Source organism: Tellurirhabdus bombi, from assembly GCF_021484805.1.
GTDB classification, from domain to species: Bacteria; Bacteroidota; Bacteroidia; order Cytophagales; family Spirosomataceae; genus Tellurirhabdus; species Tellurirhabdus bombi.
In genome coordinates this window covers 343,860-397,008 of sequence record NZ_CP090557.1, presented here as the reverse complement: position 1 = coordinate 397,008, position 53,149 = coordinate 343,860, and the positions used below count along the sequence as shown (strand labels likewise).

The following is a 53,149-nucleotide window of genomic DNA, read 5'->3' as shown; positions in this document are numbered from 1 at the left end:
GTTCAGGATGGGTTTTCAAGTGCTTTGGTTAATTGTTTCAATTCTCGGATAAACTGTTTCCGGCTCATTACAAGCTGTTCCTCATCCAGCCTTAACTCACTAATAGCCAAAGTGATTCGCTGAAACGTAGCTGTTAGCCTCACATTACCTGCTAGTTGGGAAGTGCAGCCATAGGTTATTAGTAAATTGTTTCCCGAAGGTTTGATGAATAGGCCATCGGCGTACCCGTCAACTTGGTCCACTATCAGAAAGGCAGCTTCATTTTCTTGCAGTTGGTTTGCGTGTTGATAAAGATTTGGGTCGAAAAAAACACAAACCATTTCCTCGACGCTGTTTTTAGATCGACTATTCCGCTCTGTGTTAGGGTAATAGTAAGTAGTGAGCTGTTGCATGGGTATGGAAAGGCTAATCGGAGTGTTCACCGGGAAAGAACTTAATTTTGTTTGCGACAGCTAAGTTGGGTAAAACCTTAGGAATGAGTCTACTTACTTCTGATGAAGTAGCAGAATTTGCCTACGAAGCGACAAGAAGCGCAGTTGGAGTTAGAGAGAAAACTAAAAAAGGGGCAAATCTAATTAGTTAGGATAGGCATCATAAACCATATCTTGTCGGATTTCATTACCTAAATTCAGTTTTTCATCGATGATGTATTCTGGTCTTTTCTTAATTTCATCAAAAACGTTACTCAAATACTCGCCTAGAATACCGATAGTCAGCATTTGAATACCGCCGAAAAACATGACGACAATAATAGTCGAAGACCATCCTTGAACCAGACTCTGGGGAAGAAAAATGTTGTTATAAATCACCCAAAGCAAAAGAAGAAGCGCGATAGCCACAGAAACAACGCCCAACGAAGAAGCTATTTGTAAGGGTTTATGACTAAAGTAGAGCAGACTTGTCCGCGCAAACTTAATCATTTTCCATAATGGGTACTTGGTTGTACCAGCAAATCGTTCATTGCGGCTATAAACGAAGGGAACCTGTTTAAATCCTACCCAGCTAATCAAGCCCCGGATGTATTTATTTCGTTCTGGCAGCTGGTTAAAAGCATTGATTACTTTTCGGTCAATGAGCCGGAAATCGCCCGTATCTAAAGGTAAATTAACTTCAGATAGTTTATTGATTGTCCGGTAGAAAAGACGAGCCGTAAACTTTTTGAAAAACGTTTCTCCTGCCCGCCTTTTGCGAACAGCATAGACTACATTACACGCTGAATTCTGGTAGAGATTGACCATATCCGGGATCAACTCAGGAGGATCTTGTAAGTCGGCATCAAGGATAATGGCTAAGTCTCCAGAACAGTTTTTTATACCGGCAGATACAGCAGGTTGGTGGCCAAAGTTTCGCGAAAAGGAAAGAATTTTAAGGCACTTATCTTCCAGAGCGAGTTTTTTTAAAATAGAAAGAGTTCGGTCGCAACTTCCATCATTGATAAATATAAGTTCATAATTCTGGAAGTTTGCCTGCATAACCTGACTCAGGCGCGTATAAGATTCCAGCAAAACCTGTTCTTCGTTGTAACAGGGAATGATTACAGAGAGAAAGGGTGAAGTACTATCTATTGTAATATTTCTCATGGTTTAGAATAGATACATTTGAGTAGCTATAGGATTGAGTTTTACCAGGAATAAATTATCAGATCGATGGATGTTTTCGATCAGGGAATTAGGTATTGTAGATTTGAGTAGTTCTTCATTGTCTGTTAAAACATAATTATAAGGAAAGGCTTTTTTTGCATTGGGTAAGAGAATAAATTCTTTTTTATAACGGATATAAGCCATCATAACTGGCTTGTCAACGTGATCATTTAAAGCCGCCCAATAATGATAAAAGCCAACTTCTTTTTTAAAGAGAATCCCTACATTATGCACATCAGCCTTAACGTAGGGTAGAAGCGCTGCGAAATCATTATAGTCCTGCAAATGGTTAGCGAAGTAAGCTTTCTTTCGATCGATGGAAAAAATGTTATCATTCTTTTCAACGTCATAATAGCCAAGCTCCGATAATTGATTAAATATAGTTGAACGCTCCTGGTAAGAAAAACTTTTCTTGATTTGATAACAATCTGACTTATCCAACGGTAAATAATACTTATTTAGAACAAGGTTATATACGTCCAGTTGCTTGTTATCCTCAGAACAAATGGATTTTGGAATATGCGCTGATACTTTTTTAAAATAGTAGCGAGTTGGAAAAAGCGCCTTGCTAGGATTACCGCATACGAGGCAAATGGCAATAAGGAGAAGAACTGTAGAAAGATAAAATCCACTTTTATTGAGACTCTGATAAACGCCGCCTACAAGCAGCGCACCAATGGCAAAAAAAGGCATGTGAGTGCGGGAACTCCATAGTTGAAATTTGAAAATCGAGCAGAATAAAAGGAAAGCAATCAGAGATAGAAGCGCAATCCATTTTAGTGGCTTGTTCTTTTTTTGAGCCAATAAGAAGACAGTGCAGCCTAGAAGGATAAAGAAGTGAGGTGTATTCGGAGCCATGTCTTCATGCATGGAAAATCGAGTAAAATAAGCATTTAAGCTAATTCTAGGGTCATCGATAGCAACTCCGAGCCATTGATGGAATGTGAGGATGATTTGATCTATTAGGGTATTGTAAGCACCAAAAGGTAAGCCAAGGTGAAGGGCAAAATTTTTAATTATGTTCGATAAAGTATACGCTACTGAGTGAGCTTCGGCGGGAATACGCTCAGCAAACAGTCGGGAGTCTTCTCGGGGACTTAGTAAATTACCAAAAAGCTGGTAGTTACGAATTAAAAAAGGCGTGAAGATAATGGCTAGGAAAGCTAAAGCAATTGCTAGGTGGATTAAGCTATAAGTAATGCCCCTTCTTTGCAAGGTACGTAGGCCAATATAGAGGGCAAAGGGTAACGCAAAGATAAAGATCGTGTATTTTGCAAATCCGCCAAAAGCTAAACAAAGCATACAAAGAGCCAGCGATGCATTAGGTTGAGTAGACTGAGGATTTATAGCTTTAAAGCCAAATAAAAGAAAACAAATAAAATAGAAACAGGCTATATAATCGCTTTGTGTTGTTGTGCTTTCAAAAATTCCAATCGGGAGGGTGAGCAGGAAAATCCCGGCAATCAATTGTCTTTTATAATCCTGGTTCAGTTCTTTAGCCAGTAGGGTAATGCCGCAGATAGAACCAACCATGGCACCAAATTGAACAATATTCGCAAGCTTATCCGAATTAACAAGCAAGAATGTATTTAAAATTAAATACTCAGCAAATACATTATGGTACAGCTGCTGAAGATGTATAGTAGGATAATGGCCAAGGTTTTGATGGTAAAGCCAATACAGAATTCGGTTAAGATGGTAATTATTAGAATCCAGGTTGTTGGGAACACTAGCCAAAGCCAGCCAGCATAAAGGAACTGCAATTAAGAGAAGACTACCCGTAATTAAAATCTTTTGCCTTATCGGAAATTGCCTGAACTGAAAAATAATCTGATTCGTAGGAAGAGCTATTTTCCGGTATTTAAGCTGATATACTAAAAGCAAAGTCACGCTAATAGCAACCAGTAGCCAAGCCGCAAAGGCTGTTTTTGAAGTGAGCGCATTCCAGTAAGAAGATAGCTCATTGTATAAGAATAAGAAGGAGCCTACGCTAACTAATGTATACAGATAAGCAAGCCTAAGAGTTGTGAAAGGACCATCTTTTTGCTTGTTACCAATAAAGAATAAAAAGTAAATACAAATGAGAGAGTAAATCGCCAGGAATATCGCCATATTGAAACCTGCTATTTACAAAAAAAAGCATAAAAAAAACGTCAAATAGCTCTATTTGACGTTTTTTTTATGTTGGCGGTCCGGACGGGGAAGAACCCTAAGAACCAAACCCTCAAAAAATGCCATTCCCGAGGCTTTTCGGGTTAGGGGTGACCGTAGTTGTTGCCTTTTAGCCCATTTTTATCTATCACGACAGATAAAAGATCGGACGCTCCAGGTAGATCAACTAGGCAATCAGTCACGCCCTCATGCTTTCCCATTTGCTGGCGAACCAGATGGTATATGGCGTCTTTTTCTTGCCGCAATTGCTCATTTTCAATTTCCAGCCTTTTCACCAAAGCTCGTAATTGATCGATCTGTTCATAGGGTGATTGGCTTTTTTGTCCTGGCCTATACGGTTCACCATAGCCAGTACTAAGCCATACGGGATCCGCATCAGGCAAAGCTTGAGCCACCTTCTTCCAAAAAGAAGCTCTTGGCTTAATCCCGTTTTGCACGTAGTTATAAATATTCTGCGCACGATCTTCCTTCAACACATCTTTTGCGAAATCAGGAATAGAAAGATTCAGAACATTTATTAGATGAATCAATCGCTCCCGATCATCCATCACTTTTTCTGGTTGATTCGCCATAATTTATTCAAAAACATTTGAATATGGTTAGAATAATATTTTATCTTTGCATCATATCTCTGACAAAGATAGGTTCTATCAAATCAAAGTCAAACTTTATTTCTGGTTAAACGGCATAATCATTCCATGTATGGCAAAAAGACACTGGCCACAAACAGAAGCAAACCTAGCCAAATACGCAGCAATGCGTAAAAATTTGGCTTTAATCCCGCGAGGAAAGGCTTTTGGTGATGTAAATAAGTGGCTAAAGGACAACGGCGGGTCTCCAATATCCCTAAGCATGTTTAGACAAGTAACGGCGGGCTATAAGCTTGATAAGCTGATTTACCTTGCAATAAGAGAGGTAGCAATCCATTGGAAAGCGAGGCATGAGTTTGAAACTGAGCAGCTTTCGGAGGTGGTGTAAAAAATTTTAAACTTTAATTCAAATCTTAATGAGAAAAGTTTGAATTTGGTTTGAATATACTTACCTTTGAATTGTCAATCAAAAACAAAGCCCCAGTGCTGCTCGAACATACACCGGGGCTTCAAATCAAATCCGACACAAAGCTATGGAAACGCTCTTAGAAGTACAAGTCCCCAACTACCTACCTCTATCAGAAATTACCTACCGCGACCTGAATCTGCTTTTCGAAGTAGAAGATTTCCGGGCCAACATCTACTGGGAAGCCCTCGAAGCGGCCTGCCAGACAAAAGGAGCCTGGTATATCACCTGCGAAGGAGACAGCGCGATCTGGGTTTCCTTCCGCCACAAAGAAGGCAGACTGCTGGAAATCGACCTGGACTGGTCACTGGAAAAAATAGCTACTGAAGTCTACTACCTCTAACCCAACCGGCCCGGACAATACTAAGTGTTTATTTGACGACTACCCCCGGCCTTGCCGGGAAGTAGTGTCCGGGCCTTCAAAACATAGCTTACCATGAACACATTCGCAGTTGCTTTTCCTGAACCCGGCGTAACCCTTCTCGAGTCGCCCGCCCCGTCTAATGTCGCCCAGCCAGCCCCAGAAGTGCGCGACCAGCTAAAACAGGAATACGAAGCCATGATTCAACGCTGGTTTGATCGCGGACTGATCGATAACACCCAGTTCATCTTGGCTACCCCTTTTGAAGAAGTTATCTACTACCCAAACGCCTCTAAACAATCATGACAACACATCACCCCGCATGGGCGAAGTCAAAGTACTTCACCCATGCCACACCCCGCAAAAAGAAGCTACGCTGGTTTACCATCCTGCGCTATTACGCCCGCTTTATTTGGCTGGTTGACCAATTCTTTTACCTGTTATCCAAGGCTCTGTTTTTTCTCGTTTTCGGCATCATTCCTTTCCTCGTTTTTGGCCTGATGTGGCTGCTTGGATTCGGGTACGATTCAAAAAAGGACAATACGCCCTGCAATTTCTAGAATATACGACCGTAACTGAATGAGCCAGTTTTTCAAACTCAATACTCGCTTTTGGCAGCTTGACAAGCAGAAGAGCTTCACTCCGCACGAAACGCGGCTGTTCTTCTACCTGCTCAACGTGGCTAATGAGTTGGGCTGGCCAGCGGAATTTGAACACGCAGACAGCAAAACCTGCGGCAACGTAGCCATGTCAACCAACGGTATGAAGAACGCCAGAACGACCTTGGTCGAAGCGGGACTCTTTCAATTTACCGAGGGCGGAAAGGGGCGGGCGAATGGTGTTAGGTATCACTTTAGCTATCACGGTGTGACACCTAAGACGACACCTAACGTGACACCTAAAGGGGGCAAAAAATTAGAAAAGGTGTCACGTAAGCTGTCACCCGGTGACACCAACACTACTATAATAGAGACTAAAGAAATAGATAGAGAGGAAAAAGGCGAAAACGAACTTTCAAATCTTGATCTAAAAAACACGCAAAGCGCCGCCCAAAAGCCCCCCGTTGCGCCCCCCCCCCAGGAGCAGGAACCGCCGCCAGAACCTGACCTGATGAGCCAGTACAAAACCGACCTGCTCGGTAGCCGCAGCTGGCAGGAACAAACCGCCAAGACATTAAAACGAAAGGCCGACTGGATACTCCAGCACATCGAACTCTACTTTGACGAGATGGGGCCAACGGGTCAGGACAAGGGCCGAACCTTTTCGGACGTTCGGAAACACTGCTACTACTGGATGAAAGACCAAAGCCAACGCCAACAACGAGATGACCAACGTAATCAGCAATCAAAACCACGCAGTAGCAACAGTGCCAGCGGGCAACCAGCTCGCCCTGCAAAGCAAGTCCCCGTTACCACCGACGACGACCTTATTGCTCGCCTCGAAGCAAGGAAAGAAAGTCTTGGATTCGTCGGCTAGCGATCTACGCGCCCTGGTTAACCACATCGTTTGGGTACTGGGCATCAAGATCGATCCCAATGCCAAGGCTCAACATGACGACTTGGTGCTGGATATGATCATGCGGATTCAGAGCCGTTACAAAAACAGCACACTTGAAGAAGTTCGGCTGGCCTACGATCTGGCTGTTGATGGCAAACTGATTGATTCAAAGGGCAAAACGCTCGAAGCGTTCCGAATGCTGGATTTTGTCTCGTTTTCTAGCGTCATGGAAGCTTTCAGTCGCTACTGCGCCAATGACCCCGACCTAATTCGGCTATACCGAAACCAACAGGTAGGTGCGTTGCCCGAACCCGAAAAAACTCCAGAGCAGTACATGCAGGAGGTACTTGCTCAGGCCGTGGCGCAGGTAAAGCGGGGCGAAAGTTACCCCGATTTTGGCAACGTGCTCTTTGAGTGGCTTATGCGTACCGAGCAGATCAGCTACACGCAGGAGCAGATTGATGCCTATTACAATCTGGCCTACCGCCCCGTGATCGACATTATCGTCGGGGAGAAAGAAGCGATTCCCCTGTTTCCCACGCAGGCCCAGAAAGACCGCCGAAACATCTTGACCCAGATGATTGCCGACGACCTGAACGACGTGCATAATGATGAACTCTACAGCAGGGTCCGCGCCTACGCCAAATATTTAGCCCTTAACGATTACCTCAAAACGCTTTAACCATGCAATCCAAGATGCATTCATCTAAAAATTACAGCCAAACGGCCATCAAGAAATACGAAAGCGTACTCGCCTCGCTGCGTACCGACTTAACGGGAAAATGGGCACAAATCAACCAGCAAGGTTTTGCAATGGCCCACTGTGTTTCCAGTCGGCTGCTCCCGGCCCTGGTGCAAATCGGCGCTCTGGAAGTACAGGGAGTGCCCCGCAAACGTCAGTTCCGGGCAACCAACCGCCTTGTTTCGGTGAGAGCCGAAGACGTGCTGAAGGCATGCCGGGACATGACCTCGGGCAAAGTTTTCGTGGAAGGGAAAGTCCAGCCCGAAGCTACGCAATCGCCCAGTATTCCTTTTGGCGGCACCATCACCGCATCGGACCCGTCCACTGATCAGGACATCGTAACGGCCAATCTTGATCAGGATCCCGAAATTGTAGGGTTGTCATTCCTCTCCGAGCAGCCCGTTATTGAGCGCCTGACCATTGACGACGTAACGATTCAAATCAGCGCGACCGGCAAACCCCGCCGGGACATTGGCCCCTATCTGGATTTGATGGTGAGAGAGTTCAAAGCCAAGCTGGGCCAATGAAGCCAAACGATACCCTGCTGATTCAGATGACGCTGTTTACCAGCCTGTCGTTTCTAACCAGCCTTGTTCTGATCACCGTGTTTGTGGTCACCTACCGCGAGAAAAAACAGTAACCACTTCAAACCAAAATAGCCATGCTTTTTCAATCCCGAATCCAGTACAAAGTTCTCGACAAAGAGCGTAAATGGAAAACCATTGTTGAGCAATTCCTGCACGACTCGTTTACCTTCACCGAAGTTGAAGCCCAGATTTACAAGGTCACCGAGGGCCGCCTGACTGACTTCTCCGTCAAGGCCATCGCCATTGTCAACTACGATGATGTTTACTCGGCGGGCACGGGCAATCACTTCTACAAGGTCAGCATTCTGGAAGTGATCGGGGAAGAAAAACGAACCCTGACCCACCTGGTTACCGCCGATGACGTGACCGATGCCGAGAACCGGGCCGAAGCCTTTACCAGGAACTTTGGCGGTGATCTGACCATTCAGAGCGTTCAGAAAACCAACATTCTGGGTTTCTGGCACCCCAACGCGGAGCTATGGCAGTCTGACTTCCGCAATCGCATGGATGACCTGAAAGATGCCGGCCACGTGAGCGGTGACATCAACCAGACTACAATTGATTTCGGGAGCAAAAAACCGGTAGCTGCATGACCGCCGCTGAATACCAAGCCCACGCTGCGAGCCTGAACTATGTTCCGCGCTCGCAGCCCAAGGCCCGCAAGAAACCGGGCAACCTGGAATCCGGCCTGCAAGTAGCCTGCGTTCGCTGGTTTCGGGATCAGTACCGGGAATCGGCAAACTTACTCTTCGCCATTCCCAACGGTGGGCACCGCAACAAGGCCGTGGCCGCCAAACTCAAACACGAAGGGGTGCTGGCCGGGGTGCCTGACTTGATGCTGGCCAAGGCAAGCGGTGCCTTTCACGGCCTGTTTGTCGAACTCAAAGTCCAGTATGCCAACGGGCAAAAGAATACCCCTTCGCCCGAGCAAAAACAGCGCATCAAGGAGCTGAAAGAGCAAGGGTATTTTGTGGCTGTCTGCTACGAACTCAACCAGTTTATCGAGGTGGTTAACACTTACCTCCATCCATAACCAAGACATTACCCCCGCCCGAACGACTATCTTTTGTTCAACCTTATCAACTGGCCGACTAAGCCATCGTCGTGGTTTTGTATACCGTTTGGGTGCGGGGTTCTTATTTAAAATCAAATCCATGAAAATCAGACCGATATTGTTCAGTACGCCAATGGTAAAAGCCATCCTGAAAGGCGATAAAACCCAGACCCGGCGGATTGTTAAACAACAACCAGAGCAACACCATACGGCCATGTGTCCGGCTACTGTTCTAGACGGATCAGGTAAGTTTGGCTACCTCTATCACGCCATTGATACCAAAGATAATCTGTTTGTAAAGTGCCCCTATGGTCAAAAAGACGATGTGCTTTATGTGCGCGAAACATGGTTGCCTTTTGATAAAAGCCATATTGTTGATGGTCAGAAATACGCATACAAAGCTGATTCGACCGCAGACTCAGAATCGGAAGAGATTCGTCAGGACTATATCAAGGCGGGCTACAACTACCGTTGGCGGTCGTCCCTGCACATGCCGAAAGAGGCTGCTCGGCTTTGGCTCCAAATAGAAACTGTCCGCATTGAACGCTTGCAGGACATCTCGCAGGACGATGCATTTGAGGAAGGGGTTGATTGGCTGAAATGTCCCATACGCATGGATTTGCCCGGCTCATTCTATGATTATAAAGCTGGATATAAGGATCTATGGGGATCAATTAACGGTGCCGACTCATGGAATGAGAACCCTTACGTATGGGTAGTAACGTTCAAGAAAATCGACAAGCCAAATCTTGAAGAGAATGCTTGAACTGAACAAAATACACAACATGGATTGTCTGGCTGGGCTAAGGCTGCTACCCGACAATAGCGTTGACTGCTGCGTAACATCACCGCCGTACTACGCACTCCGGGATTACGGTCACGCCGATCAAATTGGACTCGAAGACACCCCCGAAGCCTTTATACAGAAACTGGTTGATGTGTTCCGCGAAGTGCTTCGGGTTTTGAAGCCCGAAGGAACCTGCTGGATAAACATCGGTGATAGCTACTGGGGCGGCAAAGGTAAATCCGGTCAGAGCTATTCCCCCGATTACCAGAACGAGCGGTATTCAAAGGGGCGCTCTTACAACGGGTCTCACCATCAAATCGCTGGCAAGGGCATTACGCGTCCCACTGACCGCAAACATCCCGACTATAAGCCAAAGGATTTAATCGGTGTGCCTTGGATGCTGGCCTTTGCGCTTCGTGCCGATGGCTGGTACTTGCGTCAGGACATCATCTGGAGCAAGCCAAACCCCATGCCCGAATCCGTTGTTGATCGCTGCACCAAATCCCACGAATATATTTTCCTGCTCACTAAATCGGCCTCGTATTACTACGACATTGAGGCGGTGAAAGAGCCTATTGCCGCCGCTAGCGTTGCCCGGCTGAATCAGGATCTCGAGCAACAAAAAGGCTCGGACCGTGTACCCGGAAAAACCAACGGAACCATGAAGGCCGTGATTGGCAAGTCCGGCAATAAAGCCCGGAAATCTGGCTCGGAACGTGGCTGTCCGGAAGGATCAGGGTCGAATGTATGCGGATCAGTTCCTTGGGAGGGTTCGCAGCGCAATAAGCGTTCGGTCTGGACCGTGGCCACTCGGCCATTCTCCGAAGCCCATTTCGCCACATTCCCGCCTGATCTGATTGTGCCCTGCATTAAGGCAGGCTGTCCCAAAGGCGGCCTGGTACTTGACCCTTTTATGGGAGCGGGCACCGTGGCCATGGTTAGCCAGAAGCTAGGCCGGAAATACATCGGCTTTGAACTCAACCCCGAATACGTCGCCATTGCTGAGCGGCGAGTAAATACAGAAGTTGGCCCATTAACTGCGTTGTTTCAATGAGAGTGTGTTCGCTTTTTGCCGGAATCGGCGGCTTTGATTTAGCGGCTGAATGGATGGGTTGGGAGACCTGCCTACAAGTTGAATTAGATGAATGGTGCCAAAAGGTACTAGCTAAAAACTTTCCTGCTGCGGAACGACATGGAGATATTAAGACATTCGACGGAACAAAATACAAAAACAAGATCGACCTTATCTGCGGCGGATTTCCTTGCCAGCCCTATAGTCAGGCCGGAAAACGGCTCGGCAAAGCGGATGAACGCCATCTCTGGCCCGAAATGCTTAGAGTTATTCGAGAAATCAAACCGCGCTGGGTTGTGGGCGAAAACGTTCGCGGGCTACTTACTTGGAACGACGGACTGGTATTCGATGAGATCTGCGCTGATCTGGAAGCTGAAGGCTATGAAGTCCAAGCGTTTGTACTTCCTGCTGTCGCCGTCAACGCCCCGCACCGACGCGATAGACTTTGGATTGTGGCCTACGCCAACAACCGCAGCGGCCAATCAGGGAATGAATCAACCGGACGGGCGGCGAGGACAAACGCTGATCGGAGCGGCAAAGGGGCAAATGTGGCCAACGGTTCGGGCGAATATGACGGGCGGTGTTTCAGAAGGCAGGCTGAACGACAAGTTCAACAACCTGGAAAAGGCGCTCAGCAAGGCGCTCCTGCCAACGCCAACAGTAATGGATACGGGAGCAACAACAGAGCTCAGCAAGTTAGATGCTCGCCGTGCCAAGGCAAAGGCGTCCAAAATAAATGGCAATGGGTTCGGTCAAACACTTGGGGAATTGGCACAGAGGAATTTAATACCGACACCACAGGCAGCGGAAGGACACAAGCTCACCGGCCTAGAAAATCAGAACTCAACAACCAAAGTAGTCCGGGAATTGACTGGTCAGACTGGCCAACTCAACCCCCACTTTGTCCTCGAAATGATGGGATTTCCGCCGGACTGGACCGATCTGCCAGTTGGCGATCCAATGCAATTAAAGCTTCCGGGAATGCCGTAGTACCGCAGGTAGTCCTGCAAATTTTCCGCACCATTCAGCAATACGAAGACTCGTTGATGGTGGTCTAAAATTGCCGAAAACGGGCCAAAAATTGCAAAAAGCGGGTCAAAATCACCGAAAAACGTACCAAAGTTTCCAAATTAGACAAATAGCCTATTACTCGTACTCAGGTACGAGTAATATTTTAACCATGAGAAAGGATGAAAAGCAACTGCTTAAACGATTCCTGAAAGGCTACCGGAATGGCAGGCAACGAAGCTACTTACTGCACACAAACGGCTTAACCGCTCACGCTACATTCACCGGAATACCCAGTAAGAAAACGCTTAAAATGCTCAATACCGTTATTGAACGGGCTTACCATACACCACTTTCAAAACTCAATAATCATGGAGCCAATTACATTTCGTCAGCTCAGGGAGCAGATGAACGGATTAAATGAACAACAACTGGATTCGCCTGTTCGATGGATGGGAGACGAACGGGGCGGCACCGTTAAGGTGTTGCACGTTTACGAGGAAGATATGCTCAATGATGACGGGCAAGCAATCGAAAGGTCGGCATTTACCGAAGAAGAAGCTACCGATTTGAAGGTTGCCTACCCAAAAGGAACGCCGGTCTTGGAAGTGGATTTATGACAAACCCAGGCAGGCGACAAAAGCAAACTACCTACGTATTCGACCAGTCTGGAAAGCTGGTCGATACACTGGAAAGCATGAGTGCTGCTGCTGCACGGTACGGCTATAACGTGGGGCGGATTAGCCAACTGGTCAAAGAGGAGCGACTGAGCCGGGGGCTGTACTTTTCGGACGATGCGGATTTTGTGCCGAGTCGGAGCTGGTGAAAAGCAAAAAGCAGCTTAATTAGTAGCCTGAAATGATCGATATGGAAAAGCAGTTAATGGAAAGGCTAGTCAAAGACGGGTTTCATTCCTTTGAAAGTGATAGCTTAGGCGTAACCTTTATTGGCCCCGACGGGCGGGCATGGCAGGCTAACCGCAGCGTAAACCAGCGGATTAATTTGTTTTTGGGCGATGAGCTGGTAATAACCGTGGATTCGGTTGACGAAGTAGCGGACTTTATTCTGATTTAAGTAAGAAACCCCACCAGCAAGCGCCGGTGGGGTTTAAGTATTATTCACTTAGTAAACCCTTTGAAGGGCAAAGCAAAAATAATAGCTTCCCTATAATCCCGTTCTGATGTAACCCAGAATAGCCGATTTCTTCCGGAATCGCTGCATGACCTGCCCGCCGGTGCGGCTTCCATTGGCATCGGTATTACCTTCTACGGTGTAGATTAACCCGTCTTTTCCGACCGATTTCACAATGCCCGTGTGGCCTAAACCTTTACCAAAGTCCATAATGAAGATGTCGCCGGGAGCGGGGTTCTGAACGAGCTTGAATCCAGCTTTGATCTGCTTGTCACGGAACGCCTTCGCGCCGGGGCTAGAATCCGCTACGTCCTGAACGAGCTTGGTTGATGCTGGCACCCGTCGCCATTGATCCAAGACGCCACCGGTCGCTTTGAGTGTTAGGGGTATATTTTGCTCTTTTGCGGCTAGTTTGGCGCACCAGACCACGAAGGCCATGCACCAGGCATACCCGCCGCCCAGCCCCACGGCACTCAGGTAGCCTTCTACGTCTTTGCCTTTGTTACTACCGGGCGGGTCTTCCCGTTTTCCGACCTGGGTCAATGCGATTTCGAGTAGGGTTCTCATTAGTCAAAGTCTTTAACGATGTAGGTATCGGTCGAATCGATCTTGCCGCGCCCAAACCAGTTCCACGGCCAGAATCGGTTTTTTTGTTCGGGCTTCGGCTCCGGTAGCTTCGGCGGCGGTGGGTATTTCGGCGGCGCGATGGGCTTGACGTTGGGTAGTCTCAGGCGGGTAGGCTTGGTTTTAACCACCTTTTTAGCCGGACTTTTGATCGCTTCCTTGATGGTTTGTTGCTCTTTGAGGATGATGCCCACATCCTGAGTAACCTGCGTTACCTTGGCATCGGTGGCGTTCATGCGGTTGTTGAGCGCGTAGAGCTGGGTTGTCTGTGCCTTGACCACATCGGCTAAATAGATCACCGACTGCGTGGATTGCTTCTGGGCAACCCGGTCGTCGTCTTTGGTTTCCACGAATGCCCCCAGTCCGGCCACGATTAGCACTAGTACCAGGGCACCCAACTGATAAAACAGGTTACGCTGCCGGTTGGCCTTGGCTTCTTTGGTAGCTGGTTTGCTGAAATCCGACCAGAATAGTCCCGCAGCCATTAGGGCGTTGCCCCAGACAAAACACTGAATCGGGTACGGGTTCAGATTCGGCGCAATAGCTCCCAGTGCCCCGAAGCCGTTACCGACAAAGCCCAGAAACAAGGCGTTCTTGTACATCTTGGGCTTACTGAGGTTGTTGGCCAGAATCCCATACAGCGAAACAATCGCTATCCCGGCCCCTAAGAGAATAAAAAATACATTGCTCATGGCGTTGGTGTGTTGTTTTTCGCTGCATTGAATGCTTTCCAGAACGCGGTAAAGGCTTCGTATAGCCGCCCGAAAAAGTCGGGGAACGAGTTCGATTCGTTGTAGGTCTTCAGGGCCAGTCTGAGAATCTTATCCCCACCCATGCCCAGAAAAATTGAAAAGAAGCTTACCAGAAACGCGTTCCATTTCCAGTAATAAATGGCTGAACCCGACAGGATGGAAACCGCTAACACAGCGACGAATTGTGAAAAAATACGGGCGTACACGCTTAGACCTTCTTCGCCCTTGGTATTTACAAACTGGTAGGCCGCGCCCATCATCACGCAGAAAACCATGAGTAAGTAAATAGCATGGGCAATGAGCCAGGTCAAAGCAATTTTAAGTAGGTCTTTAGGTTCCATCTCGTCGGTTAGGCACTTGTTACTGGATTATCGGTTGGCATGGTCAGTGCCGGACGTTTACTTCTTCCCGGCTTGGCGGGCAACCTTTTTACAGCGGCAAAACAGCCAGCGGTGACAGGTCTGTACTTTCAAAAGGGCGGCGTCTTTCACGGCGATGCGGCGGTATAGATCAACATTCTCCACCTTGTAGGCTGTTGATCCCGTCACCACACTATCGTATTTAGGCTTCAGGCGTTCGAGTTCCCAAAGCCTAGCGACGGTTTCCTCCCAGTCACTTTTTGTCAAGCTGACGAAGTCTTGCGAGTAAGCGGGTTGTTTCGATAGCCAGCTCAGAAGCAGACAGAGTAGCAGACTTTTTGCGCAATTCTTCCACGATGATTTCATTCTTTTTCGCTAAATCCAGTTGGGCTTTCGTGTTGGCAATGGTTTGGTCTCGACCCCGTAGGTCGGCGCGTAGGGCGGCAATCGTGTCCTGTTGGGCGGCTAGTTCTTCCTTTTGGGTAGCTACTACACCTCGCTGAACTTCCAGCTTAGAGTCTAGCTGGAAGTTTAAAACGGATGCCCAGATAAGGCCTGCCAGTAGGATCAGGCAGGCCAGGTACAGGACGGGGCGGGGTATGGTTTTTAGCCAGATCATCTTAGTTCAGATTGGCAAAGCAGGCTGAGCTTCCCTGCACCAGCGTGGCGTTGGTGATTTTCCCCGCAAAAGCAATCTCCACGCGAAGCGTCGGATTGTTAAGCGTGAAAGCTCCCTGTGCAGGCAAGGTGAACGTAAACGCTAAGTTCTCGTTGGTTAGGCCCTGCACCAGATCGGCTCCGGTGGTGCTCCACGTTCCAACCGGAAGAAGGTAGATTTTTTGTCCCCCGTTTTGCAGGTACACGCGCATATACGGGGTTCCGCCCTGCACCCGAAGCGTGAGCGTGTAAGTTTTCCCGTACAGGTAGCCCGTGAGTGTACTTGATTCCAGATAAAAGGGCGAACCACTCGCGTCGGAGGCATTACCACCCATAAAGTCGTTAAAGGCAGTCGTTCCGATCGCGCTAGGCGATAACTCGTAGTACTTCACCGTCGAGCGGTTGTTGAGTCGGTATAACCCGCCCCAGGCACCCGCATTGATTACCTTATGCACCACGCCCGCCGTAGCGGTCCGATCCACGGTCACCGAATCAATTGTCTCCCGGTACGATTGCCCCTGAATTACATCCGTGGCCGCCAAATCCCCCGTAATGCTCAATGGAAGCCCCAATTCGCGGGTTTTGACAAACTCGGTCTGCGTGATCGTAGCTGCTTCACCTTCCGCCACCCAGGCCCCGTACACCTCGACATTTCCGTTCAAAACCAGCGAGAAGGTGCGGCCCACCTCGGCGCTTGCGTGTGCCTTAACGGTGAATGTCCAGTAAAGCGGGGCTTCGTCTGTAGCGACCGGCAACGAGATTTGAGTTCCGCCCCCGGCTCCCTGTGTGGCCGTGCTGCCTGAAACGAAACGGGGCGCAAGGTTATCGCCACCGCTGGACATTGTTACAGACGAACTACCCCCCGTGCGGCGGAATAAGATGGTTACCGTGGCGGTCGTTTCCGTTGTTTTCCCCGCCAGCTTTTTTGTTATATATAGCTGACTATTCAGGTTGGTGATGTAGGGACCAAACGCGCTTTTTGAGCTTGACGCGCGGATTGTTTCGTTGGTATTTCCACCCGTGATCTGATTCCGAACGCTGAGCGAAAGCGCAACGGGTAAAAGCTTGTTTGAAAGTAGATCGACCGCCTGACCCACGACAACCCGATCTTCTATTCTTCCCGCCTTATCCAGGCCACGCAGAAGCGACCCTATCTGTTTGTTACTGATAGCAACCGAACCACCAGACCGCGCATTAGCATAACGCTCTAAAGCGATTCGGTTGACACTGTTGACGCCGGGATGCTCCACCCCAAACAGTCGCACCAAGGCATTCAGTAGCAGTCGTTCACCATTGGCGTTCGGGTGCGTTTTGTCGGTGCCGGGAAAATAGGTTTGCTCGTAGAGCGTCCGGTTGGAGTGGTCAACCATCGCCGCCCAGTCGATAAACGAGACATGCGGATTGAGTGCGGCCTGGCGCAAGCTATTCAGCATGGTCTTTTTCTGGGTATTCAACACGCCTGATGCGTCCAGAAATGACATTGCGGGCATTTCGGAAATCAGAACAATGGGCGTAGCGCCTTCCTTTGTTTTCTGCATGGCCCGGTCGAGAACACTCTGAAACAGGGCCACATCACCGTCATTGGTGAAATGCTCCATGATGATCGCGTCCGGCTTGGTAGCCCCCGTGCGCCCGAAAAAGCTATCCGTCCCCGTATTTCCCACCACTGGAATGAGCGGCAGGTTACCTGCATCTACGGTGGTGGAAGGCGACATAAACTCCCGCAAGGCCGAGCCGCCGAGTGTTGCATTCTCAATAATTACCCCAGGGGTATTGCTTATAAACTCGATCCGCTCTAGGTAGGCTCGTCCGTTCGTAACACTCGGTGCCGTGATCGTAATCGTGTGGTAGCCCTCTTTCGTCGTAGAAGAAAAGTCAAAAACCGCCTCGTTATTATAGGACTGTGATCCGGCACTACTCAGGTTTTGAATAGCCCCGCCGTCCACACTTACACCAAACTCACTACCGTCGCTTTCTTTACTATACACCAATATGATTTTATCCCCGTACCCGCTCAGTGTAAGCGGGTTATTGCCTGGCTGCATAACCATTCTAACGAAGCTACTGCCGCCGTATCGCTGTTTTACGTAGCCGTTACTTGGCAGGTAGGTTCCGCCGTAACCGCCCAGGTTCAGCACCGTTCCGGCCCGACCAAACTTGGTTTGTAACCAGGCGGCAATGGTCTGTACACCTGCCGTCTCAAAGCTGCTGATGCTGGTTCCCGTCAGTGCAATGCGCACGGGTTGCACTTTCATCTTGGACATTAGCTGCCCCAGGTGTCCGACATTTAGCCCTTTTTCGGTTAGCTTTCGCAGTTCTGTTTCAACCGTCGTGGGTAGGGACTTTTGGGGCTCCACGTAATTAAGCGCCGCTGCACCATTGCCCACCAGGGCCGTTAGTGTCGTGGCTTCGGAGGTTGTCATGAGCCGACCACCCGGCACCGCATTAACCTTTTTGGCCAGCGAGTCGGTCACTAGTTTCAGGCTCGGTATTTCAATCTGCACCCCCGTCTTGGGCTTGGCGATAAGGCGCGTAGTTCCGCGCTGAAAAAAGAGGCTATAGCCCGTTGATCCCTGCGGTTTGGTGTTTACCGAGTCCGCAATAGGAACAAAAGGAACTTGCGCCTGGGCAAGAAATGCACTTAGTAAGAGTACAAGCGATAAGGAACGTTTCATAGTTATGTAGTTGTGTTAGGCTGGTTCGGGTGAATATTTTATATACAGTGGCCCGGTGATTCGGTAATCGTTGCCGAGCAGATCGGCTTCAGGGGCAATAAGCTTTAGCTCGTTCAGGGTTGTAGGCTGCACGCCAAAACCCTCCCTGAGCACGTTGCCTGAACTATCCCGAACCTGCATGAACTCAATCAGCTTGGTGTTAAGGTTATGGGGAACCGTATCGCCGTTTTTGGCATCAACCAGATCAAGCTTTCTTACTGTCCCCCCGTTACCCGATGGAATATTGAAGTTAAAATGAATTGCGCCCGGGGTTGCCGTTATATCAACCAGGCCGCTTGCCCCGTTCACTGCTGCCGTGAAGCTGGGTATCTCCACCAGCACAACCGCCTGCGTCACCAGTTCTACCAGGTCGTATTCGTCATCAACCTCTAGGGTTACCACTTCCGCATCGCCCCCTTCGGCGTACTGTCGCGGACTTAGCGGATCGGCGCCCGACCGGAAATTGAACTGGATGGATGACAGATAAAACGGCTTTCCCGATGCGATGTGCGTCATCACGAACTTACCTTTTAGGGTTTGTCCCGCCCGAGCTCTTGACCAAAGCGGGGTTAGCTCACCGGCTATCACCCGGCCAAACTGAGCCGTGGTAGAAGCCGACATCACCACGGTGAGCTGGGCACTGGTGTCGCTGTTCTCGGACATAATCTCGGTCTTAAACGACCAGATCGGGTCGCCATCCGAGTTCAGGTAATCCAGAAAGCTAGTACCGGTATCCTTATCGGTCACTTTCCAGTACATGGGCAGGGGTTCTCCCGCAATGGCGTAGAACTCGCGATGCGCGGTCTTTCGCCGGGTGGTTGCTGTATTGGCCATAGCCTAATTCGATGTCATGTAAAATCTTCGGTTCTGATTAGCCCCAAACTGGCTTCTTGCGTTCCCCTTGTATTCACCCGGATTATTGAGGTAGGTGTTCACATTGAAGTTTAGGTTCCATAAAGCCGGGCCGCCCTTTTTATTGGTGAGGCCCATTTGGGCGATCTGCCTAGCGGTGTTGTTTGCCAGTAGCCAGACCTGCCCCGAACTTCCGCCGAGATGATCCTGGCACTGGGCTAAAAAGATGATGTTGTTACCGCCCGCTCCCTGCCACGCTGCGACGGCTTTCTGGGCCATCTGGTACGCGCCTTCCGTGCCGTCAACGAGGTTGTTATTTTCGGGCTTTGAAGCCGTATAGAAGTCCTGTTCGGTCGCGCTATAGGCCACATCGCTGGTTGTTGTCAGGCTGTGGGCCGCCGCGAAGGCCCCATCAAACTCCATGTCATACGCCGGAGCTGGATTCTTTTTCAAGTAAACCCGAATCGTAGCATTGGGGAATCGGGCGGCCAGTGTAGCCCGGACGCGCTTAATGAGGTCGAACGTGTTGAACGAACTGGCATAGAGTCCACCGCCCTCAATCGACTGCCCCGTATCAATGTACAAGGGCAAGCCCGGCGCTACTTCGTAAATAGCCACCGCCTGGAGTGCCAATGCCTGGGCCAGCATCTCATGCCGATACTGCGTAAAATTCCTGTTGGCCTGAAGCGTTAAGGCTTCCCAGGCATTGCTGGAATTAACAACGGGTAGCTGCGTATTAGAGGGTAGACCAAACCGGGCGACGTAGCCCTGCCGTACCACTTCGTGAAAGTCTCCGTAATGGGGTGGGGCGTGATCGAGCGAGTAGCTATAATTGGCTTCCTGGTTGGCACCCGTGCCGAGTACGGCGAATGTCACCGTGCCGTTTTGAATCCACGGCTTGACGAAGTTGGTTAAATACTTGACGAAGTTGTAACGGCCCTTTACCGCTACGTTGGAGCTATTTTGCAGGCCGTTGGGCTGGGTCAGCGCCTGGTGACTGTATTCAAAATGTTCGGTTCGGCGGCGCAAATGCGTACCGATCTGCCCCGTCCATTCGATCTGGCAGTCATAATCCGTGAGGAACCCCGACATAGCATCGTAGTCCCTTAAACAGACGGGCCTGAAACCCATTTTTAAACCATTCGATTGCGCGTGATTCAGCAAGGCCGTAGTCTGGGCCTGTCTTGCCGAGCTATACACGCCCGGCGATGTTTCCCAGCGGTTCCACTGCGCCTCTAAACAGACGCCGACTTTTATGTTGTTATTGGCCCCATCATTGGTCGCACTATTTTTGAACTGCGTGAACGAGGCGGTGTGGATATTGATGTCGTCATTATCTAGGTAGTAGGTCAGCGCGACATCGGGTTGGACGAACGTGTTTGGTGTTGGAGTAGGCGGCGTGACCACCGAACCCGCATTCCCCGCCAGATCAAACGTAACGCTGGTAGATGCCCCGGTTACATCGATGAGATACAGGTAGGGAACGCCGGTCGCAAACGTACCAACGCAGCTATACCCGCCGCCTAAATTGATAACCCGCCGCTCCACTTTACCCGGCGGCACGTTGGTGTTCATGTAGAACAACCAGCGTTTATTACCCGATGAGCCTACCTGCGCGTAGCCTTCCGAGCTTTTAAAGCGGTTCCAGGTATAGTCCGCACCGACGGAGATGTAATTACCGCCAACGGGTTTGTGGGCCACCCACTGCCAGGCTTGCCCCGCCCAGTTTGCCGCCTGGGTGTACCAGTAAGCGGCAATCATTGGGTAGTCCTCGGCGCTGTACGGAGCGGGCGGGTAGTTGCCTACCGGGGGCGATGATCCACCACCAACATAGGAACCCCCATCGCTGGGAATCTTGGTTGGATCAGAGCCGAATTTTTGCCCGCTGTTCCAGGAATACACGCTGTTAACGTGGGCAAAGCACTGAAAAATGAAGCCTACCTGGAACGAGGCACTTGGAATGTGATTCGATCCCGCTGATGACCAATAGCCCGAGTACGTAGGTATTTTGCGCGTAAAAACCTGGTTAGTAAACTCCTGCCCAATGGGGAAAAGAAACGCCTGTAACTGCCGCGTTGATGCCGTTGCCGCCAGTGCCTGTTTGCTGATCTGAAAGTTGAACAGCTGCGAGGCCATGAACTTAGATGGGTCAAGTAGGTGGTACGACTTGATGATCCCGTTCCGAACCTGATAGTCGTTGTTGGAAAAGAGCCCGTTTCCAAACAAGGGGTGTGCTTTGGCCCAGGCCAGCGAGGCTTCGTTGGTGAGCAGCGCGTTCCTGATCTGGGCCATGACCTGGTTGTCTCCCAACGCCTCTGATACCGAAGACGTGCTGATGTGGCCATCGTACGCCCCGAAATACTGCCCGCCTAATGCGTCTAGTTGCGACTGAAACGCCTGATCCATCCACCGTTCCTGCTGAGAACCGTGCTCCAGCTTCCAGGGCAAGTCGCCGCCGTAGGCTTCCTGCATCTCCGAGGCGATGATGTAGTAGTTGGGTGTCCAGTCCGAGGCAAACGCCGCGCATTCAGCCTGGCTAAACTGGGCAATGGGTTTACCCCCCAGATGCACCTGGGCGTAGTTGCGCAAATCCGCCGCCGATACGATGGTTGCCCGTTTATCACGGGGAATCGTGGGGTCAACGCCCTTCATCTTGATGTGCGTCGCGCCTTTTAGAAGGTACTGCGCGGCGGGTACGTCGGCACTGGTTGGGGTTTTAATCAGGGTTTTAGGGAATGGCAGGGTAAAATTTTCGCCATTCTTGACCCAGTCTTCGGTCCAGCCGTACCCCGCACTAGCGGGCAGTTTGACCTGAATAACACTTTGCGCGTGGAGATTAACGAGCGCAAAGAGCGTAAGTAGTAGTGAAGCGAAACGTTTCATTATTGGGCTGGTTGTGCGTTAAGGTCGAATCGGAGTTGTACTTCTTGTTTGGCGTAGTCGGTGCTGAGCCACTGCCACGGTTGTAGGTTGGTGTTCACCACTGCTTTGACCAGCATGACCACCGTACCGGACATGTACTGAAGCTGGGAAACATCGTCTACCCAGTTGTGATCGCCATTAGCGTAGACCACGGCTTGGCCTTCCGGGAAATAGCGGTACACCAGGCCCGGTCCAAGCGGCGGTGTTGGGGCGATGTCTTGCAGGGTGTAGATCAGCGTTTCGGGATTCCAGTTAGCTTTTTGGATGTTCACAAAGCTATTGTCGTGGTTAGAGCTGGAAGACACCTCGAAAGAGCCGACGTAATTCCCGGTTGACCCGCCCCCTGAGTTTGGATAGAAATTGTGCCATTGCCCGTCCGGCGTCGGTGTTCCAGCGGGCAGGGTAAGCGGTAGCTCTTCGCCCGTGGTGGAGTTCTTAAGCTTCAGGCTGCGCGGGCTGTTGGAGGCCGAGAAATAAGGCTCAATAACGTAGTACTGTAGATTAGGGAAATAAGGCACCGCCTGCCACGGGCCGTTATCCAGGCTATAATCAACCCCCTGTTGCAACGAAGTAATGATGCGTATCTTGACCAACTCCCCATTCTGGAAAGCATCCGACCGCGCTACGCTTTTAAAGTAAGGTTGGGGTTCCGGTTCTGGGGTGCCGCCGCCCGTTGGGCCGCCGCCGCCAACCACTTGGTTGCCCAGTGTCGTTGCTCGGTAAATGCTGTTGGTTTCCGATATTACTTCGAACGTAATCACCGCCGCTGTGTCTGGTACGTCAATTTCCAGCGGAGATTCCCGGTATTCCTGCCCTTTCTTCTGGGCGATACGCTGGCCGTTAATCCCGTCGCCCTGATAGACATTTAGCGTAAAAGGTCGGATGTCCGGCGTATTTGAGTCCAGATGAACGAGGTAGCGGTAGATATGGGCTGGAATGTTTGGCCCGGTAACCCGTACGATTTCGCGAATCGTTAAGTCGTTCACCGGCCCGCCCGGAGCCGTGACCCGAATCTCGAATTGCACCTGGTTGGTTTGCCCGATGGTGTCCGTGGCCTTTACCAGCCCGTTGCCGCTATAGGGCGACGTAGGCGCAACGTTGATGTTAATGTATTGCTCGTCTTCGGACTGAACATTAATGCCGCCGGGTAGCTGCGTAACCGCGAACACCAACGCGTCGGTGTCAATGATGCAACCCTTAGGGATTTTATGAACGTAGGGGTTATTGCCGATGACGAATATGATCGGCTGCAAAACAACGCCCGTATTAATTACGGGTGAAGGATTGATCGCGCCGGGTGTCCCTTCGATTAGGTTTTCGTTGATAAGCCGCTGCTTGATCTGATTATACATCTGATCGGCCAACTTATCAAGGGGTATCAGGCGCGTCCTGGCCCGACCCCCAACAAACTCAACCCCCATTCCCATGGCGATCTCAGGCACCTGCGGCTGGTTGGTCAGGGATAGCTCCCGGTTCATGTGCAGTTGTCCGTCATTTTCCAGCCGGACCACAACCCCCGTTCTTTCGTTGACCATCGCCCAACCCCCATCGGGGCCGACCGTGTAAATAAAAGAAGCCAGGTAAACGCCGTTTTCGTCAATGACATCGAAGCGTTTTTGCCCCGCTGCCTTGATCTGCATGCCCCCAACAACGGGAGTGAGCGAGCTTTCTCGGCCACCCTGAAGTGTAGCATTTAGATTAGTTTTACCCTGTAGTGCCGCCTCTAGGAGCAGGTCTAACAACACCTCTAACAGCGCTTTTCCTTTGGCCGCCGTGAGTGCCTTGGTATCATCAAGTCCCTCGATAGCGGTTGGAAGATCAACAATTCTGAGTAGGCCTGGATTATCTTCACTTGCTGGCGTACCTGAATCTCCCAGTAAATCGGCGGCCTCATTGCGGGTAACAAAAAAGGGCTTCAGATCGACTTCGAGCAGATCACCTCCTTCGGTAACAAAGGAGAGTGTGCCGGAATTGAGCAGTTTATTCGCGTCAATGTTGACAATCTGCAAATCGGCGTTGTGGTTAACCGCCTCTTTGACTGTCCTTATGACATCAGTAAGTTGTACCTTAAGGGGATTGGGGAGCATGGTAGTAACTGCTGCTACAGCGGATCATCGACGTCGATAAACCGGCAAAGCTCCAATTTTCGGCGAAGGTCATCAGGCAGGGATTCAGCCTGTTCGACCGTGATACCGAGAAATTGGGCGCAGTTACTAGAGGAATCCAAAGCTAGCGGTTTTTTCTGAATTTCAAAAACGGCTTTCTCCCGAAATGGCCCCCACTCCAATTTGCTTATCCAGCCTTCAACCAGGTTACCCGATTCGTCGGGAAACGTGATGTAACCCCGGTTTCGATCAATGGGTTGTCCCTGCTCGTCGGTTTCCATCGCCAGCCGCCCCTGCATCGCTACGCGCAGTCTTTGCACCGCCGAGCGCGAAAGTCGTGTACTGAACCGGATCGTGTAGGGCGCAAAGTGCGGATTGCTCACCTGCACCACATCGGCATCAATTGGGGCCGCTTCCACCAAACTACCGCCGACCATCTCATCGCAGGCATCTGTTGACGGAAGCCGGGTAGACAAGCGCTCGCCACCGACCGGCACCACGGTTTTAATTACCTGCGCGGTTGCGGGCTGGGAATCCAGGCAACAGCCCCATATTTTCCGGTGACGAAACAGCATCCGACCCGGCGTATGGCGTAAGTTATAGGCGCCCGAAGCTGTTGCCGACCCTGCCACAGCGGCGAAGTCCAGTCCCGTTTCGGGCTGCATCGGCACGTTCTCCGATATAATCTGGGCATTCGGAAGCGTTTCGGGCTTAATAATCCGGTCAACGTTGAATGTCCAGGGACTTTTAAGCGGGTCTGAAACCGCCGTCACCGTGAATTGCCCGCTGTTCAGCACACTTTCCGGGAACGTAATAATCATTCCCGGCACCAGCCACGGAATCGCCTGGTCGACTTCAACAATCTGAAAGATCAATGGCTTGAAGCGCACCCCGCCGCTGTAACTTTCAATCCGCTTGGACTGAATCACGAAAATATTTTCGTCGTAGTCCGTCGAATCTTTGGGTTTGTCGCTGAATTGCTCCCGCCGCGTAAGTTCCAGGGCTAAGCCACTGGCTACAATCATGGAACGACGCTCGTAACTGGCTGCCTGGGCTTTTAAGGGCGTACTGGCTTCCATTTTGGCGTGCATCTCTTCCCGGCCCCGCTGGCCCTCCGTAATGCTTTTTTCGTAACCCACCTCCAATCGACTAAACAGCTGATCTGGGTTCATTTCTTCGCTGTAATCGGCTACATCCTCAATTCGAAGCAGTTCAACATTCCGATAAAAAGCTTCGGCAGGCTCCACATGCACCACATCCACAATGTTACCCTGAGCGTCGGGAGCGTAACCAAACTCCATGCCGATGTTGTGAATGGCTTTAAAGCTGTTGGTCAGGTCGCGAATCGAAATTGCAATACTCCGTTCATCGTAGGGGATTCCCCGGATAAGCTTGCCTGAGCTGAGCATGGCCAGACTTCCGCAGCCGTCCTGCGCGTAACGTTCCCCTGCTAGTCCGTAGAAGTTGGACCGGAACCGGTCTTCAAGCCCCGTCAACATCTGAATCCCGACCTGAAAAGCAGTTTCGGGGGTAATCGCCGGGGCAGACGTGGATTTGTTGGACGTAATGCCCGAAATATCAATCAGGCACTGCAACACTGTTACCTGTACCTGGGTTTGCTGCAACTCGTTTTTGTTGTGCCGCATGCGCCAGAGCCCAAACAAGTACAACTCATCGCCCGCCGCCGTGTCCAGTTCCTGGGTAAAGGTGCCCGTCACGGTTTTGGACACGTCGGCCTGTCCGTATTTTTTGTTGGCCGGTGTGGCGAAAATCCCTTCGGCGGCCGTGGGCAATACATTGAAGCGCTGCTCGGTGCCGTTCGCTTTTTTGAGCACCAAAACAGTTTGTAAGTCCCAGCCCGTCACCAGGGCTTTGCCCACGGAAATCGTGCGCTTTTTCACCGATGCCCAGAAGCGGTAAGACAGGCTAATCGACACTTTCCGTTTGCCGCCGCTGCGAAACTTGAACAGCCATTCTTTGTAGTGCACCGGCCCTTCGGATTCAGACAAACCCAGCGTTTTGCCCGTGGCCAGATCAGCGATGTCCGAAACTTCCGGCTCCGAGGTGTCAAACTGAATCCAGACGTGGCCGTTGGTGTCGCCCAGAAAGGCTTGCTCTATCTTGCGGCCCGCTTTCGAGTTGCTGTAAAAACGCTCCGAAAGAGCCTGACCGGAAAGGGGCAACTGATACTGTTTACCCGCCGCCCCGTCCATGGGTTTGTTGTCAAGGTCATACTGGCCAAACAGGTTAAGCTTCGTATCCCAACGAGCCAGCACATCCCGCTTTAGACTGTTACGAATCAAGCCGCAGCTCACGCGCCGACGGGTGCGGTTGTATTTGGTAAAATCCAGCCGACCTTCGTACTCGATCAGAAATACGCCATTGACAACAATGCCCTGCTGAAGCAGGATAATCGCCCCCGGACCTTCCGAGAGCCGGATCGCTTCGATAAAGTCCCGCCCCGAATACCCATCATAGGACAGGGGCGTTTCTTTGCTGGACTCTTCCGAGTCTACCCCGTGCGCTTCCGGGTCCCGCTCCAACAGGAACGAAATCTTATTCCACCCCGCCGGCTCCTGAATAACCAGCACGGCTTCACTTCCCGACCTGGAACGGTGTACCAATTGGAAGCGCTGCTCAAAATCTTCGTAGAAGCCCGGCAACTCGTGCACGGCCCCCTTGTGGTCTATAAATAGATCAGTCATCAGGAAGTGAATTTATTTGTGTGGAGATGCGTCGTTTTGTTGCCGTTTTCGATAATCCTGGAATGGATACCGTCCCGGTCGTAGATCGTCTGGTGAATCGGCTGGCTCGCAAAAGCCTTAACCAACGACTTGTCAAATGCCCGCTCGATAGCCTGCTCATCAAGCCCCGACGAAGCCAGGAATTGTAAATGGGCCTGCTGTAGCTGTTCGCCCGCTTCTCGCCATTGCCGGGACTCCTGCAAGCCGCTCATGATCTGGGCGGTTTCATTGGCCGGAAAGATCGTGTCGCCAACCTGGGTGTAAATCAATGAGGGCTTGTCCACCAGCGTCGCTTTGCCATTTTGTACGTGGATCTCTGCCCCCGCTTCACCGGCAATAGCCCAGCCCGTATAGGGATCAGAAGCATCTTTACCCATCTTATAGGCCGGTAACGGTTTGGACAAAATAAGGCCCGCTTGCAGCGCCCCCTGGGCGGCCACAAAGCCACTGAGGATTCCGGCAGACACCCCAAAGTCGGCGTACCGCGTACCACCCCCGGTACTGAGTACCGACATGATCCCCATCCCCATGTTCATGTAGATATTGAAGAGCGCGGCGGCGCGGTCGGCAATGGCCTGTTTGCGCTTGATCTCCCGCTGCTTCTTCATGAAGTCTTCTTCAATCTTGGCCTTGGCTTCCTCATTATCCCCGGCCAATGCTAGTTCATTGGATTTCTGGGTTTCCAGCATTTCCAGATCGTGTTCCCGGTTGCCACTCAAAAACTCGAAATAGCCTTCAACGGCTTGGCGGTAGGTATCGATTGCGGCCTGCTGAATCTGGGCCTGCATCTGGGCCGCCCGCTGCGCCTGGGCAATCTCGTAATCCGATTTATCCTTGGCGGTCTTTTTCTCCTGCTCGGCATTGGCCTTGGTGCGGGCCAGCTTTTCGTCGTCAATCTCTTTTTGCCGCAGCCGTTCCAAATCGGCGATTTGCAGGTTGGCTTCCGAAACCTGCTTGGCCGTGCGCCCCGCCGAATCGCGCCAGGCTTCCAAATCCGCAATCTTGCCATCAATCAGGCTCAGCGAGGCCGTTTTGTCGGCCAGCGCCGACGCTTCGACCGCTTTCTGGGTGTCCTGCAAATACTTGATCCGCAGGTCGTAAATCTGCCTTTCGCCTTCTTCTTCCGAGATTTTACGCAGCTTGACATTGGCCTCGATCTTGCCCCGCTGTTCTTCGTAGGCGGCATCCAACGTGCCCAGCTGCTCAGTCAGTCTGTCTTTGCTGTCTGAATCAATTTGTTTTAAGGCATCGCGGGTTACCTGAATGGTTTTATCCCACTTGGCCGATTCCAGCTTGTTCACTTCCCGCAGGTAATCCTGCTGGGCATCGGCGACCTCTTTCTGGGCTTTCAGGAAATCATCTCGGAACTCCTGACTGTTTTCCTTGCCCGCCTTTTTGATCAGACGCATCTGGGCATACGCCCCTTCGATGCGGGCCTGATACGTTTTTTTCAGCGCCGCCGAATCATCAAGTTCGCCGGACTCCTTATCGATCCCGACCCGGTTGATGTTCGTCCCCGTTTTTTCGCGGGCAACCTGCAACTGGCTGGATAGGGCTGCATTTTCAGCGGCAATGCGTTTACGCCGGGCGGCTTCGTCCTTTTTATCCTGCTTCTCTTTATCCTTACCAGCTTTTTCGGCGGCTTTTTTGTCCCGGTCGGCCTTTTCAACGGCTAGCGCTTTGTCGTGGGCTTCGGCTTCCCGGCGTTCCTGACGACGGTTTGACGCAGTAAGCCCCCGTAGTTCGTCAATCAGCTTTTTGGTCGTATCAATGCGGACCTGCAAGCCTGCCTGCTCAGCGCCCGATACATCGGTCATTAGCTTTTTGCGGGCGGCATTTAGTTCATCATTGAGCTTCTGAATGACCTTTTGCTGGTAGAGTGGGGTAGCCTGACTATAGGTATCCATGATACGGGTTCGATTCTCGGCGGCCCGCATGCGCTCCGAGTCGGCACCAACACCCCCAAACAAACCGTCCACCTTGGCGCCAATCATGGTGCCGAATCCACCCCCCACGGCTCGCAGTTCGCCCCACTTTTTGAGAACGCCGCTAAGTCCACCCATCATTCGGGCGAAAAACCCCGTCACGGCTTTGTCTTCGTTCAGCGCTTTAAGAAACAGCTGCACCGTTGTGGTCAGGTTATTCCACTGCCCGCCCATTGTATCCAGATTCTTCTGGGCATCGGCTCCGTAAGTTTTATCCAGCTGTGAGGCCAGTTTGGGCAAGACTTCCGTGGCCATTAGCTGCCCGGATTCAACCAGCTTGTTGAGTTCACCCTGAGATATGCCCATTCCTTCGGCGAGTAGCCGCATGGCCCCTGGAAGACGTTCGCCCAATTGTTGCCGTAGCTCTTCCATCGAAACAGTCCCTTTACTGACCATCTGGGAGATAGCATACAGAGAGCCTTCAACTTCTTCGTTGGAAAGCTGGAGTGCCGCCCCGGCCTTGGAGATGCCCAGAAATATTTGCTCCGTGGATTTGCCTTCCAGACTCGTATTGCGGGTTGCGGCGGCGAGTCCTTTATAGGACTTGGCCAGTGATTCGTAGTTAAGCCCCAGCGACAACGACGTTTTTACCAGAAACGACTGGCCCCGCTCGAAAGCTTCCTGCGAGCCCAGGGCGGCTTTCAGGCCCGAATCCATCCGGTCCATGTTCTCCATGACCCTGACGGCGGCCTGGAACGGGTTAATCAGGGCGGCGGCGGCGGCACCCACCAGCCCCAGGCTCATCAGCATACCCTGCAAGCCCCCGCCAACCAGCCCTTGTAGAGCCAGTTGATAATGGCCCACGTTGCGGGTGTGAACACCAACCGAGGCGTCCATTTTCTTTAAAACCCGGTCGTTTTTGTCGATTTGCTTCTGCATCTCGACCGCCGCCCGGTTGTTCTTGTTGATCTTGCCCGTGTTCAGATCATAGGCCCCCGACATATTGTTGAGCTCCTTCCGCATCTCGGCGGTTTTTCGGGAAAGCTCATTGTAGGAGTTGGTGACCGTATTAACCGATTTGCGGGCTTCTTTCAACGCCGCATTCTGCCCGTCAATAACCTGCCCGGCAATCTTGGTTTTGTTGATGATCTCCTGCTGCTTGGCGGCGTAGTCGGCCTGCCCCGGCTTCAGGGCATCGTAGTCTTTTTTGAGTTGTTTTAAAACCAGATCAAGCTCTTTAACCGATAACTCATTGGCTTTATTGGCATCGGTCAGGGAGTCGATAGCGTCACGGGTCGCCTGGGCCTGCTTCCCGGTTTTTTCGATCTCATCCTCAAACTCTTTCAGCTTAGGGATAGCGCCATTAGGAACGAGATTGAAGGCTTTTAGCTTTCGTTCAATTTCGGCCAACTCCTGTTTGACCTCATGGTAAGCTGACTTTATTCGCTTAGCGGCTTCAGCGGAAGAATTGGCGAAATCTTGGGTTTCGGCTTCGAGGTCATGCAGCTTTTTAAAATAGCCGTCGAAATCGAAAACGTCATTGTGTTGTATAGCGGACATGGCAACCGGCTTTCGGGTGGTTGCAGTTCGCAGGAGGTGGGGTAAAGATAGTAATTATTTAGTATTCCGGGAGGGTGGAAGCTGCTCAACCAACGCCGATGCGCGACGCTCAAATTCGGATTCTGAAATCTGCCCCGTTTTAAGCAAATGATTCAGGTGGTCAAGGTCTTTGTAGACAATCCCGTCGCTGATCGCTTTTAATTCGGCGCGGTAGCTGTCCAATTGCGCTTCTTCGCGCTGCTGCTGGACACTGCGGGCGTTATTGATCAGATGATCACACCGATTTAACAGCGCCCGGTTGCCACGCTCGATCTCTTCATTGGATGGGTTCGCTTTTCGGTAACAGTAAACACCATATACAACCATCCCAATTAACCACAGGTAAAGCATGCCTTAATTTACGGATTATTCATTATTCACCCAAAAGCTTTCTTTTTTGATCCTGAAATTCGTCTTCGGTAATCACGCCTTTATCCAGCAAATCTTTGAGTCGGTAAAGCTCATTTGATTTTCCCAGATACTCACTCCCGTACTCGTTTCGCCGTTGGGTTTTCAGCAATTCCTGCTCGAATTTCTCCTGATCTTTGCGCTTTGAGGCCAGGGCAACTATAATGCCTACAATGGGGCTAAAAAAAATTGAGATAAAGAACGTGGCGATGCCGCCAATTTTTCGGCTAGAACCAATTGCAGCCGCAACAAAAGCAAAGACAATCCAAGAGAAAAATATAGCCATGACAGGGATTTGATTTCTCAATTCTACGCATTTTCAGACAAACGAGCAAAATCTATTTACAAGCAGAAAATTCATAATTCAAACTTGTGTATAAATGAGAGAAGTTGTATTTTTATAAAAACCCAAAAAGAATATGCAAACCTCAGTAATAAGCGCTAAAGAATGCTTAGAATTAGAAAAAAGGGCCGATGAAATGTTTAAGCAAGCAGAATTGTGGCGCAAGTTAATTGACTCTCATAAAATCGCAGTCTTTAAAGAGATTGACAGAGATTGCGCCGGAAAATCAATAATGTTCCAGGCCGGATGGGAGATAATAGGCGCCTTTCCATCTACTAAAAAATGGGAACAACCAAAGCCGAAAGAGCCCGAGCGTCTGTATGAAATCGCTGAGTTATACACCATTCGCGATACAAGACAAGTGGAAGATATTTCAGCGTTTTGGGGGAAGTTATTCTTATTGCGACTCACTATGGGTAATAACCTGAGAACGGGGGCTAGTGCAGAACAAGTCCGTAAATGGTCTCGGCAGGCCAATGGACGTGAAATTATGGATGATAAAGACCCCTTCACGAGCATTATTAATTATTTTAAAGAGAATCAGTATTATACTGATATACTCAACAATATGTTTGTAATGGATATAACATCCACCTTTAAACTAAATCCCCTGTAATGCCAAAAGGGATAAACGCGGACGGTACGCCAAAAAAAAGACCTTCAAATTCAGGCAGAAGAGCTAAAGAGGGCAAGCGATTTAACGCTAAGCTTGCCACCGATGTCATTGAAATTCTTGATAAACAATCCGACAAGACCGCGTATGTGGAAAGCGCGGTTCGGGAGAAAAGCACACGAGATGGTCGCTAAGAATATTTCTATTTTAAAAGGAGAACAGGATTGTGATTTTGAAGTTCGAGCTTATTATACAATTCACAACTCCTACACCATGGTAAATGGTTGGAAGGTTTATATTAGAGGACTTGGCGATGATTTTCTTAAATCAAAAGACTGGGAAGATTTTAATAGTTTTTGTCAATTTGTCAAAGAAATATTTGAATGCATAGAGGTGTTCTATGCATCTTTTCGAGCTTTACCCGTATATAAAGATGTTCTAATTAGTACAGAATGTAACTCTTATTTTATTATAGACGAAAGGGTAATTAGTGTAGATGGTAAGTTTATCTACTACTATCTTAAAGAACTGGCGAGCTGACCTTAAATTAGGCCCAAAAAGTAAACATCAACCATAACATGATCAAATTGGATACAAAATCAATTGAGTATTTACTTTCTGACTTATTAATAGGTAAAAAAATACGGTGCTTCAAGCAGGATATTGACCCCAATTCGGATATTTATACAAATAATTTTGTATCGGGTGATTATAGCTCTGAACAAATTTGCAAAATCGAACAACTTCGCATCAAACATGGCAAGCAACCCCAAATGCTATTAGTATTGAATAATGGTGGCAAAATGGGTATAATGAGTGTTTCGCTGAATACGAAGCTTGTATTTATTGAGGAATAGAAATCTTTTAGTTTCCCCACCATAATGAAAAGAGAATCATTAAGTTTTACCTTCGCCCTATCTCCTTCCTTTTTACAAGCCTTAGATGATTTAAAAAAGGCTGAGCGACAAATCGGAGAAATTAGTACAGACGCCATTGGGGACTTTGCCCGCGCATGCGCTAAAACCCACAACAACCCGATCAAGTTACCCCAACTTCCCGAGTATCTACGCTCGGTGTAACGTGCTATACGATTCATCCCTTACCGTAAACTCCCCGGTCGACAGCTCGTCCGCTTCGGTCATGTTGGCTTTATAACCCCCGTCATAACTGTATTTCCGACCGTTCAGCAATAGCGTATCGTGTTCCAGTAGCGATGCCATTGCCCGGTGCGCCCAACGGGAATATTCCGGCGTAATGAATGTGGTAACCAGATTGGGTTCTGAGTAATAATGGCGACGCTTGCCCGTACTAGCCTCGGTATATACCTCTTTATCGTGCGCAGGTTCTTCACCCCGGTTGGCCAGGCGGATTCTGATCTGCTGGTAGAAATCATCCGGCAAATAGGCGTAGCGGATGTTCTGTAACCGCCGCGAATTGCGAAACTTGGCCAGCACCGTGAATTGCTGAGCCTGTTCAGGACTACATACCCAAAGCCACTGGGTCAACTTGTTACCCAGCTTCAACCGGCAAAGTCCCTGCTTGGCACCCCCCGGTGTTACAAAGGAGCCGTAGAGATGCGATCCGCCCGGAAATTCAGCCAGATACAAAGCTGTTTCAAGCAGCGTAGGCGTTCCCTTTTCGTCATAGATAATAATCCCTACGCCATCATTGTATTGAATAGGGGTATTATCCACTGTATTGATGTAGATATGCGTCCGTTCCCCCGGTAACAGCCACACAACAGGGCTTAGTACTTCCGGCTCCCGCACGAACGGACGGGGAATCTCCCAGGCAAAAGGGTCTTCGGCTTCGTCAAACCACATCAAAAAATTAGCGTCGTTTAGGGGCATCTTTTGTCAAGGCTTTTTTGTGGGCTTCGTATTTTTCTTCCTGCGTTTCCAGCCAGGTATATAACTCAAACACCGTCAGGCGGGCCGGGTCCGGGCACCCGCATTCGGTGAGCGATACGCACAGCTTGGCGTAGTTTTTTTCCAGTTCGACAATCACGCTGTCTTCCCCGTCAAAGCTCAGGATGGGGCGGGCTTCCAGCATTTGACGGAGCAGGCTTTTGTACTTCTGCTTATTCTCATCCGTCGGCTCCTGATACCATGTGAGCTTGGCCAGTAAGTATTGGCGGTACCGCTCGGCTTCGTTCAGCGTTTTGCCCTGTTTGTTTCGACTCTTAAAATACCGCCTGACCTCGCCGGAAATCTTCTGATTGACCCGGCTCATCATATCTCCGATGTATTCGTCCGTCAAGCCCTTACCCAGTAGCTCCGTGATGTGTTCATCCAGTTCTGATTCCGACATCCGGCGATTCCACTTCACGTAGGTTGCCCAGGCCAACCGGTCAGGGCGAAAATTCGCTTCGATCAGTCCCTCGGACAGCCGGATATTGATTTCCAGTTGCGCGGCCTGGGGCTTGCTGCCCAGTTCCCGGAGCAGACCTAGCTGCGCTTTTTGCTGGTCAAGCATCTCCTTAGTGTATGCCAGTTCCGAAGCCAGGACATCGTATTGTTTCGCTTTCTGGTATACAGACGAAGGTAATTCTTTGATCGAATCATAGAGATTGAACGTTAGGCCGTGGACGGAGTATTTAAGCATTTTTGTGGGGTTCGATGTAAAACAGGGTTATTTCTACGCGGAAACAAGCAAAAGGATACAGGTCGTATTTGCGTTCAGCATCAACCAGTTCAAAAGGTCGCCAAACCTCGGTAAACCGGCCATCTAGCCAGCTTTCAATCCGAATGACACAAGGTTCTTCTTTCAGGGCTTTGTACAGGTCAATCTTGCAGCGCTCTAACTGCATGGCTGTCTGTTGCAGGTTAATCCAGCCCAGCAAGTGAATCTTGCGCTCCGAGCGTATGGCGTGGCGTTTGGAGTGGTTCAGCCGGTAGAAATCCGCTTTTTCCCCTTCGGACGGAATGGGATAAAAAGCGAGTAAACTATCGAACTTATCACTGGGCCGGGCATCTTCGTACTCCGATCCCTGCAAATGAGCGCGGGGAATCAACGTCGGGCGGTCTTTGCCCACGATGGACCGCTCAGCTTCCCAGACCCGCCCCAGTATCTTGCCTTTCCAGGGCAATCTGTTCAACTGGCAGATCACGCGGTTAATCGCTTCGTCTAAGTGCGCCGGTTCGTTCATTTGAGCTGATTCTTGATGATTTTCTGAAAGGTGGGCTTAACCCATTGACCCACGGTGTTGGTGTTGGCAGGCGTAAGTCCGAAAATGTTTTCGCTGTATTTCTCGACCAGTTCGCCCGTTTTTGAATCAGATGACGTGACCTCCGTTTGCTTCTGGGTCGTCTTGGTCCGCATCTTGTTGTAAAAGCTACTCGTGTCTTTCAGCGTTACCCGGTCAGTCGGTTGCCCTTTCTCTTCCTTGATTTGCTTGGTAAAGTGGGAATAAAACGGCTCAATGGGGCTACCCGTTGATTCGACACCAGAATACATCTGATCCTGCTGCACATCAATGATGTCCTGCCTGTGCTGACGCATCGCTTCAGCCAGTGCCCGCTCAGGGTTGAGTTGTTCCAGCGGGCGGGCAAACACCTTGGCTAAGGCGACTTTTTTCATCTACTTGACATTTATATCGACATGCACATATAGCCACTTAAAAACTTCCCAGATGCCGATACCAACACCCATCAACAGAAGCCCAATAATCAATAAAAGCCAGCCGCAACCTTTGCCCCAATCATTCCCAAATCCAGTTCCCATTTCTTTAGTTAGATATGTCCGACTTCAATCTGTTCGACGTAGCTCTCCGATAGCTGCGGGTTCACCTGCTTGGATAGCCCCAGTACCATTTTATCAATGGCTGCCTGCACTTCAGCCACTACCGTATGCTTGTTGTCTTTGTCATACAGCGAGAAAATGGCCCCTGTCATCGCTTCGTCGGCTTGTCCAGAATGACGCTCCGAAAAAGCGATCGCGTTCAACAAGGTGTGTTTGAGCTGAGCAGCGTAGGCGGGCATGAGCAGTGCCGGATCCTGAATCAGTCTTGCACTGGCATCGCCCCGCACTTCCATGACCACATTCAGCCCGAAGTTGGCATCCAATCGCTTTTCGGCCAATCCAAACGCATTGATAACAAGGCCCGACACCTTGACGTAGTTGCATAGGCCGGTCGTGCAATTGCCACACCCGGCACCCGCTTTGGGCCAACCGCCCAACGTGTTCAGAATGCCCGCTGTCCCCAGATCGTCTTCCAAATACACCAGCGAATACGCCGTATCTGGGGATAAAGAGGGCCAGTTAACGTTTGTCCAGACGCCCGATGTAAGTTCCATCGTGGCTATGGCTTCCGACGAACCTTCTTCCACCAGGTAGACCGTTAGGGTAGCCGGCAATGATGTTGTTAGACGAATCCGTTTGATCGTTGCCGAAACGTCCTGCTGGCTTAGCTCCAGAAGTAGCCCCAATCGCCGCATGGACGACCGACCAATCGGAGACGGGTTGGCTATCTCAGTAAGCAGGGGTTTAGCTCCGACCCGGATCGACTGCCAACCCTCAGACGCAAACCGACCTTCCACCGCCGTAAGTACCGCAGAAATGGCATCATTGCGCTTTTGGGCCAACCAGTCCGTGGCTTCGATCTGGTTTGAAAACGGTTTGGCGGTGTTGAGCAGCCGGGGCGTGGAAAGCAGCTCGTGCAATCCATCTACGTACTGGCCCGTTGTTGTTCCCTTCAATTCTTCCGGGAACGGGGCTAGATTCGGGTTTTCGCGGAACCCGATTAAGGGCAATAGTAAGGCGGTGAGTGCGGCGCGGTTCATACTCACTTCTGATTAATCAGTACATCCAAAAAGTTCTTTGCGGCCTTGTTGGCGATCTCATGCAGCTTTTTAGGCTCAATGGCTACGTTTTGGCGAGCCGCTTCATCCTGAAACGGCATAGCGATATTGGATTGCCACGCGAAATACAAGTCAGGATCTTTTTTCAAAGCATCGGTCAGCACATTCACCGCATCAGTTAATTTATTGTTGCTCTCAGGCTTCAATCCGATTAACTTCTGGGCAACTTCTTTTGAATTATCAGTAGCCTTAGGCGCTGCTTTTGATTTAGCATTCATAACTAATGTGTTTTTGATGAGTGAGATGGTTTAGGTTAATTAAGCCCGGCTGACCGGGCTTAATTCTTAGATTGTAGCCGCTTTTACGGCCCACATTGCTGCTTCCTCAATGGCAGTTAAAGCCAGAGACTTTAAACGCAGAAATTCACCAGGATTCTGAGTGCATTTTTCTGGCACTGGCAACTCATTGATCTTGTTAATTAGGGCTGCTGAGTCCTGTTTGATAGTTGAAACAGTATCATTCTGGGATGGGTTGAACGATGTCCGTACGCGTGATTCGCCAAGGCTTGACATAAAATTGGAGGTTTGATTGGAGTGAAAATTTGGCAAACGGGGCAGGAATCGAACCTGCATCAACGGTTTTGGAGACCGACATTCTACCACTGAACTACCCGCCTGTATGTAAAATCCCGGCTACCGAAAATCAGCAACCGGGCACCTATCCTAAACCCTATCAATCTCAACCCCAGCTAGAAAGGCGTCGCCTTCAAGCTAAGTATCTTTAAACTGTCCGATGCATTCGTTGCGGCGTTGGAAACCCCCACGATTCGGAAGTTGCGCACCGGCGCTTTGAACAGCACCGCCCCTGAACCCTGCTCGACAAACGTGGCCTGCCCGCCGCCAAACCCCCGCGTATGGACGCGCACGGTGCCTTTGCGGAAGACAATCGCAATCTTGTTGGTGGAATCCTGCAATTCGACTGCATTCGTCGTATAGATCACCTTATTCGCTGTTGGCAGTGTCTGGCTTTGAGCCTTGGATTCGGTGGATGCCGCAACAATGGCCAGAGCGAACGCGAATAGTAAAAACAGTAGCTTTTTCATGTTGATAAATCTGGTAACAACAGTTGATTTAAGTAGGCGGGCGTGAGTCGTTGGACCCGCCGCCCGCACTTGATTACTTAGTGCCGTAAGGCTTAGATGTCGCTGGCGTTGTACTTCACGATTGGCGATTTTCCAGCCTCCGAGCTAAAGGAGTGGATAGCAGCCAAGTCCACGAAGAAACCCCATGCCTGCGTGTAGGCCCGCTCTAACCCGCTACGAATAGCCGATTTGTCCTGCGGACCACCTAGCATCATGTAGCCCATTGGTAAATTGAAGTTGTAGCCCGAGAGCGAGGCAAACTCCATTTCCATTGTGCCATAGCCCAGCTGATTCGACGCTTCAGGCGGGTTGCGAGCATCCCATTCAACCCAAGGCACAATTGCCAGTGAGCCGACCGGCGTAGCGAAATACACCTCTTTGTTGCCCGCCCCCGGCGTCAGGTTGTGCGAGTAGGTGAACTCGTAGCCAGCCAGCAATTTTTCCAGGTTACGGGCGTTCTGGGCACCGTAAGTAGACATATTGGTGAAGTTGGCCAGCGATTCCACGTTAGTCATCATCTGGTACGGGCCGCGCAGCATCAGCTTACGCATCACCGCAGGAAGATTCACGAAGATGTCTTTTGTGGTTGTCTCGTAAGCACCCGCACTGACATTCATCAGGCTTGATGCCGGTAGTGCCGAATATTTGCTAAGCTCCGTAACACCAGCCAGCCACTCATCCACTTCAATCAGCATGTCTCGAATACCCTGTTCGATCTGGTTGGCCAAATCTTCCGTGGCCGAAAAGTCGTTATCCGCATTCACGGCACGGGTTAAACCCACCTCGAAACCGAACGTTTTAAAGTTCAGTGGCACACGGGCCGATTCTGAGTTGCCCCCCGTTAGCGTCGGACTGCGTTCTTCCAGAATCTCCGTCTGTTTACGTTTCAGTACGGAGATTTCCAGCGGACGGGATGCCGATGCGCGGGCGGCGGCCATGGCAGTCGTAGGGACAACCATGTCTTTGTATTTGTCGTACGCTTCCACCAATCCTAGATCAGGACGGCGGGTTTCGAATTTCATAAAGTTCTGCGTAGCCTTGAAAATGGCTTTTTGCAGGACGGTAGCGGCTAAGCCTGCCATAGTGGTAACTTAATTAGCGTGAAACCATGATTGCAGTCCGGAGCTTCACGTTTTACTTTGGTGCGGGTCGATTACTTGATCGGAATACCCGCAGCGGCCATCGCCTTCTTGTAGGCTTCCTGCCAAGCCATTGACCCGGCTGCCAGCTTCTCTTCTGCGAGCTTATCAATGATCTCGTCTTCGGTCGCCCCTTTATAGTCAGGGCTTTCCGAGTGATTTGCATCGTCTGCGGAACCCGTGCCGTTCTGTTGACGACCTTTCGGGGCCAGCATATGGCTGTGGTTTTTCTCGAAGATTTGGGCCGCTGTCAGTGGCGTACCATTGTCGGCCAGCACGTTGCCTTCTGAGTCTTTAAAAACAACAGCACCGTCTTTCATTTCTTCGGGGGTGTATAGTCCGCCGAACAGCGCTTTAGCAGCGGCTTTCTGGTCTTTGAGAAAGGCGGCTTTGGCTTTTTCGTCTTTGGCTAAGTGTGCAGGTACCGGGAAATTCAGGCTGTCAATAGCCGACGTTACCGAACTGTTCACTTTGGCCCCAAAAACAGCTTTGTCTTTTTCTTCTAAGCTTGTTTTAAGCTTATTGACTTCCTGAGTGAGTTGGTCAATCTGTTGATTCTTTACCTGACCGTCAGGGCCATCGCTATCTGAGGCTATCAGCTTCTTGGTTTTGAAAGTCTGATCGGCCCAGGCCAAAACATTAGGGCCATCTGGCTTTTTGCCCAATACGGGCTGCAAGACAGTTTCCCATTTCTCATGCATGGCTTTGGTCGTGTCATTGATCAGCTTTTGCCGGTCAGCGGCAAAGTCTGTTTCACTAGCGACAATCATCTTTTTGGTTCCAGTCAGATAGGTCGTAAAATCCGGCTCGAATGTCTCAAAAAGCTGTCCCTGTAACTCGGGATTTGAAGCAATGGCCTGCTTCACGGCATCAACGGTAATGGCTACGTCACTCATGGGTAATGGTTGCAGTTATGGAGGTTAGCGAATGGTTACAGACCATTAGTCAGCAATCGAGTCGGTTTGGCCCGGCTCATGCAGTACTTCGTATTTGACTTTCAGTTTGTCGAACGTGCCGCCCTTTTCGGAATGGCGCACGAACTCTTCTTTCGAATAGATCGCGAACTCGTTCAGATCATCGGCCGGTACTTCTACGCTACGGTCCCGGAGCTTTTCCATGCGGGTCTGGCGAACAATAACCCCATCCAACTGGCCCTCGGTTGTGATCGGAAACTGCTTTTTCTTGTCGCCTTTCAAAAACACGGGATATTTACGGGTAGGCGTATTGGTCGCCGTAGTGACCCCTGCATTAATCGGGTTATTTTCCGGTTTCGAAGACGTTTCTTCGGCGGCTTTCTTGGTCAAAAGGGCGCTCTGGTCGGCGTTGGTCTGCTCCAGATCAGCGTTCTTCGACTTTAACTCGTCGCGCTCTTTGTTAGATTCTTCCAGTTGCTTCCGCAGGGTTTCCAATTCCGAATCCTTATTGTCGTCCTTCTTCTCGGAATCCTTTTGGTTCGGATCACTGGTCGGCAAATGACTGGTTTGCCCTTCGGTCTTCTTATCGTCGGTCGGGTTAAGCCCCGGCGTTTGCAGTGGCTGGTTTTCTTGCTGCTTTCCCATTTTTGTTGGAATTAAAAGGTTGATCTACGGGATCCGGCACCGGCCAGGAATCCATCGTTTCTTTGACGTATTTGAGCAGTTCGGTACGGATAAACGTAATGCGGGCGGCCATGCTTTTACCCAGGGCAACCTGCTCAATGGGTAAGTACTCCCGTTCAAACCGGGCGATGTAGCTGGAAAATCCGGCTTTCAACTCGTGATCCGGCGTGCCCTGCTGCACCTTCGAGAGGGCAACATCGGGGTAGGGCTCCAACTGCGAAAGAATGTCCAGCCTGAGCCGACGCCGTTCGGAAGCCCCCGCAATCAGGCTCGTGAGTTTGGCCCGCTTTTCACCCAGAATGTACATGGGCATCCCCTTGTTCTGGGCATCTAGGTAGGCCAGTTCCGCTTCGGCTACGCTCACCAAGTGAAACTCATCCCCGTAGTTGACCGTCGAACCCAGGTACTGATCCCCGTAGCGAAGCCCGGCTAAAGCGTCGAACAACTCCGCATTGACGCGTTCCATGTTGGTAGCCCACCATTTCACCACGTCTTTCCGGCTTTCGATTCGCGCCGCTACCTGATCGGCATTGACCGGCTGGGCGGTCTGGTCTACATTGCCCCGGTCGCCCGTCAACGCAAAATGCAGGCTTTCTTCCTGCGTCTTGATCTTTTCGGCTACGTAGTCCAGTATTTCCCGAGACCCTTCCACAAACCCAATCGGGTCTTTCAGGTCGGGCTGGTCTTTGCTGGTGGGCATCGGCACCTTGAACGTCGTACCGGGACCAATGGGCTTTCTCTTGGAGCAGGACGGACAAGCCCGGCTAGTTGACCCCTTGGCCGTTATCCCGTCGGAGTAGTAATGGATTATCCGAACAACGCCTTCCTCGCAGCGTTCGCCCTGGTTGCTGACGTAATCGCACTTGGTTTTGTACTGGCGAATGATCTTCCAGGCGGCGTAGGTATCGCTGTGTTCCCGGAATCCCCGCGTAGCAATGAACTCATCGAAGGAACCCATAAGCCCGTGAATCGGCGACTCGCGCCGCAAAGGACTGTTGGGGTCTAAGACTTCGTGCCACACAAAACCCGCCGGACACCGGCCCAGGTTGTGCAGGATGTCCAGATGCACCGTGTAGGCTTCCGAGTTTATGGGCTGGTGAATCAACCGGTAAGACTGGTCATCAACCCCAACCCACCGCTTGGTGGTCTCTTTACCATCGGCATCAACCAGTGATGAAATCGAGTAGATGACGCAGGCCACGCCGCCGAACTTATCGGCTTCAATGTCCTTGATAGCGCCAAATTCCCGAATCAGAATCGCTGGTTCGGGGTAATCTGATTTTTGTACCTGGGGTAAATCCACCACCCAAACCGCGTTGGCCGCCTGCAACGCCTGGGTGAATATTCGCTTGCGCAGCGTGTCTTCAAAGCGTATCTGGGCCAGAAACCCCTGCCAGTCTTCGCTCAGGGCTTCATCGGTGAAGTCGGTTTCAATGAGCCGGTCTTCCGCTGTAAAGCATTTGGAATACCCATCGGCGGAATCCGACACCATGCGGGACGACGTGAGCGGCCAGGTCATCAGGGATTCAAAACGCTGGGTCTTGAAATTCTCGTTCTCGGGCCGGTCCAACTCATCCAACACCCCGCCGATGTACTTGATAAACTTGGCGTAGTAAGGCCCCGCCTCGCCTTTATTGCCTGCCAGCTTGGAATGAAAACGCTGCCTATCGTTGTCTTCAGCTCCCTTTTGAAGAGCGTCCGCGTTGACGGGCTGTTTTATTCGCTGGATTATCTGCTGGGCTGTCAGGCTCATTGGTGGTGGTGTCGGGTAACTTGTAATCGACAAAGCCAGTGCGTTCTTGAAGTTTCAAAAGCTTAATGGCCTGTTTGGGTGGAAACTTTACCGGCTTCCCGTTCGAAAGCCGGATCAATACCGTTTTTTTAGGCGGGGGCATTTTCCAGGTTCGACGGGGCAAATCCCGCTGCGGCCTCGAAAAGGCCAATGTCGCTGGCCCATCCACCCGGCAGGTCAAAGCTGATATTGACATCAAACGAAGCCCCCAGTTTGCCACCCAGCGGCGGATCAGTAACCACGATGTTGTAGGCTGGAATCGCTTTTCCCGTAGACAGTGCCGTAATGGCCGTGCCTTCGTGGAAGAAGATCAGACCCAGTCGCGTTCCTTGCTGGAAATTCCCCGACAACGAAATGAATTTCTTCATGGCCTTGTATTCCAGATGCGAGATGCCGGAAATCATGCCGGTGCCCGTCACGGAGTTCAAGGCCCGAACCCGGCGAACGCCGTTCCAGGTCGTGGAATCGCCACCCCCTTCAGCGATTACTTCGCTGGCTGGAATAGTGAAATTGTCGATGTATTTGGTGATGTAGACACCCAGCGGATCGGCGGTCAAGGCGGTCTGCCAACCGTTCGAGGTAATGATGGTAGCACCCGTGAACGGGTTAATAGACAGAAGAACTATCGCCATCTTAATGACATTACCCGGAACTACGTCGTAGCCGGGATCATCGGGCGGAGCAGGCATACCGGCAATCTGGTCCGATATGGCGTAAAGACGTTCTGACATGAGAAAACGAAAGCGTTTTTGGTGAACGCCGCTCTGGGGAAGTAATGCAGTGCAGTCTTAGATGCCCCGCTCCAGCTGAACGGGCGGTAGTTCAAGCGTGGGGTTGGGGTTTCCTCCAGAACTGCATTGCAATAATACACTAATTCAAAGTTGATTCAAATAACAGTCAAAATTATTTGAATTGATAAAAATTAGTAAACCTCAATTTCTCCGAAGGAATCTTGTTTGAATAAAGTGTAAACTGCGTAACGGGCGGCGTCCAGAGCGTGATCGTGACCTTCGACGGGGATATTAGTGGGCTTATTTCCGACCATTACCCACTGGTATCGCTTTGATTCTTTAGCAATGTGAGAGCTTGCGGCGGTATACCAGACCTGATACTCGTTCATTTTGTTGATGCCCGCATTAAGTGAACCTGGCCCCTTAATGGCAGGCAATACCGTGAATCCGAGTTGCTGAAGTTCAGCGATGGTTTTGGGCTCTTCGCTGTCAGCAATGATGAGATCATAAGGCTTGATACCGATAGCCTTCATTAGTTCGGCCAACTTTGAGGTAGTCAGGCCGGTTTGGTAAATTAGTTCTTCCAAATAACAGGCTTTGCGATCAACACCAACGCGAACCAAAGCGGTCGGATCATTAGTGAATCCAAAGTCAAGGCCGTACACAACACGGTTGCAGTATTTGGGGAAAGCTTCGCATTGCAGCCAGTTCGGATAAACCAAAGCGTCAAGTGACGGTTTAGGGTCTTGCTGGTAAAGCGCGTTAAAGGTGACTGGGCTATCTTTTTTGATCTTTTCGATCTTCTCCTGTGAATGACGTTCGGGCCAAAGGGCAACACCGACGGGGCGGGGATCAAAGTCGTTCTGATCTTCGGTTCTTAGGGCAGGGAAGGAGACAACCCGCCAACCGGTCGGATTATATTCGCTATAGATGCCATCGCGAACGAGCAAGCGCCCCGATAAATCATCATCGTGCCAACGCGTCTGAATCAGCACCTGAACGGATTCGTTATGCAGGCGGGTTTCGAATACGTCGGTGTAGAAATCCCAAGTGTTTTCGCGGATTGTAAGCGATTGGGCGTCTTGCCGGTCTTTTACAGGATCATCAATGATACCCATATCTACCGTTTTTGAAGTCAGCGCACCTTCAACCCCAACAGAGTAACCGTACCCATCAGCACCGACAATCTCAAATTCCAGGTTATTTTTAGTATATCCATCCCGCCCGTCGGATAGCCTCGTTTTTGGAAACAGGTTGCGATAGGCACTGATTTCCATCCGGCGTTTAATATCCCGGTTAAACTTTGAAGCGATACCGGCGGCGTAAGAAACAATAGCTATTTTCTCATTGGGGTTTTTGCCGAGCACCCAGGCTGGAAACGAACGGGTAGACAGTTCTGATTTGCCATGCTGGGGCGGGACGAAGATCATCAGTTTTCGCGTCTTGCGCTCATAGACCTTCTGCAACTCATCAGCAATAACCCGATGAAACCAGCGCATGTCGTAACCAGGCCGAACTACGGGAACAAAGTTTCGGAAGTTACGACGGGCATAGGCTCGTTCAGCCAGTTTCGATTCGGCTATCTGTATTTCACTGAGTGGGCTTACCACGGGCGATAATGATTTCTAATTCTTCGTCGGTTAAATCGTCGTAGTTTACTTTCCTACTGTGTTCAATCGGACCTCCATCTTTACCAGAGTGTTCGAGTTGAGTCTTGTCATTCCATCCGAAGTTTTTTAAAGCAAAAATGGCACCTGTTGCCGAGTCTCCAAGAAGGTGATCTTCATAGTAGTTTTCAATCGCTAGTCTCGCCCTTTTTATAGTGTAAGAAAACTCTTCAATGTTGCCGTAATCATAAAAAGACTGCCTTGAATCAAAGCCTAAAAACAAAGCCAAATTTGTTATATTCGGCTGCTCGGGTAGCCTGTCCCAAACTACAATATCGTAGTCTTCAATAATGGGCTGTTTAGTCTCCTTATCGATTTTGGTTCTCGTTCTAGTTTCAGTGTGGGACTCCCCCTTGCACCACTCAAAAAACTCTATAATCTTTTCAGTCAAAACTGTCGCATCAGCATATATCGGAGGCCTCCCCCCACTATTTCCTACAGCAAACTTATTTCCCGTCGGCGCGGCCATAATTCTGTCATTCAAAATTTATACAATTATAATCAATAAAGTTTGATTAAATTTGAATCAATAATTCCTCCCGGCTGCAATGTACTTATCTACTTAGCAGCTATGACCACATTCGCTTTTTACCGCGCCGCCGATGGCGTGTGTGTTCTTCGGAACGGGAAAAGGTTCTACGCCTTCAATACCCGGCTCAATATCTCTTTCACCGACGATGGTTTTTACCTGGGCGTAAACATGAGCGCTCCCCGCAGCAACTCCGTGGGCATTATGTACAATACCATTGAGTCCATCAATGGGGTGCCGGTCAATATCATTGCCCCAAACCTGAAAAACGATACGGATCGGGAAAACCTCAAAGCAGCCATTGAGCAGCTATTCAGCATGATTGGAACCCAGATGGAAAAGATGGGTAGCGGCGATGCCGGCGTCGTGGTGCCGGTCGATAGTGACACTGAGCGCGATTCAGCAGCCAGCGGTTCCACGCCGAAGCTGATTTTTAACCAGATCACGGGCGACCTGTACCGCTACAAACCCGGCACTCCCTTAGAAATCGCACTCTTCTTCAAACAGACCGCATGAAAAAGCTACTCATCCTTTCGCTATCCCTGCTTAGTCTGGCCGGTAGTGCCCAGACGCTGGAGCAGCACATAAAAGCCCAGTCCGGCAAAGCCCTGTATTCCAAGCAGGCTTCGGACTCTGTTAGAGCCGTTACGCTTCAGACCAACAATCAACAGGCGATACTAGCCATTCAAGGGGGGATATTATCTAGTCATACGAGTCAGATTAATAGCCTGAGTGCGACAGTATCCAGCAATACGGCAGGAATAAACAGCCTTATTGGCCTGGTGAATCAACACACGGCTAGTCTGTCTGGGCTTGCTCAGGTTGCCCGGTCGGGTTCGTATAATGATCTGAGTGATAAGCCCACTATCCCCGTCATACCGGCTTTGGCTTCCGTGGCCCTCACGGGTAACTACGGAGATTTGACGGGAAAGCCCAGCTTTGCCCCCGTGGCGTTTTCGGGTTTCTACGGCGATCTGATCGGCAAGCCAACCATTGCTGCATTGCCCAATCTGGCCATAGTCGCTACTTCCGGGGCGTACGGAGACTTAACGGGCAAACCCGTACTACTTCAGATCGGCACCACGGCAACCACCGCCGCAGCGGGCGATCATACCCACGCGGGACTACTCACGGCTCAGGAGCGTACCAGGCTGGCCAGTAGCTTAACCCTGTATAATGGCACCGGCAATGTGGCCATGGGGCTACTGGCACTCGGCGGTACGGCATCGTATGATATTGCGGTGCCTGGGATCGTGGCATCAAAGCCAAGCATGGTGTCAATTGAGCTGCCCAGTTCGCTATTAGGATCGCTGGCCTATTTCTACGGGAAGGTTGAGCAGGATGGATACGTCAGGTTGTATCTGAAGGCGGGTCTGGCACTGGCCGGGGGCACCAGGGCGTTTGGGGTCACGGTGATCCAATGAAAAAATTCACTCGACACGTATGTCGAGTGAATTTGCTTTATCTTCGCCCCATGTCACAACCCATCGTTAAAATTCCCAAAGAAAAGGCCCAGTTCGTTGGCAAGTCCGGTGCTTTTTACATCATCAACCCAGTCTATTCACTCCATTACACGAAATATAAATCCATTGAGGGCTATAATGACCGGTCTGGCCTGATTGGATTTGTTGACGCAAAAGAGGCTCTAGCGGATTTCGCTCAGGAGGCGGAAATTGACCTGAGTACGCTTCAGGCGACGGTCAAATAAACGGATGAAAAAGATGTCTTTTATAGTCCTAGCACGGACTCAAAGCGTTCATTAGCTTCATCCGCTTCCCGGATCATCTGCTCAATACGATCCTTATGCGTGCGAATGATTTTGTTAATCACAGCTGAGCGTTTTTTGCCTAATGTATCAATGTACTCTATCAGATCCGTATCGAGGGTAACAGGTATGGAGATTTTTGTTTTCCCTTCTTTCCTGCCAGCGCCCTGGCGTTTCCCGCCGTGGGTTTTCTCTTTTTCCATATCTTTGGGCGTGTTTTGAAAGCCCCCTGGTCCTAGTGCAAGTAGGTCAGGGGGCTTGTTGTTGTTAGGCGGTGTAAGCTTTTTCTGGATCGGGATTGCCTTTCGCTACTTGGATACTTGCGTACTCAAACATTCTTTCAAGTACCAAACTTAAGGCTGTTTCGCCAGCACCAGAAAAAACGTATTCTAATTCGCTACGTAGTACAGGGCCAAGGATTTCGAATTTACTAATCTCATCATCGGTCAGTTTAAGACGGTTCTGGATAATTTCACCATATTTAGCCAGTAGATCATTAAGCCAATCTGATTGGTACATATCGAACTTATGTTCCCAATCCAACCGTACAGTACGGTTTTGAGTCATCATGCCGCCGTCAGCTTTATGAACGTAAGATTTAACTTCTGGCAGGTTTAAAGAGACGAAAGAAGCGATTGCAGTTTGCATTTTTTTTGTGTTTTGAGTTGCGCCGATCTCCCTGATCGACATTACAAAGATAAGCCCCTTTTTGATAAAAACAATATTTTTATCAAGATTAATTCTTGTATTGATTTAACGGTAAAAGCCCTACTGGTGGGTAGGGCTTGGTGTCAATTATTCGGACGTCGAATCCATATCCTTTCTTACCAACGATTCGATATATTCAGCCTGGTTGGGCTGTAGTCTGATCTGGTTTACCACGTCTGGCGCTAGCCACCAGCTAGCCTGTTCTTTTTTGCCAGATGCGTCTTTTGGTTTTCGTCCGCCGCCCGGCTTTCTCTTTTTTTTCTCTTCCATAACAAAAAAAGAGGGCTTTTGCCCCCAGGTTAAACGACTTCTGGATAAGCGTCTTCAAGCCGCCAACGAATCGTTCCACGAACCTTCTGTCCGCCCACCAGAAACTCGACTGGCGACTCGTGGTCGGGGAAGCATACCATGATCAGGTCGTACAGCGCATCCTGCTCCCAATCAGTGCTGCACACCGCGAAAGCTATTTCGCCAGCGGAGCGCATGGCCTCCTTTGCCGAGAAGCCTTTTGCGACCCGAGCAGCGTACTCGCTTGCCCAGATAAAAAATCCGAGATGGTACTGGCGCTCTGCGTTGGCGCGGGTCAGGAAGAAAGGACGAGTTACCATCCGGGTACGGGAGTTCCACCCTGTGCTGATTACCCTCAGTCGGGGGTCGCCGCGACGTTGCGGCTTTAGTTTATCCTTTCTTCTCTACAAAGTAAGTGATTGTATTTTATTTACGCAAGCGAAAATAAGAATTTATTTTTTAGCAATAAAAAAAGCCCTACTGGTGGGTAGGGCTTGGTGTCAATTATTGGGACATTATTGGACTTGATTTTTGAGTTGTTTGTCTTGGTTGACGGTCTTTCTAAGGCGAGACTCCCCTGCGACTATAGGATACCCGTACGGTCGCTTATTTTCATCTCTTAGCCCTGAAACCAGATAGTTTTGCTCCCCACTTCGATCTTGGCTTCTTATGGCCTGTATGGTGCCATATTCGCCATCAATGTGTTGAACTTTCTCACCTACTTTAAATTTTGTTTCCATAGCGGAGGTTATTGGACTAGTGAATATCAGGATATGGGTATGCTTTGTTGAGTCGTTGCACATCACCGCATTTGTCACATTCATGCGAGTATTGAGGTGGATTACTCATTAGGACTGGTTTATTCCTTTGTAGAACCATTTCTCCTTCTCCGCATTTGTCACACACGTAGGTCACCATAAACATCTTAGCTTCTCTCTTAATTTCTGCCATTTTATTCGGACGATTATTGAGTGAGTAGTTCTTGAACTTTGTCGTAAGCTCGCTTAACTGGAACCAGTCGTTCGGGGCAATAGACTTCATCCACGCCTATCCATTCCCCCAGTGCTTCTTCCAAGTCGGAGGCTATATTTTCTAAGGTTTCGTTTTCCATTTTTTCGGACAGTTATTGGACTATATTCCAGCGTTCTGGATTTTTAACAATGCTTGTTATTATACCTATTTCACTATAAAAAATAGTGCCCGGTCCTGATGGCGTAACTCCCTGTAATTTTCCGTAATATATTTTTGGCTCTATTGGCACATTTTGTCCCTCTAGGATAATTTTTTTACCTTCTTCAAGGGCTGCGAAAATTTCAGATGTTTTCATTTTGCCGACGCTATTTGAATGTTTTTTCTAATTCAGAGACAGGATAATACAGCCCATCATTTAACAGAATGCCTTGCGGTTCTACGGCAACGACAAGGCCAATGTGACGGTCTAGTACGGGCCAAAGTTTGCCCCATAGCCAAACTCTTCTTATTGTCTTGGTAACTACATTGTCTCCGGGCTTGAGTGTTTCCATCCCGAGGTTATTTGATTAAATACCAAGATGTGTGATCAAGTGTCGATTGCATGTCTAGGTAGCCATTTCCCTCTGTAAACACTCGCGGAAATCGAACCCTTCCATCTTCGCCGATTGCCTCTGTCTCCGTAACCGATTGAATAGTGATTATCCAATCTGACCAGCTACCCTCCGAAAAAAGCCTATCACCTACTTCTAATTTTTTAGTTGCCATACCGAGGTTTAGTTTATTACTTTTTAGTTTAGCCCCGTAAACGTTTACGGGGCTAATTCCCTATTGTATACGACGCCAGTACACTTTTTTAATGGCATTGCCATCCTGATACGTCCACACCATTAGGGTGTCGTTTTCGTAGTAATCCAGCATATAGCTGCGAGTTTCAAAGTTGAAGCTCTGCCCTAGAATCCGCGTCATTCTGAATAATCCGTTTTCTACTAGATACATAATCTGCTGACCACCATACGGATATGTTTCGTAATATATCCAGTGACTCAATGCAGTATTACTATGCGTAGATATATACGTAGGGCAGTTGCCATTTACCAGGTGCGCTGTCTGGTAGTCGTCAAAGTGCAAATGAACATTGCCCGTTAAACAGCTACTGTACTGAGCCTCGAAATCATCCTTATTCACGGGCTGGTTTCCGTACAAATTGAGGAAGTCCACGTTTATTTCGTAGTCCTCAAATTTCCAGATCGTGCCCGTTGCGATGCGGGCATTGGCCCTGCTTTTTGTAGCTTTCTGAGCTGGTTTACTTTGCGGAATAACAGTCGATTCTGTACAGGCAAAAGCGAAAGTAAGGATAAGGAGTGCTACTAGTTTTTTCATTGTGTTGCGAAAGTTTAAAGGTTTGGTTGATTAAGTTTACTTGGTTGTTATGTGAGCTATTTCCCGCGTATACGCTTTGATATAAGCGGCGAATAAGGCTTCAAAGTCTGGTTTCATGGCTACTTGACTGGAAAAAGGAATATGATCGTATGTGATTGACATATTGCCACTTACTACGTGATCGAGTAAGCGGCAATGAGCTTAGTCCGCGTTTTTCCGGTCAGGCCAGTTCTTCATCTTGATCGCGTGATTGAAGGCATCAATCAGCTTATCATCGGGACAGGTTTCGAAGTTCTTAGCAATCCAGTGTAGGATCACTTTAGGGCTGGAAGCATCCTGCGCCCGCAAAACGAAGATTGGTTCGTTTTCGGCGGCATTTTCAATGCAAGAATCGTTGTTCTTGGTTCCGGGAGCATCTTTTTGAAAATCCATTGGCGTATTGATTAGAGGTTGATTGAAAGCGATTGGATCGCCCGTCGGTAGCGGCTGGCTAATCTGGTGTTCCGGCGCGAGCTGAGCCGCAGCGATGTTTGACAGTAGCAGTAGGACGAAAAGGGGTGTGAAATGTCTCATTGTGGTAAGGGGGTTACAGAGATTCTTTGATACTTTTTTCAATCTGGGGAATCAGATTGTTGTAGAAATAGGACTCCCGTTGAATAAAGGCGAAGAGTGCCTTTTTGACGGTGTTCGTGGTTATCTTCTGGGAATGGAAAGAGTAGCAGTACGCAACTAATTCGTCGTCTATGTAGCGGCTATTCCATTTGTTCTCATGCACACTCGCCTTTCCAAGCACCGTGTCGTACTTGGCGTAGGGGTCTTTTTTGCGTTTAAGTGTACAGAAACGACCACCTATTTCGTATACCAATTCCTTTTCACTAGACGCAACTACCGGAACGCGCTCATGCTGACACGTTATCTTTTTGGTTGCTTTGTTTATCGTTATCCGAACATGGTTCATCAGAGCGCCGTGTTCCTTTAAAAGCTTGCTTTTCATCGGTTTGAAGTTCTGTCAGATAGGTTATCTTGGTTTCGTTCTGGTTATGCTCATCGGTCAATAGCTCCCGAAGACACATCCGCGCTTCTAGCTCCGAATCAAACACCCGCCTAAGACTCATTTCATCAATGGTGACAGTTCTGGCATCCTGATTCTCGAAGCGGAATAGTTTGGGTTTCAAGTGCGACCGTCCCACGTAGCCGACTGGGGTAATGTGCAGCCCGTCTACGTAGAAATAGGTGGTTCCGGGCTGCAAGGCTTCGGGGGTCATTCCAGGCTCACGGAATCGGCCCTGACATAAAACGGCTTATCCCGAAGGTTAGAAGCTACCAGATAAGCTTTGATGTCCACCGTATTGAACAGGTGCCGCCCTTCTTCTTCAAGGGGTCGGGACAGGTTCCCGTTTTGAAGCTGGCGAACTCCGATGATGATCCCCGTACCGGGTTTTGGCCGGGGCACCCATGCCCGTAAAGGTGGACTGACGTAGTCGGGTGCCGGAATCGTTACGCGGGTTAAAACCTCTTTGAAGGTTATTTTTTGTCCGAATTTTGGTTTCATCACGCCGCCTGTTTAGCACTGATCTGATTGAACCGTTCCGTTGCCGCCTCTTTAAAGTCCCGGCTATTGAGTACATGCTCCGGGAACTTGGCTTTGGCATCTTTCAACTGCTCCACCGTTTCGCACTTCTTGATGGCCAGCACTGCCTTGCTGATTTCCAGCTTGACCCGGGCTTCTTCCAGTTTCAATGCTTGGTCATGCTGGCCCTTGAAGACATCAATGCCGATACCGATGTAGGAGCAGATTTTAGTGATCCCATCGGTCGTCGCTCCTTTGGCCGCATCCCCCATGTCATCATTCGATGCCCCGGCGATGCACTCGTAATAAATGCCGTATTCGGGTACCTCAATCGTCGTCTTGGCAACCGCAAAGTATTCGGTTCGCTCTTTCCCGTTGGAAGTGGTGTAGGTGCGGGTCGTGAACAGCGCCCCATCCCCGGCCGTGGCGAGTAAATGCGTTTTCAGTGCCCAGCTACCGATGCCGAAAACATCGTTCAGCCGCTCGGTGACATAGATCGCTTTAATGGTAGACATCCCCTGTTTAGTCGGGTGGGGCTTGACCGCTTCGGCGGGGAGTGGCTTTTTGATGAGCAGTTGCTGCTCGGCGGATAGTTCTTTCATTGTGGATTTGATTCTGTAAGAGTTGAACGCTTTACTCGATATATATTAAAGCCATCATCCCATCCTTGCGGGATCATCCGAAAAATGTAATCTTCATCGGTTTTCATCAGGCGGTAGGTTCCCGGCACTTCGGCCCCGCCCATTGTCACGGTCAGACCTTCTTGTTCGATGGTCGTCAGCTTTTCGGGATCGAACTCACGCTCCATGAAGGTTTGATCAAATTCGATGGCTGCGCATTCAGTAAGTTCAATTGGTTTCATGCTATGGATTTGATTTTGAATAGTAGGTATGCTTAGGACGCGATGGAGGCTTGTAGTAATCCAATCAGGGCCAGCACTTCATGCCGGGACAAGTCGGCCTTGACTTCGTCGCCGGCCTTCGTGTCTCCTTCGCTGCCCAGCGTTAGCCGAGTCTTGCCGATCTGTTCCAGCCGTTCGACGCCAATGATGATGCGGTCTTCCAGGCTGTCTTCGTAGTTGACGATTTGCGTTTTCATGGCTATTGCTTTGATTGAATAAGTTGCTTAATATCCGCAGGCCAGTCTTTCGGAGCGACCCAGCGCATGTCTTCCAGATCAACTTTGTTGTGATGCACCCACCGGATCGGGTCGGGTAGTTGCACAAACCTTTTCCAGTCACCACCCGTGTTCAGATAATACAGCACTCCCGTTACAGACACATACAGGTAATCGCCATCCTTCGTGTCAAATAGCGCCGGCAACTGAACTGGGATCGGATCGCTACC

General features: G+C 49.9%; 69 protein-coding genes and 1 tRNA gene (1 of these 70 running past the window's edge). 22 read left to right on the top strand and 48 right to left on the bottom strand.

The genetic code is table 11. The annotated features are described in order from the left end of the window. Nucleotides 1-2: 2 nt before the first annotated feature. From L0Y31_RS01805 to L0Y31_RS01790, 4 genes are all read right to left on the bottom strand, one after another. Complete coding sequence (locus tag L0Y31_RS01805) at nt 3-392, bottom strand: hypothetical protein (protein ID WP_234735363.1); 390 nt, start codon at nt 390-392, stop codon at nt 3-5. Between the two features lie 183 nt (nt 393-575). Continuing rightward, nucleotides 576-1,580, bottom strand: a complete 1,005-nt coding sequence (locus tag L0Y31_RS01800; RefSeq protein ID WP_234735361.1) for a glycosyltransferase family 2 protein — start codon at nt 1,578-1,580, stop codon at nt 576-578. 3 nt (nt 1,581-1,583) lie between these two features. Further along, nucleotides 1,584-3,752 carry a glycosyltransferase family 39 protein gene (locus L0Y31_RS01795; protein ID WP_234735359.1) on the bottom strand — a complete coding sequence of 723 codons (2,169 nt, stop codon included), beginning with the start codon at nt 3,750-3,752 and terminating at the stop codon, nt 1,584-1,586. Nucleotides 3,753-3,895: 143 nt separating this feature from the next. Beyond that, a complete protein-coding gene (locus L0Y31_RS01790; protein WP_234735358.1) occupies nt 3,896-4,384 on the bottom strand; it encodes a hypothetical protein in 489 nt (162 codons plus the stop codon). A gap of 130 nt (nt 4,385-4,514) precedes the next feature. On the opposite strand from L0Y31_RS01790, the gene L0Y31_RS01785 reads away from it, so the two are divergent. The 16 genes from L0Y31_RS01785 to L0Y31_RS01710 all read left to right on the top strand — a co-directional run bounded on the left by L0Y31_RS01785 (nt 4,515) and on the right by L0Y31_RS01710 (nt 13,050). After that, nucleotides 4,515-4,790: a hypothetical protein gene (locus tag L0Y31_RS01785; protein WP_234735357.1), complete on the top strand. Its 276-nt coding sequence runs from the start codon at nt 4,515-4,517 to the stop codon at nt 4,788-4,790. 145 nt (nt 4,791-4,935) lie between these two features. After that, nucleotides 4,936-5,211, top strand: coding sequence for a hypothetical protein (locus L0Y31_RS01780; RefSeq protein WP_234735356.1), 276 nt, complete (start codon nt 4,936-4,938; stop codon nt 5,209-5,211). Between the two features lie 93 nt (nt 5,212-5,304). After that, the gene (locus L0Y31_RS01775) at nt 5,305-5,535 is read left to right on the top strand and encodes a hypothetical protein (RefSeq protein WP_234735355.1); all 231 of its coding nucleotides are present in this window, start codon (nt 5,305-5,307) and stop codon (nt 5,533-5,535) included. Beyond that, on the top strand, nt 5,532-5,789 hold the full coding sequence (locus tag L0Y31_RS01770) for a hypothetical protein (protein ID WP_234735354.1): 258 nt from the start codon (nt 5,532-5,534) through the stop codon (nt 5,787-5,789). The genes L0Y31_RS01775 and L0Y31_RS01770 overlap by 4 nt, the downstream gene beginning before the upstream one ends. Nucleotides 5,790-5,808: 19 nt before the next feature. Then, complete coding sequence (locus tag L0Y31_RS01765) at nt 5,809-6,705, top strand: hypothetical protein (RefSeq protein WP_234735353.1); 897 nt, start codon at nt 5,809-5,811, stop codon at nt 6,703-6,705. Next, nucleotides 6,689-7,408 carry a hypothetical protein gene (locus L0Y31_RS01760; RefSeq protein ID WP_234735352.1) on the top strand — a complete coding sequence of 240 codons (720 nt, stop codon included), beginning with the start codon at nt 6,689-6,691 and terminating at the stop codon, nt 7,406-7,408. The genes L0Y31_RS01765 and L0Y31_RS01760 overlap by 17 nt, the downstream gene beginning before the upstream one ends. A gap of 14 nt (nt 7,409-7,422) precedes the next feature. Next, nucleotides 7,423-7,995, top strand: a complete 573-nt coding sequence (locus tag L0Y31_RS01755) for a hypothetical protein (RefSeq protein WP_234735351.1) — start codon at nt 7,423-7,425, stop codon at nt 7,993-7,995. A gap of 134 nt (nt 7,996-8,129) precedes the next feature. Next, nucleotides 8,130-8,648 carry a DUF4494 family protein gene (locus L0Y31_RS01750; protein ID WP_234735350.1) on the top strand — a complete coding sequence of 173 codons (519 nt, stop codon included), beginning with the start codon at nt 8,130-8,132 and terminating at the stop codon, nt 8,646-8,648. Next, nucleotides 8,645-9,088 (top strand): VRR-NUC domain-containing protein, encoded by a 444-nt coding sequence (locus L0Y31_RS01745; protein ID WP_234735349.1) that lies wholly within the window; start codon nt 8,645-8,647, stop codon nt 9,086-9,088. Before L0Y31_RS01750 ends, L0Y31_RS01745 begins: the two co-directional genes overlap by 4 nt. A 121-nt stretch (nt 9,089-9,209) precedes the next feature. Then, entirely contained in the window at nt 9,210-9,875 is a 666-nt protein-coding gene (locus L0Y31_RS01740) for a hypothetical protein (RefSeq protein ID WP_234735348.1), read from the top strand. After that, nucleotides 9,868-10,950: a DNA-methyltransferase gene (locus L0Y31_RS01735; RefSeq protein ID WP_234735347.1), complete on the top strand. Its 1,083-nt coding sequence runs from the start codon at nt 9,868-9,870 to the stop codon at nt 10,948-10,950. The genes L0Y31_RS01740 and L0Y31_RS01735 overlap by 8 nt, the downstream gene beginning before the upstream one ends. Continuing rightward, a complete protein-coding gene (locus L0Y31_RS21040) occupies nt 10,947-12,026 on the top strand; it encodes a DNA cytosine methyltransferase (protein ID WP_407084054.1) in 1,080 nt (359 codons plus the stop codon). The genes L0Y31_RS01735 and L0Y31_RS21040 overlap by 4 nt, the downstream gene beginning before the upstream one ends. Nucleotides 12,027-12,148: 122 nt before the next feature. Next, on the top strand, nt 12,149-12,400 hold the full coding sequence (locus L0Y31_RS01725) for a hypothetical protein (RefSeq protein WP_234735345.1): 252 nt from the start codon (nt 12,149-12,151) through the stop codon (nt 12,398-12,400). After that, nucleotides 12,384-12,596, top strand: coding sequence for a hypothetical protein (locus L0Y31_RS01720; protein WP_234735344.1), 213 nt, complete (start codon nt 12,384-12,386; stop codon nt 12,594-12,596). Before L0Y31_RS01725 ends, L0Y31_RS01720 begins: the two co-directional genes overlap by 17 nt. Next, nucleotides 12,593-12,802: a hypothetical protein gene (locus L0Y31_RS01715; protein ID WP_234735343.1), complete on the top strand. Its 210-nt coding sequence runs from the start codon at nt 12,593-12,595 to the stop codon at nt 12,800-12,802. The genes L0Y31_RS01720 and L0Y31_RS01715 overlap by 4 nt, the downstream gene beginning before the upstream one ends. Before the next feature lie 41 nt (nt 12,803-12,843). Next, nucleotides 12,844-13,050: a hypothetical protein gene (locus L0Y31_RS01710; RefSeq protein WP_234735342.1), complete on the top strand. Its 207-nt coding sequence runs from the start codon at nt 12,844-12,846 to the stop codon at nt 13,048-13,050. 90 nt (nt 13,051-13,140) lie between these two features. On the opposite strand, the gene L0Y31_RS01705 is transcribed toward L0Y31_RS01710, so the two are convergent. The 13 genes from L0Y31_RS01705 to L0Y31_RS01645 are packed head-to-tail and all read right to left on the bottom strand — an operon-like array spanning nt 13,141 to nt 31,054. After that, entirely contained in the window at nt 13,141-13,674 is a 534-nt protein-coding gene (locus L0Y31_RS01705; protein ID WP_234735341.1) for a CHAP domain-containing protein, read from the bottom strand. Next, a complete protein-coding gene (locus tag L0Y31_RS01700; protein ID WP_234735340.1) occupies nt 13,674-14,423 on the bottom strand; it encodes a hypothetical protein in 750 nt (249 codons plus the stop codon). Before L0Y31_RS01700 ends, L0Y31_RS01705 begins: the two co-directional genes overlap by 1 nt. After that, the gene (locus L0Y31_RS01695) at nt 14,420-14,824 is read right to left on the bottom strand and encodes a hypothetical protein (protein WP_234735339.1); all 405 of its coding nucleotides are present in this window, start codon (nt 14,822-14,824) and stop codon (nt 14,420-14,422) included. Before L0Y31_RS01695 ends, L0Y31_RS01700 begins: the two co-directional genes overlap by 4 nt. Nucleotides 14,825-14,881: 57 nt before the next feature. Continuing rightward, nucleotides 14,882-15,109 (bottom strand): hypothetical protein, encoded by a 228-nt coding sequence (locus L0Y31_RS01690; protein WP_234735338.1) that lies wholly within the window; start codon nt 15,107-15,109, stop codon nt 14,882-14,884. Beyond that, nucleotides 15,096-15,461: a hypothetical protein gene (locus L0Y31_RS01685; protein ID WP_234735337.1), complete on the bottom strand. Its 366-nt coding sequence runs from the start codon at nt 15,459-15,461 to the stop codon at nt 15,096-15,098. Before L0Y31_RS01685 ends, L0Y31_RS01690 begins: the two co-directional genes overlap by 14 nt. Nucleotide 15,462: 1 nt before the next feature. Continuing rightward, nucleotides 15,463-18,174 carry an SGNH/GDSL hydrolase family protein gene (locus L0Y31_RS01680; RefSeq protein WP_234735336.1) on the bottom strand — a complete coding sequence of 904 codons (2,712 nt, stop codon included), beginning with the start codon at nt 18,172-18,174 and terminating at the stop codon, nt 15,463-15,465. A gap of 15 nt (nt 18,175-18,189) precedes the next feature. Next, nucleotides 18,190-19,047, bottom strand: a complete 858-nt coding sequence (locus L0Y31_RS01675; RefSeq protein WP_234735335.1) for a hypothetical protein — start codon at nt 19,045-19,047, stop codon at nt 18,190-18,192. A 3-nt stretch (nt 19,048-19,050) separates the two neighbouring features. After that, the gene (locus tag L0Y31_RS01670) at nt 19,051-21,948 is read right to left on the bottom strand and encodes a hypothetical protein (RefSeq protein WP_234735334.1); all 2,898 of its coding nucleotides are present in this window, start codon (nt 21,946-21,948) and stop codon (nt 19,051-19,053) included. Further along, nucleotides 21,948-24,074, bottom strand: coding sequence for a hypothetical protein (locus L0Y31_RS01665; protein WP_234735333.1), 2,127 nt, complete (start codon nt 24,072-24,074; stop codon nt 21,948-21,950). The genes L0Y31_RS01670 and L0Y31_RS01665 overlap by 1 nt, the downstream gene beginning before the upstream one ends. A gap of 14 nt (nt 24,075-24,088) precedes the next feature. After that, nucleotides 24,089-26,797, bottom strand: a complete 2,709-nt coding sequence (locus L0Y31_RS01660) for a hypothetical protein (RefSeq protein ID WP_234735332.1) — start codon at nt 26,795-26,797, stop codon at nt 24,089-24,091. Beyond that, nucleotides 26,797-30,321 (bottom strand): tape measure protein, encoded by a 3,525-nt coding sequence (locus L0Y31_RS01655; RefSeq protein WP_234735331.1) that lies wholly within the window; start codon nt 30,319-30,321, stop codon nt 26,797-26,799. Before L0Y31_RS01655 ends, L0Y31_RS01660 begins: the two co-directional genes overlap by 1 nt. A gap of 54 nt (nt 30,322-30,375) precedes the next feature. After that, nucleotides 30,376-30,711 (bottom strand): hypothetical protein, encoded by a 336-nt coding sequence (locus tag L0Y31_RS01650; RefSeq protein ID WP_234735330.1) that lies wholly within the window; start codon nt 30,709-30,711, stop codon nt 30,376-30,378. Between the two features lie 22 nt (nt 30,712-30,733). Continuing rightward, complete coding sequence (locus tag L0Y31_RS01645) at nt 30,734-31,054, bottom strand: SHOCT domain-containing protein (protein ID WP_234735329.1); 321 nt, start codon at nt 31,052-31,054, stop codon at nt 30,734-30,736. A 133-nt stretch (nt 31,055-31,187) separates the two neighbouring features. On the opposite strand from L0Y31_RS01645, the gene L0Y31_RS01640 reads away from it, so the two are divergent. From L0Y31_RS01640 to L0Y31_RS01630, 3 genes are all read left to right on the top strand, one after another. After that, nucleotides 31,188-31,727 (top strand): hypothetical protein, encoded by a 540-nt coding sequence (locus tag L0Y31_RS01640; RefSeq protein ID WP_234735328.1) that lies wholly within the window; start codon nt 31,188-31,190, stop codon nt 31,725-31,727. Between the two features lie 180 nt (nt 31,728-31,907). Then, entirely contained in the window at nt 31,908-32,264 is a 357-nt protein-coding gene (locus L0Y31_RS01635; protein WP_234735327.1) for a hypothetical protein, read from the top strand. Between the two features lie 38 nt (nt 32,265-32,302). Beyond that, nucleotides 32,303-32,581: a hypothetical protein gene (locus tag L0Y31_RS01630; protein ID WP_234735326.1), complete on the top strand. Its 279-nt coding sequence runs from the start codon at nt 32,303-32,305 to the stop codon at nt 32,579-32,581. A gap of 207 nt (nt 32,582-32,788) precedes the next feature. Here L0Y31_RS01630 and L0Y31_RS01625 read toward each other — a convergent pair whose 3' ends face one another. From L0Y31_RS01625 to L0Y31_RS01555, 16 genes are all read right to left on the bottom strand, one after another. Next, entirely contained in the window at nt 32,789-33,574 is a 786-nt protein-coding gene (locus tag L0Y31_RS01625; protein WP_234735325.1) for a hypothetical protein, read from the bottom strand. Continuing rightward, the gene (locus L0Y31_RS01620) at nt 33,555-34,328 is read right to left on the bottom strand and encodes a hypothetical protein (protein ID WP_234735324.1); all 774 of its coding nucleotides are present in this window, start codon (nt 34,326-34,328) and stop codon (nt 33,555-33,557) included. The genes L0Y31_RS01625 and L0Y31_RS01620 overlap by 20 nt, the downstream gene beginning before the upstream one ends. After that, a complete protein-coding gene (locus L0Y31_RS01615) occupies nt 34,321-34,872 on the bottom strand; it encodes a hypothetical protein (protein ID WP_234735323.1) in 552 nt (183 codons plus the stop codon). The genes L0Y31_RS01620 and L0Y31_RS01615 overlap by 8 nt, the downstream gene beginning before the upstream one ends. Then, nucleotides 34,869-35,303 (bottom strand): hypothetical protein, encoded by a 435-nt coding sequence (locus L0Y31_RS01610; RefSeq protein WP_234735322.1) that lies wholly within the window; start codon nt 35,301-35,303, stop codon nt 34,869-34,871. The genes L0Y31_RS01615 and L0Y31_RS01610 overlap by 4 nt, the downstream gene beginning before the upstream one ends. A gap of 152 nt (nt 35,304-35,455) precedes the next feature. Further along, nucleotides 35,456-36,505 (bottom strand): hypothetical protein, encoded by a 1,050-nt coding sequence (locus tag L0Y31_RS01605; RefSeq protein WP_234735321.1) that lies wholly within the window; start codon nt 36,503-36,505, stop codon nt 35,456-35,458. A 2-nt stretch (nt 36,506-36,507) separates the two neighbouring features. Next, the gene (locus L0Y31_RS01600; protein WP_234735320.1) at nt 36,508-36,801 is read right to left on the bottom strand and encodes a hypothetical protein; all 294 of its coding nucleotides are present in this window, start codon (nt 36,799-36,801) and stop codon (nt 36,508-36,510) included. A gap of 66 nt (nt 36,802-36,867) precedes the next feature. Then, nucleotides 36,868-37,095 (bottom strand): Acb2/Tad1 domain-containing protein, encoded by a 228-nt coding sequence (locus L0Y31_RS21085; RefSeq protein WP_455432034.1) that lies wholly within the window; start codon nt 37,093-37,095, stop codon nt 36,868-36,870. Between the two features lie 30 nt (nt 37,096-37,125). Continuing rightward, nucleotides 37,126-37,199 (bottom strand) — tRNA-Trp (locus L0Y31_RS01595). A 72-nt stretch (nt 37,200-37,271) separates the two neighbouring features. Then, entirely contained in the window at nt 37,272-37,625 is a 354-nt protein-coding gene (locus L0Y31_RS01590; protein ID WP_234735319.1) for a hypothetical protein, read from the bottom strand. 92 nt (nt 37,626-37,717) lie between these two features. Then, a complete protein-coding gene (locus tag L0Y31_RS01585; protein WP_234735318.1) occupies nt 37,718-38,746 on the bottom strand; it encodes a hypothetical protein in 1,029 nt (342 codons plus the stop codon). Between the two features lie 71 nt (nt 38,747-38,817). Further along, nucleotides 38,818-39,699, bottom strand: a complete 882-nt coding sequence (locus L0Y31_RS01580) for a hypothetical protein (protein ID WP_234735317.1) — start codon at nt 39,697-39,699, stop codon at nt 38,818-38,820. Nucleotides 39,700-39,744: 45 nt separating this feature from the next. Beyond that, nucleotides 39,745-40,362 (bottom strand): hypothetical protein, encoded by a 618-nt coding sequence (locus L0Y31_RS01575; RefSeq protein WP_234735316.1) that lies wholly within the window; start codon nt 40,360-40,362, stop codon nt 39,745-39,747. Then, nucleotides 40,316-42,154, bottom strand: coding sequence for a hypothetical protein (locus L0Y31_RS01570; RefSeq protein WP_234735315.1), 1,839 nt, complete (start codon nt 42,152-42,154; stop codon nt 40,316-40,318). Before L0Y31_RS01570 ends, L0Y31_RS01575 begins: the two co-directional genes overlap by 47 nt. A gap of 128 nt (nt 42,155-42,282) precedes the next feature. Continuing rightward, nucleotides 42,283-42,924 (bottom strand): hypothetical protein, encoded by a 642-nt coding sequence (locus L0Y31_RS01565; RefSeq protein WP_234735314.1) that lies wholly within the window; start codon nt 42,922-42,924, stop codon nt 42,283-42,285. A 191-nt stretch (nt 42,925-43,115) separates the two neighbouring features. Next, nucleotides 43,116-44,534 (bottom strand): terminase large subunit, encoded by a 1,419-nt coding sequence (locus L0Y31_RS01560; RefSeq protein ID WP_234735313.1) that lies wholly within the window; start codon nt 44,532-44,534, stop codon nt 43,116-43,118. Further along, nucleotides 44,515-45,075 carry a DNA-packaging protein gene (locus L0Y31_RS01555; protein ID WP_234735312.1) on the bottom strand — a complete coding sequence of 187 codons (561 nt, stop codon included), beginning with the start codon at nt 45,073-45,075 and terminating at the stop codon, nt 44,515-44,517. Before L0Y31_RS01555 ends, L0Y31_RS01560 begins: the two co-directional genes overlap by 20 nt. 87 nt (nt 45,076-45,162) lie before the next feature. Between L0Y31_RS01555 and L0Y31_RS01550 the strand changes: the two genes are divergently transcribed. Genes L0Y31_RS01550 through L0Y31_RS01540 form a run of 3 tightly spaced genes read left to right on the top strand, consistent with a single transcriptional unit; the run spans nt 45,163 to nt 46,828 of the window. Next, nucleotides 45,163-45,636, top strand: coding sequence for a hypothetical protein (locus L0Y31_RS01550; protein ID WP_234735311.1), 474 nt, complete (start codon nt 45,163-45,165; stop codon nt 45,634-45,636). Continuing rightward, on the top strand, nt 45,633-46,544 hold the full coding sequence (locus L0Y31_RS01545; RefSeq protein ID WP_234735310.1) for a hypothetical protein: 912 nt from the start codon (nt 45,633-45,635) through the stop codon (nt 46,542-46,544). The genes L0Y31_RS01550 and L0Y31_RS01545 overlap by 4 nt, the downstream gene beginning before the upstream one ends. A 50-nt stretch (nt 46,545-46,594) precedes the next feature. Next, nucleotides 46,595-46,828: a hypothetical protein gene (locus L0Y31_RS01540; protein ID WP_234735309.1), complete on the top strand. Its 234-nt coding sequence runs from the start codon at nt 46,595-46,597 to the stop codon at nt 46,826-46,828. Nucleotides 46,829-46,848: 20 nt separating this feature from the next. Here the strand turns inward: L0Y31_RS01540 and L0Y31_RS01535 are convergent, their stop codons facing one another. The 15 genes from L0Y31_RS01535 to L0Y31_RS01465 form a co-directional block, all read right to left on the bottom strand. Beyond that, the gene (locus tag L0Y31_RS01535) at nt 46,849-47,088 is read right to left on the bottom strand and encodes a hypothetical protein (protein WP_234735308.1); all 240 of its coding nucleotides are present in this window, start codon (nt 47,086-47,088) and stop codon (nt 46,849-46,851) included. A 64-nt stretch (nt 47,089-47,152) separates the two neighbouring features. Then, nucleotides 47,153-47,533 carry a hypothetical protein gene (locus L0Y31_RS01530; RefSeq protein ID WP_234735307.1) on the bottom strand — a complete coding sequence of 127 codons (381 nt, stop codon included), beginning with the start codon at nt 47,531-47,533 and terminating at the stop codon, nt 47,153-47,155. Between the two features lie 147 nt (nt 47,534-47,680). After that, nucleotides 47,681-47,863, bottom strand: coding sequence for a hypothetical protein (locus L0Y31_RS01525; protein WP_234735306.1), 183 nt, complete (start codon nt 47,861-47,863; stop codon nt 47,681-47,683). Nucleotides 47,864-47,892: 29 nt separating this feature from the next. Further along, nucleotides 47,893-48,078 (bottom strand): hypothetical protein, encoded by a 186-nt coding sequence (locus tag L0Y31_RS01520; protein ID WP_234735305.1) that lies wholly within the window; start codon nt 48,076-48,078, stop codon nt 47,893-47,895. Between the two features lie 767 nt (nt 48,079-48,845). Then, complete coding sequence (locus L0Y31_RS01515; protein ID WP_234735304.1) at nt 48,846-48,992, bottom strand: hypothetical protein; 147 nt, start codon at nt 48,990-48,992, stop codon at nt 48,846-48,848. A 12-nt stretch (nt 48,993-49,004) separates the two neighbouring features. Beyond that, complete coding sequence (locus tag L0Y31_RS01510) at nt 49,005-49,208, bottom strand: hypothetical protein (protein ID WP_234735303.1); 204 nt, start codon at nt 49,206-49,208, stop codon at nt 49,005-49,007. A gap of 470 nt (nt 49,209-49,678) precedes the next feature. Next, nucleotides 49,679-50,233 (bottom strand): hypothetical protein, encoded by a 555-nt coding sequence (locus tag L0Y31_RS01505; RefSeq protein WP_234735302.1) that lies wholly within the window; start codon nt 50,231-50,233, stop codon nt 49,679-49,681. Nucleotides 50,234-50,434: 201 nt separating this feature from the next. Continuing rightward, nucleotides 50,435-50,806, bottom strand: coding sequence for a hypothetical protein (locus L0Y31_RS01500; RefSeq protein ID WP_234735301.1), 372 nt, complete (start codon nt 50,804-50,806; stop codon nt 50,435-50,437). Between the two features lie 13 nt (nt 50,807-50,819). Further along, the gene (locus tag L0Y31_RS01495) at nt 50,820-51,227 is read right to left on the bottom strand and encodes a hypothetical protein (protein WP_234735300.1); all 408 of its coding nucleotides are present in this window, start codon (nt 51,225-51,227) and stop codon (nt 50,820-50,822) included. Beyond that, nucleotides 51,133-51,498 carry a hypothetical protein gene (locus L0Y31_RS01490; protein WP_234735299.1) on the bottom strand — a complete coding sequence of 122 codons (366 nt, stop codon included), beginning with the start codon at nt 51,496-51,498 and terminating at the stop codon, nt 51,133-51,135. The genes L0Y31_RS01495 and L0Y31_RS01490 overlap by 95 nt, the downstream gene beginning before the upstream one ends. Next, nucleotides 51,495-51,785 (bottom strand): hypothetical protein, encoded by a 291-nt coding sequence (locus L0Y31_RS01485; protein WP_234735298.1) that lies wholly within the window; start codon nt 51,783-51,785, stop codon nt 51,495-51,497. Before L0Y31_RS01485 ends, L0Y31_RS01490 begins: the two co-directional genes overlap by 4 nt. Continuing rightward, a complete protein-coding gene (locus tag L0Y31_RS01480; RefSeq protein WP_234735297.1) occupies nt 51,785-52,405 on the bottom strand; it encodes a hypothetical protein in 621 nt (206 codons plus the stop codon). Before L0Y31_RS01480 ends, L0Y31_RS01485 begins: the two co-directional genes overlap by 1 nt. Further along, nucleotides 52,402-52,665: a hypothetical protein gene (locus L0Y31_RS01475; protein ID WP_234735296.1), complete on the bottom strand. Its 264-nt coding sequence runs from the start codon at nt 52,663-52,665 to the stop codon at nt 52,402-52,404. The genes L0Y31_RS01480 and L0Y31_RS01475 overlap by 4 nt, the downstream gene beginning before the upstream one ends. Before the next feature lie 32 nt (nt 52,666-52,697). Next, nucleotides 52,698-52,901 (bottom strand): hypothetical protein, encoded by a 204-nt coding sequence (locus tag L0Y31_RS01470; protein ID WP_234735295.1) that lies wholly within the window; start codon nt 52,899-52,901, stop codon nt 52,698-52,700. Nucleotides 52,902-52,903: 2 nt separating this feature from the next. Beyond that, nucleotides 52,904-53,149 carry the 3' portion of a hypothetical protein gene (locus tag L0Y31_RS01465; RefSeq protein ID WP_234735294.1) on the bottom strand. The gene runs 33 nt beyond the window's last position, so the window shows 246 of its 279 coding nt (coding positions 34-279); the start codon falls outside the window, past its right edge; the stop codon is at nt 52,904-52,906.

Excerpts from the sequence above, each read along its gene's own strand:
- L0Y31_RS01805 (WP_234735363.1), bottom strand. The coding sequence starts at position 392 with ATGCAACAGCTCACTACTTACTATTACCCTAACACAGAGCGGAATAGT.
- L0Y31_RS01800 (WP_234735361.1), bottom strand. The coding sequence starts at position 1,580 with ATGAGAAATATTACAATAGATAGTACTTCACCCTTTCTCTCTGTAATC.
- L0Y31_RS01795 (WP_234735359.1), bottom strand. The coding sequence starts at position 3,752 with ATGGCGATATTCCTGGCGATTTACTCTCTCATTTGTATTTACTTTTTA.
- L0Y31_RS01790 (WP_234735358.1), bottom strand. The coding sequence starts at position 4,384 with ATGGCGAATCAACCAGAAAAAGTGATGGATGATCGGGAGCGATTGATT.
- L0Y31_RS01785 (WP_234735357.1), top strand. The coding sequence starts at position 4,515 with ATGGCAAAAAGACACTGGCCACAAACAGAAGCAAACCTAGCCAAATAC.
- L0Y31_RS01780 (WP_234735356.1), top strand. The coding sequence starts at position 4,936 with ATGGAAACGCTCTTAGAAGTACAAGTCCCCAACTACCTACCTCTATCA.
- L0Y31_RS01775 (WP_234735355.1), top strand. The coding sequence starts at position 5,305 with ATGAACACATTCGCAGTTGCTTTTCCTGAACCCGGCGTAACCCTTCTC.
- L0Y31_RS01770 (WP_234735354.1), top strand. The coding sequence starts at position 5,532 with ATGACAACACATCACCCCGCATGGGCGAAGTCAAAGTACTTCACCCAT.
- L0Y31_RS01765 (WP_234735353.1), top strand. The coding sequence starts at position 5,809 with ATGAGCCAGTTTTTCAAACTCAATACTCGCTTTTGGCAGCTTGACAAG.
- L0Y31_RS01755 (WP_234735351.1), top strand. The coding sequence starts at position 7,423 with ATGCATTCATCTAAAAATTACAGCCAAACGGCCATCAAGAAATACGAA.
- L0Y31_RS01750 (WP_234735350.1), top strand. The coding sequence starts at position 8,130 with ATGCTTTTTCAATCCCGAATCCAGTACAAAGTTCTCGACAAAGAGCGT.
- L0Y31_RS01745 (WP_234735349.1), top strand. The coding sequence starts at position 8,645 with ATGACCGCCGCTGAATACCAAGCCCACGCTGCGAGCCTGAACTATGTT.
- L0Y31_RS01740 (WP_234735348.1), top strand. The coding sequence starts at position 9,210 with ATGAAAATCAGACCGATATTGTTCAGTACGCCAATGGTAAAAGCCATC.
- L0Y31_RS01735 (WP_234735347.1), top strand. The coding sequence starts at position 9,868 with ATGCTTGAACTGAACAAAATACACAACATGGATTGTCTGGCTGGGCTA.
- L0Y31_RS21040 (WP_407084054.1), top strand. The coding sequence starts at position 10,947 with ATGAGAGTGTGTTCGCTTTTTGCCGGAATCGGCGGCTTTGATTTAGCG.
- L0Y31_RS01725 (WP_234735345.1), top strand. The coding sequence starts at position 12,149 with ATGAGAAAGGATGAAAAGCAACTGCTTAAACGATTCCTGAAAGGCTAC.
- L0Y31_RS01720 (WP_234735344.1), top strand. The coding sequence starts at position 12,384 with ATGAACGGATTAAATGAACAACAACTGGATTCGCCTGTTCGATGGATG.
- L0Y31_RS01715 (WP_234735343.1), top strand. The coding sequence starts at position 12,593 with ATGACAAACCCAGGCAGGCGACAAAAGCAAACTACCTACGTATTCGAC.
- L0Y31_RS01710 (WP_234735342.1), top strand. The coding sequence starts at position 12,844 with ATGGAAAAGCAGTTAATGGAAAGGCTAGTCAAAGACGGGTTTCATTCC.
- L0Y31_RS01705 (WP_234735341.1), bottom strand. The coding sequence starts at position 13,674 with ATGAGAACCCTACTCGAAATCGCATTGACCCAGGTCGGAAAACGGGAA.
- L0Y31_RS01700 (WP_234735340.1), bottom strand. The coding sequence starts at position 14,423 with ATGAGCAATGTATTTTTTATTCTCTTAGGGGCCGGGATAGCGATTGTT.
- L0Y31_RS01695 (WP_234735339.1), bottom strand. The coding sequence starts at position 14,824 with ATGGAACCTAAAGACCTACTTAAAATTGCTTTGACCTGGCTCATTGCC.
- L0Y31_RS01685 (WP_234735337.1), bottom strand. The coding sequence starts at position 15,461 with ATGATCTGGCTAAAAACCATACCCCGCCCCGTCCTGTACCTGGCCTGC.
- L0Y31_RS01680 (WP_234735336.1), bottom strand. The coding sequence starts at position 18,174 with ATGAAACGTTCCTTATCGCTTGTACTCTTACTAAGTGCATTTCTTGCC.
- L0Y31_RS01675 (WP_234735335.1), bottom strand. The coding sequence starts at position 19,047 with ATGGCCAATACAGCAACCACCCGGCGAAAGACCGCGCATCGCGAGTTC.
- L0Y31_RS01670 (WP_234735334.1), bottom strand. The coding sequence starts at position 21,948 with ATGAAACGTTTCGCTTCACTACTACTTACGCTCTTTGCGCTCGTTAAT.
- L0Y31_RS01665 (WP_234735333.1), bottom strand. The coding sequence starts at position 24,074 with ATGCTCCCCAATCCCCTTAAGGTACAACTTACTGATGTCATAAGGACA.
- L0Y31_RS01660 (WP_234735332.1), bottom strand. The coding sequence starts at position 26,797 with ATGACTGATCTATTTATAGACCACAAGGGGGCCGTGCACGAGTTGCCG.
- L0Y31_RS01655 (WP_234735331.1), bottom strand. The coding sequence starts at position 30,321 with ATGTCCGCTATACAACACAATGACGTTTTCGATTTCGACGGCTATTTT.
- L0Y31_RS01650 (WP_234735330.1), bottom strand. The coding sequence starts at position 30,711 with ATGCTTTACCTGTGGTTAATTGGGATGGTTGTATATGGTGTTTACTGT.
- L0Y31_RS01645 (WP_234735329.1), bottom strand. The coding sequence starts at position 31,054 with ATGGCTATATTTTTCTCTTGGATTGTCTTTGCTTTTGTTGCGGCTGCA.
- L0Y31_RS01640 (WP_234735328.1), top strand. The coding sequence starts at position 31,188 with ATGCAAACCTCAGTAATAAGCGCTAAAGAATGCTTAGAATTAGAAAAA.
- L0Y31_RS01635 (WP_234735327.1), top strand. The coding sequence starts at position 31,908 with ATGGTCGCTAAGAATATTTCTATTTTAAAAGGAGAACAGGATTGTGAT.
- L0Y31_RS01630 (WP_234735326.1), top strand. The coding sequence starts at position 32,303 with ATGATCAAATTGGATACAAAATCAATTGAGTATTTACTTTCTGACTTA.
- L0Y31_RS01625 (WP_234735325.1), bottom strand. The coding sequence starts at position 33,574 with ATGCCCCTAAACGACGCTAATTTTTTGATGTGGTTTGACGAAGCCGAA.
- L0Y31_RS01620 (WP_234735324.1), bottom strand. The coding sequence starts at position 34,328 with ATGCTTAAATACTCCGTCCACGGCCTAACGTTCAATCTCTATGATTCG.
- L0Y31_RS01615 (WP_234735323.1), bottom strand. The coding sequence starts at position 34,872 with ATGAACGAACCGGCGCACTTAGACGAAGCGATTAACCGCGTGATCTGC.
- L0Y31_RS01610 (WP_234735322.1), bottom strand. The coding sequence starts at position 35,303 with ATGAAAAAAGTCGCCTTAGCCAAGGTGTTTGCCCGCCCGCTGGAACAA.
- L0Y31_RS01605 (WP_234735321.1), bottom strand. The coding sequence starts at position 36,505 with ATGAACCGCGCCGCACTCACCGCCTTACTATTGCCCTTAATCGGGTTC.
- L0Y31_RS01600 (WP_234735320.1), bottom strand. The coding sequence starts at position 36,801 with ATGAATGCTAAATCAAAAGCAGCGCCTAAGGCTACTGATAATTCAAAA.
- L0Y31_RS21085 (WP_455432034.1), bottom strand. The coding sequence starts at position 37,095 with ATGTCAAGCCTTGGCGAATCACGCGTACGGACATCGTTCAACCCATCC.
- L0Y31_RS01590 (WP_234735319.1), bottom strand. The coding sequence starts at position 37,625 with ATGAAAAAGCTACTGTTTTTACTATTCGCGTTCGCTCTGGCCATTGTT.
- L0Y31_RS01585 (WP_234735318.1), bottom strand. The coding sequence starts at position 38,746 with ATGGCAGGCTTAGCCGCTACCGTCCTGCAAAAAGCCATTTTCAAGGCT.
- L0Y31_RS01580 (WP_234735317.1), bottom strand. The coding sequence starts at position 39,699 with ATGAGTGACGTAGCCATTACCGTTGATGCCGTGAAGCAGGCCATTGCT.
- L0Y31_RS01575 (WP_234735316.1), bottom strand. The coding sequence starts at position 40,362 with ATGGGAAAGCAGCAAGAAAACCAGCCACTGCAAACGCCGGGGCTTAAC.
- L0Y31_RS01570 (WP_234735315.1), bottom strand. The coding sequence starts at position 42,154 with ATGAGCCTGACAGCCCAGCAGATAATCCAGCGAATAAAACAGCCCGTC.
- L0Y31_RS01565 (WP_234735314.1), bottom strand. The coding sequence starts at position 42,924 with ATGTCAGAACGTCTTTACGCCATATCGGACCAGATTGCCGGTATGCCT.
- L0Y31_RS01550 (WP_234735311.1), top strand. The coding sequence starts at position 45,163 with ATGACCACATTCGCTTTTTACCGCGCCGCCGATGGCGTGTGTGTTCTT.
- L0Y31_RS01545 (WP_234735310.1), top strand. The coding sequence starts at position 45,633 with ATGAAAAAGCTACTCATCCTTTCGCTATCCCTGCTTAGTCTGGCCGGT.
- L0Y31_RS01540 (WP_234735309.1), top strand. The coding sequence starts at position 46,595 with ATGTCACAACCCATCGTTAAAATTCCCAAAGAAAAGGCCCAGTTCGTT.
- L0Y31_RS01535 (WP_234735308.1), bottom strand. The coding sequence starts at position 47,088 with ATGGAAAAAGAGAAAACCCACGGCGGGAAACGCCAGGGCGCTGGCAGG.
- L0Y31_RS01530 (WP_234735307.1), bottom strand. The coding sequence starts at position 47,533 with ATGCAAACTGCAATCGCTTCTTTCGTCTCTTTAAACCTGCCAGAAGTT.
- L0Y31_RS01525 (WP_234735306.1), bottom strand. The coding sequence starts at position 47,863 with ATGGAAGAGAAAAAAAAGAGAAAGCCGGGCGGCGGACGAAAACCAAAA.
- L0Y31_RS01520 (WP_234735305.1), bottom strand. The coding sequence starts at position 48,078 with ATGCGCTCCGCTGGCGAAATAGCTTTCGCGGTGTGCAGCACTGATTGG.
- L0Y31_RS01515 (WP_234735304.1), bottom strand. The coding sequence starts at position 48,992 with ATGGAAAACGAAACCTTAGAAAATATAGCCTCCGACTTGGAAGAAGCA.
- L0Y31_RS01510 (WP_234735303.1), bottom strand. The coding sequence starts at position 49,208 with ATGAAAACATCTGAAATTTTCGCAGCCCTTGAAGAAGGTAAAAAAATT.
- L0Y31_RS01505 (WP_234735302.1), bottom strand. The coding sequence starts at position 50,233 with ATGAAAAAACTAGTAGCACTCCTTATCCTTACTTTCGCTTTTGCCTGT.
- L0Y31_RS01500 (WP_234735301.1), bottom strand. The coding sequence starts at position 50,806 with ATGAGACATTTCACACCCCTTTTCGTCCTACTGCTACTGTCAAACATC.
- L0Y31_RS01495 (WP_234735300.1), bottom strand. The coding sequence starts at position 51,227 with ATGAAAAGCAAGCTTTTAAAGGAACACGGCGCTCTGATGAACCATGTT.
- L0Y31_RS01490 (WP_234735299.1), bottom strand. The coding sequence starts at position 51,498 with ATGACCCCCGAAGCCTTGCAGCCCGGAACCACCTATTTCTACGTAGAC.
- L0Y31_RS01485 (WP_234735298.1), bottom strand. The coding sequence starts at position 51,785 with ATGAAACCAAAATTCGGACAAAAAATAACCTTCAAAGAGGTTTTAACC.
- L0Y31_RS01480 (WP_234735297.1), bottom strand. The coding sequence starts at position 52,405 with ATGAAAGAACTATCCGCCGAGCAGCAACTGCTCATCAAAAAGCCACTC.
- L0Y31_RS01475 (WP_234735296.1), bottom strand. The coding sequence starts at position 52,665 with ATGAAACCAATTGAACTTACTGAATGCGCAGCCATCGAATTTGATCAA.
- L0Y31_RS01470 (WP_234735295.1), bottom strand. The coding sequence starts at position 52,901 with ATGAAAACGCAAATCGTCAACTACGAAGACAGCCTGGAAGACCGCATC.